This is a genomic window from Streptomyces sp. NPDC057623, from assembly GCF_042800355.1.
GTDB lineage: Bacteria > Actinomycetota > Actinomycetes > Streptomycetales > Streptomycetaceae > Streptomyces.
In genome coordinates, this window is the sequence record NZ_JBHVGZ010000064.1 from 1 (window position 1) to 57,221 (window position 57,221).

49 protein-coding genes and 2 pseudogenes (1 of these 51 running past the window's edge) are annotated in these 57,221 nt (G+C 72.2%); 21 read left to right on the top strand and 30 right to left on the bottom strand.

Going from position 1 to position 57,221, the window contains the following annotated elements; genetic code table 11:
- Positions 1-42: 42 nt before the first annotated feature.
- From ACFU95_RS39825 to ACFU95_RS39835, 3 genes are read right to left on the bottom strand one after another with little or no spacing between them, the layout of a single operon-like run.
- Positions 43-264 (bottom strand): hypothetical protein, encoded by a 222-nt coding sequence (locus ACFU95_RS39825; protein ID WP_383838941.1) that lies wholly within the window; start codon positions 262-264, stop codon positions 43-45.
- 18 nt (positions 265-282) lie between these two features.
- A complete protein-coding gene (locus tag ACFU95_RS39830) occupies positions 283-942 on the bottom strand; it encodes a response regulator transcription factor (protein ID WP_383838944.1) in 660 nt (219 codons plus the stop codon).
- A 16-nt stretch (positions 943-958) separates the two neighbouring features.
- Positions 959-2,305 (bottom strand): MFS transporter, encoded by a 1,347-nt coding sequence (locus ACFU95_RS39835; protein WP_383838947.1) that lies wholly within the window; start codon positions 2,303-2,305, stop codon positions 959-961.
- 607 nt (positions 2,306-2,912) lie between these two features.
- Here ACFU95_RS39835 and ACFU95_RS39840 point away from each other — a divergent pair.
- From ACFU95_RS39840 to ACFU95_RS39860, 5 genes are all read left to right on the top strand, one after another.
- On the top strand, positions 2,913-3,575 hold the full coding sequence (locus ACFU95_RS39840; RefSeq protein WP_383838950.1) for a hypothetical protein: 663 nt from the start codon (positions 2,913-2,915) through the stop codon (positions 3,573-3,575).
- Positions 3,576-3,785: 210 nt separating this feature from the next.
- Positions 3,786-4,949, top strand: a complete 1,164-nt coding sequence (locus ACFU95_RS39845) for an FAD-dependent monooxygenase (protein ID WP_383838953.1) — start codon at positions 3,786-3,788, stop codon at positions 4,947-4,949.
- Positions 4,950-4,974: 25 nt separating this feature from the next.
- A complete protein-coding gene (locus ACFU95_RS39850; RefSeq protein WP_383838956.1) occupies positions 4,975-6,528 on the top strand; it encodes a hypothetical protein in 1,554 nt (517 codons plus the stop codon).
- A 32-nt stretch (positions 6,529-6,560) separates the two neighbouring features.
- Entirely contained in the window at positions 6,561-7,250 is a 690-nt protein-coding gene (locus ACFU95_RS39855; protein ID WP_383838959.1) for a hypothetical protein, read from the top strand.
- Positions 7,247-8,083: an alpha/beta fold hydrolase gene (locus tag ACFU95_RS39860; protein WP_383838962.1), complete on the top strand. Its 837-nt coding sequence runs from the start codon at positions 7,247-7,249 to the stop codon at positions 8,081-8,083. The genes ACFU95_RS39855 and ACFU95_RS39860 overlap by 4 nt, the downstream gene beginning before the upstream one ends.
- Positions 8,084-8,106: 23 nt before the next feature.
- On the opposite strand, the gene ACFU95_RS39865 is transcribed toward ACFU95_RS39860, so the two are convergent.
- Positions 8,107-9,222, bottom strand: coding sequence for a hypothetical protein (locus ACFU95_RS39865; protein WP_383838965.1), 1,116 nt, complete (start codon positions 9,220-9,222; stop codon positions 8,107-8,109).
- Between the two features lie 163 nt (positions 9,223-9,385).
- Positions 9,386-11,032, bottom strand: a complete 1,647-nt coding sequence (gene abc-f / locus ACFU95_RS39870; protein ID WP_383838968.1) for a ribosomal protection-like ABC-F family protein — start codon at positions 11,030-11,032, stop codon at positions 9,386-9,388.
- A 251-nt stretch (positions 11,033-11,283) separates the two neighbouring features.
- On the opposite strand from abc-f, the gene ACFU95_RS39875 reads away from it, so the two are divergent.
- The 3 genes from ACFU95_RS39875 to ACFU95_RS39885 are packed head-to-tail and all read left to right on the top strand — an operon-like array spanning position 11,284 to position 15,198.
- Complete coding sequence (locus ACFU95_RS39875; protein WP_383838971.1) at positions 11,284-12,141, top strand: ABC transporter ATP-binding protein; 858 nt, start codon at positions 11,284-11,286, stop codon at positions 12,139-12,141.
- Complete coding sequence (locus tag ACFU95_RS39880) at positions 12,138-13,124, top strand: iron-siderophore ABC transporter substrate-binding protein (protein ID WP_383838974.1); 987 nt, start codon at positions 12,138-12,140, stop codon at positions 13,122-13,124. The genes ACFU95_RS39875 and ACFU95_RS39880 overlap by 4 nt, the downstream gene beginning before the upstream one ends.
- A gap of 4 nt (positions 13,125-13,128) precedes the next feature.
- Positions 13,129-15,198: an iron ABC transporter permease gene (locus tag ACFU95_RS39885; RefSeq protein WP_383838977.1), complete on the top strand. Its 2,070-nt coding sequence runs from the start codon at positions 13,129-13,131 to the stop codon at positions 15,196-15,198.
- A 12-nt stretch (positions 15,199-15,210) separates the two neighbouring features.
- Here ACFU95_RS39885 and ACFU95_RS39890 read toward each other — a convergent pair whose 3' ends face one another.
- From ACFU95_RS39890 to ACFU95_RS39940, 11 genes are all read right to left on the bottom strand, one after another.
- The gene (locus tag ACFU95_RS39890) at positions 15,211-15,753 is read right to left on the bottom strand and encodes a GNAT family N-acetyltransferase (protein WP_383838980.1); all 543 of its coding nucleotides are present in this window, start codon (positions 15,751-15,753) and stop codon (positions 15,211-15,213) included.
- Positions 15,754-15,820: 67 nt separating this feature from the next.
- Positions 15,821-16,687: an ABC transporter ATP-binding protein gene (locus ACFU95_RS39895; RefSeq protein WP_383838983.1), complete on the bottom strand. Its 867-nt coding sequence runs from the start codon at positions 16,685-16,687 to the stop codon at positions 15,821-15,823.
- A 4-nt stretch (positions 16,688-16,691) separates the two neighbouring features.
- Positions 16,692-17,771, bottom strand: coding sequence for a FecCD family ABC transporter permease (locus tag ACFU95_RS39900; protein WP_383838985.1), 1,080 nt, complete (start codon positions 17,769-17,771; stop codon positions 16,692-16,694).
- 3 nt (positions 17,772-17,774) lie between these two features.
- The gene (locus tag ACFU95_RS39905; RefSeq protein WP_383839079.1) at positions 17,775-18,791 is read right to left on the bottom strand and encodes a FecCD family ABC transporter permease; all 1,017 of its coding nucleotides are present in this window, start codon (positions 18,789-18,791) and stop codon (positions 17,775-17,777) included.
- A gap of 81 nt (positions 18,792-18,872) precedes the next feature.
- Positions 18,873-19,943 carry an iron-siderophore ABC transporter substrate-binding protein gene (locus ACFU95_RS39910; RefSeq protein ID WP_383838988.1) on the bottom strand — a complete coding sequence of 357 codons (1,071 nt, stop codon included), beginning with the start codon at positions 19,941-19,943 and terminating at the stop codon, positions 18,873-18,875.
- Between the two features lie 62 nt (positions 19,944-20,005).
- Positions 20,006-21,796, bottom strand: a complete 1,791-nt coding sequence (locus tag ACFU95_RS39915) for an ABC transporter ATP-binding protein (RefSeq protein ID WP_383838992.1) — start codon at positions 21,794-21,796, stop codon at positions 20,006-20,008.
- Positions 21,793-23,505, bottom strand: coding sequence for an ABC transporter ATP-binding protein (locus ACFU95_RS39920; RefSeq protein ID WP_383838994.1), 1,713 nt, complete (start codon positions 23,503-23,505; stop codon positions 21,793-21,795). The genes ACFU95_RS39915 and ACFU95_RS39920 overlap by 4 nt, the downstream gene beginning before the upstream one ends.
- 116 nt (positions 23,506-23,621) lie before the next feature.
- Complete coding sequence (locus ACFU95_RS39925; protein WP_383838997.1) at positions 23,622-24,581, bottom strand: alpha/beta fold hydrolase; 960 nt, start codon at positions 24,579-24,581, stop codon at positions 23,622-23,624.
- A gap of 57 nt (positions 24,582-24,638) precedes the next feature.
- Entirely contained in the window at positions 24,639-26,606 is a 1,968-nt protein-coding gene (locus tag ACFU95_RS39930) for a glycoside hydrolase family 97 catalytic domain-containing protein (protein ID WP_383839000.1), read from the bottom strand.
- Positions 26,607-26,827: 221 nt separating this feature from the next.
- Positions 26,828-27,847, bottom strand: a complete 1,020-nt coding sequence (locus ACFU95_RS39935; protein ID WP_383839003.1) for a zinc-binding dehydrogenase — start codon at positions 27,845-27,847, stop codon at positions 26,828-26,830.
- Positions 27,848-27,898: 51 nt separating this feature from the next.
- Positions 27,899-28,720, bottom strand: coding sequence for an IclR family transcriptional regulator (locus ACFU95_RS39940; RefSeq protein WP_383839006.1), 822 nt, complete (start codon positions 28,718-28,720; stop codon positions 27,899-27,901).
- Positions 28,721-28,767: 47 nt separating this feature from the next.
- Here ACFU95_RS39940 and ACFU95_RS39945 point away from each other — a divergent pair, with 47 nt between their 5' ends.
- Complete coding sequence (locus ACFU95_RS39945; protein ID WP_383839009.1) at positions 28,768-30,483, top strand: IlvD/Edd family dehydratase; 1,716 nt, start codon at positions 28,768-28,770, stop codon at positions 30,481-30,483.
- A 124-nt stretch (positions 30,484-30,607) separates the two neighbouring features.
- On the opposite strand, the gene ACFU95_RS39950 is transcribed toward ACFU95_RS39945, so the two are convergent.
- A complete protein-coding gene (locus tag ACFU95_RS39950) occupies positions 30,608-31,102 on the bottom strand; it encodes a peptidylprolyl isomerase (protein ID WP_383839012.1) in 495 nt (164 codons plus the stop codon).
- 146 nt (positions 31,103-31,248) lie between these two features.
- Here ACFU95_RS39950 and ACFU95_RS39955 point away from each other — a divergent pair, with 146 nt between their 5' ends.
- A complete protein-coding gene (locus ACFU95_RS39955; protein WP_383839015.1) occupies positions 31,249-31,809 on the top strand; it encodes a DinB family protein in 561 nt (186 codons plus the stop codon).
- A 9-nt stretch (positions 31,810-31,818) separates the two neighbouring features.
- Here ACFU95_RS39955 and ACFU95_RS39960 read toward each other — a convergent pair whose 3' ends face one another.
- Both ACFU95_RS39960 and ACFU95_RS39965 read right to left on the bottom strand, forming a co-directional pair.
- Positions 31,819-32,817: an alpha/beta fold hydrolase gene (locus ACFU95_RS39960; RefSeq protein ID WP_383839018.1), complete on the bottom strand. Its 999-nt coding sequence runs from the start codon at positions 32,815-32,817 to the stop codon at positions 31,819-31,821.
- A 558-nt stretch (positions 32,818-33,375) separates the two neighbouring features.
- Positions 33,376-34,064, bottom strand: a pseudogene (locus ACFU95_RS39965) (GAF and ANTAR domain-containing protein).
- A 232-nt stretch (positions 34,065-34,296) separates the two neighbouring features.
- On the opposite strand from ACFU95_RS39965, the gene ACFU95_RS39970 reads away from it, so the two are divergent.
- The 6 genes from ACFU95_RS39970 (at position 34,297) to ACFU95_RS39995 (ending at position 42,885) form a co-directional block, all read left to right on the top strand.
- Positions 34,297-34,641 (top strand): SDR family oxidoreductase, encoded by a 345-nt coding sequence (locus ACFU95_RS39970; RefSeq protein WP_383839021.1) that lies wholly within the window; start codon positions 34,297-34,299, stop codon positions 34,639-34,641.
- Between the two features lie 319 nt (positions 34,642-34,960).
- Positions 34,961-35,932: a cyclase family protein gene (locus ACFU95_RS39975; RefSeq protein ID WP_383839024.1), complete on the top strand. Its 972-nt coding sequence runs from the start codon at positions 34,961-34,963 to the stop codon at positions 35,930-35,932.
- Positions 35,933-36,063: 131 nt separating this feature from the next.
- On the top strand, positions 36,064-38,931 hold the full coding sequence (locus tag ACFU95_RS39980; RefSeq protein ID WP_383839027.1) for a SpoIIE family protein phosphatase: 2,868 nt from the start codon (positions 36,064-36,066) through the stop codon (positions 38,929-38,931).
- A 76-nt stretch (positions 38,932-39,007) separates the two neighbouring features.
- Positions 39,008-40,516: a sugar ABC transporter ATP-binding protein gene (locus ACFU95_RS39985; protein ID WP_383839030.1), complete on the top strand. Its 1,509-nt coding sequence runs from the start codon at positions 39,008-39,010 to the stop codon at positions 40,514-40,516.
- Entirely contained in the window at positions 40,513-41,643 is a 1,131-nt protein-coding gene (locus tag ACFU95_RS39990; protein WP_383839033.1) for an ABC transporter permease, read from the top strand. Before ACFU95_RS39985 ends, ACFU95_RS39990 begins: the two co-directional genes overlap by 4 nt.
- A gap of 72 nt (positions 41,644-41,715) precedes the next feature.
- Positions 41,716-42,885 (top strand): substrate-binding domain-containing protein, encoded by a 1,170-nt coding sequence (locus ACFU95_RS39995; RefSeq protein WP_383839035.1) that lies wholly within the window; start codon positions 41,716-41,718, stop codon positions 42,883-42,885.
- A gap of 30 nt (positions 42,886-42,915) precedes the next feature.
- Here ACFU95_RS39995 and ACFU95_RS40000 read toward each other — a convergent pair whose 3' ends face one another.
- The 3 genes from ACFU95_RS40000 to ACFU95_RS40010 form a co-directional block, all read right to left on the bottom strand.
- Entirely contained in the window at positions 42,916-44,163 is a 1,248-nt protein-coding gene (locus ACFU95_RS40000; protein ID WP_383839038.1) for an MFS transporter, read from the bottom strand.
- Between the two features lie 65 nt (positions 44,164-44,228).
- On the bottom strand, positions 44,229-44,582 hold the full coding sequence (locus tag ACFU95_RS40005) for a cyclophilin-like fold protein (RefSeq protein ID WP_383839041.1): 354 nt from the start codon (positions 44,580-44,582) through the stop codon (positions 44,229-44,231).
- A 220-nt stretch (positions 44,583-44,802) separates the two neighbouring features.
- On the bottom strand, positions 44,803-45,819 hold the full coding sequence (locus ACFU95_RS40010; protein WP_383839044.1) for a zinc-dependent alcohol dehydrogenase family protein: 1,017 nt from the start codon (positions 45,817-45,819) through the stop codon (positions 44,803-44,805).
- A 172-nt stretch (positions 45,820-45,991) separates the two neighbouring features.
- Between ACFU95_RS40010 and ACFU95_RS40015 the strand changes: the two genes are divergently transcribed.
- The gene (locus ACFU95_RS40015; RefSeq protein WP_383839047.1) at positions 45,992-46,873 is read left to right on the top strand and encodes a helix-turn-helix domain-containing protein; all 882 of its coding nucleotides are present in this window, start codon (positions 45,992-45,994) and stop codon (positions 46,871-46,873) included.
- Positions 46,874-46,912: 39 nt separating this feature from the next.
- Here the strand turns inward: ACFU95_RS40015 and ACFU95_RS40020 are convergent, their stop codons facing one another.
- On the bottom strand, positions 46,913-47,611 hold the full coding sequence (locus ACFU95_RS40020; RefSeq protein WP_383839050.1) for a TetR/AcrR family transcriptional regulator: 699 nt from the start codon (positions 47,609-47,611) through the stop codon (positions 46,913-46,915).
- Between the two features lie 177 nt (positions 47,612-47,788).
- Here ACFU95_RS40020 and ACFU95_RS40025 point away from each other — a divergent pair, with 177 nt between their 5' ends.
- Positions 47,789-48,496 (top strand): SDR family NAD(P)-dependent oxidoreductase, encoded by a 708-nt coding sequence (locus ACFU95_RS40025; RefSeq protein WP_383839053.1) that lies wholly within the window; start codon positions 47,789-47,791, stop codon positions 48,494-48,496.
- A gap of 48 nt (positions 48,497-48,544) precedes the next feature.
- On the opposite strand, the pseudogene ACFU95_RS40030 reads toward ACFU95_RS40025, so the two are convergent.
- The 4 genes and pseudogenes from ACFU95_RS40030 to ACFU95_RS40045 form a co-directional block, all read right to left on the bottom strand.
- Positions 48,545-48,816: pseudogene (locus ACFU95_RS40030) on the bottom strand (XdhC family protein); the annotation flags it as partial.
- Between the two features lie 148 nt (positions 48,817-48,964).
- On the bottom strand, positions 48,965-49,831 hold the full coding sequence (locus tag ACFU95_RS40035; protein ID WP_383839056.1) for a helix-turn-helix domain-containing protein: 867 nt from the start codon (positions 49,829-49,831) through the stop codon (positions 48,965-48,967).
- 94 nt (positions 49,832-49,925) lie between these two features.
- Positions 49,926-50,315, bottom strand: coding sequence for a nuclear transport factor 2 family protein (locus ACFU95_RS40040; RefSeq protein WP_383839059.1), 390 nt, complete (start codon positions 50,313-50,315; stop codon positions 49,926-49,928).
- A gap of 50 nt (positions 50,316-50,365) precedes the next feature.
- Positions 50,366-50,965 (bottom strand): flavodoxin family protein, encoded by a 600-nt coding sequence (locus ACFU95_RS40045; protein ID WP_383839062.1) that lies wholly within the window; start codon positions 50,963-50,965, stop codon positions 50,366-50,368.
- A 361-nt stretch (positions 50,966-51,326) separates the two neighbouring features.
- Here ACFU95_RS40045 and ACFU95_RS40050 point away from each other — a divergent pair, with 361 nt between their 5' ends.
- Positions 51,327-52,739, top strand: a complete 1,413-nt coding sequence (locus ACFU95_RS40050; protein WP_383839065.1) for an alpha/beta hydrolase — start codon at positions 51,327-51,329, stop codon at positions 52,737-52,739.
- A gap of 157 nt (positions 52,740-52,896) precedes the next feature.
- Positions 52,897-53,787, top strand: a complete 891-nt coding sequence (locus ACFU95_RS40055) for a GNAT family N-acetyltransferase (protein ID WP_383839068.1) — start codon at positions 52,897-52,899, stop codon at positions 53,785-53,787.
- A 29-nt stretch (positions 53,788-53,816) separates the two neighbouring features.
- On the opposite strand, the gene ACFU95_RS40060 is transcribed toward ACFU95_RS40055, so the two are convergent.
- Positions 53,817-54,521: an HAD family hydrolase gene (locus tag ACFU95_RS40060; protein WP_383839071.1), complete on the bottom strand. Its 705-nt coding sequence runs from the start codon at positions 54,519-54,521 to the stop codon at positions 53,817-53,819.
- 168 nt (positions 54,522-54,689) lie between these two features.
- Between ACFU95_RS40060 and ACFU95_RS40065 the strand changes: the two genes are divergently transcribed.
- On the top strand, positions 54,690-55,010 hold the full coding sequence (locus ACFU95_RS40065) for a HEAT repeat domain-containing protein (RefSeq protein ID WP_383839073.1): 321 nt from the start codon (positions 54,690-54,692) through the stop codon (positions 55,008-55,010).
- A gap of 146 nt (positions 55,011-55,156) precedes the next feature.
- Here ACFU95_RS40065 and ACFU95_RS40070 read toward each other — a convergent pair whose 3' ends face one another.
- Positions 55,157-56,620, bottom strand: a complete 1,464-nt coding sequence (locus ACFU95_RS40070) for an APC family permease (RefSeq protein WP_383839076.1) — start codon at positions 56,618-56,620, stop codon at positions 55,157-55,159.
- Positions 56,617-57,221, bottom strand: the end of a protein-coding gene (locus ACFU95_RS40075; RefSeq protein WP_383839082.1) for a GMC family oxidoreductase. The gene runs 967 nt beyond the window's last position; the window shows 605 of its 1,572 coding nt (coding positions 968-1,572); its start codon lies beyond the right edge, outside the window; it ends in the stop codon at positions 56,617-56,619. Before ACFU95_RS40075 ends, ACFU95_RS40070 begins: the two co-directional genes overlap by 4 nt.

A 57,221-nucleotide genomic window follows, 5' to 3' on the forward strand; every position in this document is an offset into this window, starting at 1 on the left:
CATCGGGGTGCGGCGGGCGTCGGCGACCACTACCGCCTCGCCTTACAACGCGGCGTACCGGGTGACCTCGGCGGTCAGCGCGCCGGTGTCGCCGCTCTCGGCGGCCTGCGCGGCCAGCCCCGCGAAGCGGTCCAGGTCGGCGGTGCGGGCCGCGACGAGCTGTTCGGTGCGCTGGGTGGCGGTGACGACCAGCAGCGGGACGGCGAAACCGGCCACCGCGAGCACGGCGAAGGCCAGGACGACGGTCAACACCCGAGTACGCATGAGAGGGCCCTCGCCTGCTCAGCCGCCGAACCGGTAGCCGAAGCCGCGGATCGTGGTCAGCACCTCGGGACGGCCGATCTTGGCCCGCAGCTGGGTGAGATGGACGTCGAGCGAGCGGGACACCGCCAGGTAGGCGTCGCCCCACACCTCGTCCATCAGCTGCTGGCGGCTGACCGCCGTACCGGCCCTGGCCGCCAGCGCGGCGAGGACCGCGAACTCCTTGGCGGTCAGCCGCACCTCGGCACCACCGACCGTCACCCGGCGCGCGTCGAGGTCGACCTCGACGTCCTCGGCGCGCACCGTACGCGGCGCCGGGGCGGCGACCGTCGCGGCGCGGCGGGTGACGGCCTCGATCCGGGCCAGCAGCTCGGCCAGCCGTACCGGCTTGACGAGATAGTCGTCGGCGCCCAGCCGCAGCCCCCGCACCACCGACCGCTCGTCGCCCCGCGCGGTGAGCACCACCACCGGAAGACCGCTCACCGCCCGCAGCTTGCGCAGCACCTCCAGGCCGTCGAGATCGGGCAGCCCGAGGTCGAGCAGGAGCAGGTCGGCCTGCCGGTGGCGGACCAGGACCTCCTCGCCGCGCCGTACGCGGGTGGGCAGATGACCGTGCTCGTACAGGGCCTCGGTGAGGGCGTCGGCCACCCCGTCGTCATCCTCGGCCAGCAGCACGCGCACGGTCGCCTCCCTTCCTTCAGTGATCGCGGTTCTCGGTCTCCAGCGGCGATCCGTCGGACGTCTCGCGCATCCGAATGTAGACGAGCAGCGAAATCAGGACGCAGGCGGTGACGTAGTAGAAGTACCAGCTCTCGTGACCGGCGTTCTTGAACCAGAGCGCCACGTACTCGGCCGTCCCGCCGAACACGGCCACGGTCAGGGCATAGGGCAGGCCGACGCCCAGCGCCCGGATCGAGGTCGGGAACAGCTCCGCCTTCACCACCGCGCTGATCGAGGTGTACAGGGAGCTGACCGCCAGCGGCCCGACCATGAGCAGGAACGCGTACACGGGATCGCTGGTGTGCGACAGCAGCGTGAGCGAGGGCACCACGACCACGGCGCCCAGCACGCCGAACGCGATCAGCATCGGACGGCGCCCCACCCGGTCGGACAGCAGCCCCATGACCGGCTGGAGCAGCACGAACACCAGCAGCGCGAAGAAGTTGATCCAGGCCGCCGTCGGCTTGGCGATACCGCTGGTGTTGACCATGAACTTCTGCAGATACGTGGTGTACGTGTAGAAGAACAGCGTGCCGCCCATGGTCAGCCCGACCACGACCAGGCACTGCCGGGGGTACGACAGCAGCATCCGCAGACTGCCGCGCGCCGGGCCACCGCTCTTGCCGTCGTCTCCCTCGGCCGCCGCACGCTCGAAGCTCTCCGACTCGTCCATGCCGCGCCGCAGCCACAGCACGACGATCGCCCCCGCCGCACCGACGACGAACGCGACTCGCCAGCCCCACGCCTCCATCTGCGCGGCGCTGAGCACCTGCTGGAGGACGATCTGCAGGCCGAGCGCGGTCAGCTGGCCGGCGATGAGCGTGACGTACTGGAAGCTGGAGTAGTAACCGCGCCGGCCGGGCGAGGCCACCTCCGACATGTAGGTGGCCGACGTCGAGTACTCACCACCGACCGACAGGCCCTGCAGCAGCCGCGCGGCCACCAGCAGCACCGGCGCGGCGACCCCGATCGAGCCGTACGACGGGGTCAGCGCGACGATCAGCGAACCGGCCGCCATGAGCGTCACCGACAGCGTCAGCGCCGAGCGCCGGCCATGGCGGTCGGCGTAGCGGCCGAGGACCCAGCCGCCGATCGGGCGCATCAGGAAGCCGACGGCGAACACCGCGGCGGTGTTCAGCAGCTGTGCGGTCTGGTCGCCGGACGGAAAGAACGCGGCGGCGAAGTACACGCTGAACGCGGTGTACGCGTACCAGTCGTACCACTCGATGAGATTGCCGATCGATCCGCGCACGATGTTGCTGACGACCCGGCGCTCACCGCGGCGCGACTCCTGCGCGCTCGCGGGCGTGGTCTGTGTGGCCATCGAAAACTCCCTTGTCTGCGGTCCGGAAGCACACAGGGTCGACGGCGCGAGAGGCCCGTTCAACAGGGTGAGCGAATCCCTAACAGTCCCTTAGGGCTGAGGTGCTGGAGGCCGGCGTGGGGGAGCGGCGACATCCCCGGTAAGAGGGGCACTCACCCACCCGTGCGACGATCACCCCCGTGAACTCCCAGTCCAGCCCGCCTTCGGGCATATCCCCCACGGACTCCGCCGCCGACGCACCCGTCGCCCCCGCCGCCAAGTCCCCTGGTTTCGTCGCCGAGTTCAAGGACGCCGTGACGCTCCGGGCGTTCGGGCTCGTGCTCGGCGGACTGCTCGTCCAGCTCGCCTTCGTCGTCTCCTACGTCGGTGCCTTCCACTCGCCCACGCCGCACCGCATCCCGGTCGCGGTGGCCGCCCGCAGCAGGCGTCCGCGAAGATCGTCGACCAGCTCAACGCCCTCGACGGCAACCCGGTCGAGGCCACGGCCGTCTCCAGCAGCGGCGCCGCCCGCGAACGGGTCCTCACGAGGAAGGCCGACGCCGCCTTCCTCTTCGACGCGACCGGCACCAAGGACACCCTGCTGGTCGCCTCGGCCGGCGGACCGTCGGTGTCGCAGACCGCCACGCAGATCGCCCAGAAGATCGAGGCCGCACAGAAACGCCAGATCACCGTCACCGACATCCGCGCACCCCACTCCGGCGACGGGCGCGGCATGACGTCTGTCTACCTCGTGCTGGGCTGGGTGATCGGCGGCTACCTCACCGCGACGATCATGGGCATGGCCGCCGGTTCCAGGCCCGCCAACCGGCACCGCACCCTCATCCGGCTCGCCGTCCTCGTGCCGTACGCGCTCGTGTCGGGCCTCGCCGGAGCGGTGATCGTGGGCCCGGTGTTCGACGCGCTCGGCGGCCATTTCTGGTCCCTGACCGGTATCGGCACCCTCGTCGTCCTCGCCTCGGCGGCGACCGCGCTCGCCCTGCAGACCCTGCTGGGCCTGCTGGGCACCGGAGTCGTCGTCCTCCTCTTCGTCGTGCTGGGCAACCCCAGCTCCGGCGGCGTGTACCCGGCGCCGCTGCTCCCGTCCTTCTGGAGCGCGATCGGCCAGGCCCTGCCCCCGGGCGCGGGCACCACCCTCGTCCGCAACACCGTGTACTTCTCGGGCAACGCCACCACGTCGGCCCTCTGGGTGCTCGGCGCCTACGCGGCAGGCGGTGCGCTGCTCGCCTGGGCGGCTTCCTGGTGGCGTGAACGCCGGACCGCCGAGCTCTGACACGGCGGGCGGAGCGCCGGGTCCGGAGCGTGTGGTCCCCAAGGACCCCGCGCGGGCTCGGCCCTCCCTCTCCGGCACGTTGACAGGTATCTGCCGACATGCTGCTATAAGCGCTGCTCAGCAGGCCTGCGTCGCCTCGCAGGCCGCTCGGGCACCCGGAACCGACGGCCGCCCGACCGGGGCGGCGCCCAGAGCCCAGAGCGAGGACCCATGCCGCAGCGTGCCGCGACCATCGTCGGCGGCGGGATCGGCGGCCTCGCGGCGGCCGTCGCCCTGCACCGCCGGGGCTGGCGCGTCGAGGTGCTGGAACGCGCCCCGGAATTCACCGAGATCGGTGCCGGCATCTCCCTGTGGCCGAACGCGCTCCACGCCCTGGAGGCGCTCGGCCTGGCCGACCCCGTCCTGGCACTCGGCGCCGCCGAGGCCGCCGGCGGGGTACGCGACCGGCGGGGCCGCTGGCTGTCCCGCACGGACAACGCGGAACTGACGCGCCGGTTCGGCCACCCCCTGGTGGTCCTGCACCGCGCGGACCTGTTGCGGGCGCTCACCGAGGCGCTGCCCGCCGACAGCCTCCTGCCCGGCAGCGAGGTCTCCGCTGTCCACGACGACGGCCGCTCTGTCGTCGTCGAACACCGTGGGGGCGAGTCCCGGGCCGACCTCGTGATCGGCGCCGACGGCCTGCGCAGCGTGGTCCGCCGTGCCCTGTGGCCCACCGCGGCGGGCCCCCGGTACGCCGGTTACACCGCCTGGCGCATGGTCACCGAGCCGCTCGCCGCCCCGCCCGCCGAAGGCGCCGCGACCTGGGGCCGCGGCGAGAGGTTCGGCTACACGGCGTTGCCGGGCGGGCGGATGTACTGCTTCGCGACCGCGTCCCTGCCGGCGGGAACGGCCTCCGGGTCGAGCGAGTACGCCGAACTGCTGCGCCGCTTCGGGGCCTGGCCGGATCCCGTCCCCGCCCTGCTGGCCGCCGTCCCCGCGGACGCGGTGCTCCGACACGACCTGTACGACCTGCCGCCGCTGCCCTCCTTCGCCCGCGGCCGCGTCGCGCTGCTGGGTGACGCGGCCCATGCGATGACCCCCAATCTGGGCCAGGGCGCGTGCCAGGCGCTGGAGGACGCGGTCACCCTCGCCCACTGCCTCGACGGCACCCCGGACGTCACCGCCGCGCTCCACTCGTACGACCTGCTGCGCCGCCCGAGGACCCGGGCCGTCGCCCGTCGCTCCGCCCGGCTCGGCACGATCGGGCAGCTGTCGTGGCCGCCCGCGGTGCTGCTGCGCGACACGGCGGCCCGGCTGACGCCGACGCGGGCGACCCTGCGGTCCATGGCGCCGGTCCTCGGCTGGACCCCGCCCGCGGCCGAGGTGACCCGGTGACCACCACACGGAGCGAGAACCACTGATGCCGGACTGGACGTACCACCCGCTGCGCGGCGCGGCCGCCGCCGTCCTCGGCGAGCGCCGGTCGCAGCGCACCGCACTGCGGCTCCTGGCCTCGATCGGGTCCCGGCCCGCCGGCGCACGGCTGATCGCCCGGGGCTTCGGCCACCGCCATCCGCCGCGGCGGCTCGCCGGTGACCTGGCCACCGGCCGAGGGCCCGGCGTGCCCGTGACCGTCCGCCTGGGCATCACCGTCCCGCCCACGCTCGCCCGCGACACGGTCCGCGCCATGCCCCCGCTAGGGGCCGGCGTCGTCGAGGTGTCGCCTGTCTCGGCCGCTGACGTGGAGACCGTGCGGGACGCCGCAGCCGGACGTTCGATCCCCGTGGTCGTCCGCGCCTGCGACGCGGAGGCCGAGGACGCGCTCAGGCCCCATGTCGACGGGTTCACCAGCGGCGACGACCCGCACGTGGTCCGCGTGTCCGACCCCTCGGTCACCGCCGCGGCGGCCGCGATCGAGCAGCCGGACACCGTCGTACTCGCCAGGCCCGACGTGCTGGTCGCCGCCGGACCCGGCTGGTTCGCACGGGTCACCGAGGCCGCCACACCCACAGATCCCGCTCCGGGCCCGCGGGACCTCGGCCGCGATCCCCGCCGCTGGCCCGCCTGGTGGTGGGCGCTGCTCGTCGGGCTCGGCATGACGGGCGCCGGACTCGGCGCCGCCCTGATCACACTCGGGCCGGTACTGCTCTGGTACGACCGCGACTACCTCGGCATGACCCTGCACGAACTGCACGCCGCCAACCACCACCTCGTGCACTTCCTCCAGCACGACCGGATCACCATGGCCGGCACCATGGTGGCGATCGGCGCCCTCTACACCGGCCTCGCCGTGGGCGGCGTCAGACGCGGCTGGCCCTGGGCGCGCGAGGTATACCTGGTCTCCGGGGCGATCGGCTTCCCCACCCTGTTCTACTTCCTGGCCACCGGCTTCGTGGAACCCCTGCACACGGCCACCGCAATCGTGCTGTTCCCGATGTTCCTGGCCGCGGTCCGCCGGACCCCGCACACAGCGCGGTGGCGTCCGGTAACCGAGGGGCCGGAGGCGGAGCGGCGGCGGGCACTGGTCGGCCAACTGCTGCTGATCGTCACCGGAGCGGGGCTGTTCGTCGGCGGGGCGGTGATCTCGGTCGTCGGCCTGACCGGTGTCTTCGTACCCACCGACCTGACCTTCCTGGGCGTCGACGCACCGACGCTCGAAGCCGTGAACCCCCGGCTCGTGCCCTTCGTCGCCCACGACCGCGCCGGGTTCGGCGGCGCGCTGATGTCCGCCGCGGCGGCGATCACCCTGCTCAGTGCCTGGGGCTGGCGGCGGGGTGAGAGCTGGGTGTTCTGGACGCTGGCCGTCGCGGCGGCCGCGGGCTTCCTCCCGGCAGTGGTGGTGCACGGCGTGATCCACTACACGGACTTCGTCCACCTCGCGCCGGTCTACTTCGGCATCGCCCTGACCGGTACCGGCCTGTCGCTCGCGCGTCCCTACCTGTGTGCCAAGGTGTCGACGGAGCGGACGGACTGACACCGCCGCGCCACGCGGCCGAGGGGAGAGGGATGTGGCCCGGACGAGACGAGGAACTGCCGCACGACACGGACCTTCGCGCACGGTTGCGGCACGTCTACTGGATCGGCGGCGGGAGCGGCGCGGGCAAGTCGACGATCGCCCGGAGGCTCGCGGACCGCCACGGGTGCCGTCTCTACGCGACCGACGACGTGATGGGCGACCACGCCCGACGCACCACGCGCCAGGAGGCCCCCTTCCTGCACGAGTTCATGGCCATGGACATGGACGAGCGATGGGTGAACCGGTCGCCGGAGCTCATGCTGGAGACGTTCCACTGGTTCCGGGGCGAGGGCTTCGGCCTGATCGTCGAGGACCTCCTGCGCCTGCCGCCGGAGCCGTGCGTCATCGTCGAGGGCTTCCGGCTGCTGCCGCACCTCGTACAGCCGCTGCTCGCCGCCCCCGAACACGCCGTCTGGCTCCTGCCCACACCCGACTTCCGCCAGGCCGCCTTCCGCGGTCGCGCCGTACCGGGCAAGGGGTTCGTCCGCAACACCAGCGACCCCGCGGCGGCCGCCCGTAACCTTGCCGAACGCGATCAGATGTTCACGAGACGCCTTCGGGCGGAAACCGAGCGTCTCCGACTGCCCGTACTCAAGGTCGACACCACGACGACGGAGGACGCTCTCGCCGAACGGGTGACCGCGTTGTTCCGGCTCATGCGAAGGGAACGGCATCCATGACCGAATGGCAGCTGACCAGGACGTTCTCCAGCACATCCGGTGACGTGCGCTGGGACCGGCTGGGATCCGGGGCCGGTCTGCGGCCCGTCGTCCTGCTGCACGGCACGCCGTTCTCCTCCTTCGTCTGGCGCGCCGTCGCCCGTTCGCTCGCACGTGACCGTCAGGTGTTCGTCTGGGACATGCCCGGCTACGGGCTGTCGGAGAAGTCCGCGGACCAGGACGTGTCCCTGGCCGCCCAGGGCCGGATCTTCGCCGAGCTGCTGAGCCACTGGGGGCTGGACGAACCGCTCGTGGTCGCCCACGACTTCGGCGGCGCCGTCGCGCTGCGGGCGCATCTGCTGCACGGCGCCCGCTACCGGGCCCTCGCTCTGGTCGACCCGGTGGCGCTGGCACCGTGGGGGTCCCCGTTCTTCCGGCTCGTCCGCGAGAACGCCGAGGTCTTCGAGCAGCTGCCGCCCCCGCTGCACCAAGCCCTCGTCCGTGAATACGTCACCTCCGCCAGCAGTCCGGGCCTGCACCCCGCGGTCCTCGACCGGCTCGTCGAGCCCTGGCTCGGCGACCCCGGCCAGGCGGCCTTCTACCGGCAGATCGCCCAGGCCGACCAGCGCTACACCGACGAGGTCCAGGGCCGGTACGCCGAGATCGCCGTCCCCACGCTGATCTGCTGGGGCCGGAACGACACCTGGATTCCCCCGGAGAAGGGACGGGAGCTCGCCGCCCTGATCCCGCAGGCCCGGTTGGAGCCGATCGCCCACGCGGGCCACCTCGTCCAGGAGGACGCCCCCGCGGAACTGACGGCCGTTCTCCTCGATTTCCTCCAACGGCAGCACTGACCAGGCGGGTTGCCGATCCGCGCTCAGGCTTCGAGGCGTTCCGTGTACGCCTCGGTCGGAGGAGCCGGAGTGGGACTCGTCATGCCCACCGACCAGAACCCCGCGGTGCCGGGCACGGATGTCACGTCGTTGAGGTACGGCGCCGGTGCCGCGTCGGCCGGACCGCGAACGACGGTCCAGGTGTCGCCGTCGCGACGCAGGTACGTACCGCGGGTCTGGTCCCGGTAGTTCCAGCCGGAGATCCATGCGGCCCTGCCCTGTGCGTCGCCCGCGATGCCGCTCAACGACCCGACGGTGAAGCCCGCTTCCACCCGCGTCCAGGCCGTGCCGTCCCAGTGGCTCAGGACGGGGTTGCCGGGGCGGCCGGGAGGGCCGCCGATGCCCGCCTCGGTGCCCACCGCCCATACGTCGTCCGGCCCGGCGGCGTGGAGATCGGCGATGCCCAGACGCAGGCCCGCGATCGGGGGCAGGACCGTCCACGCGCCGTCCCAGCGGGCCACCAGACCGGACCATCCGCCGCCGTTCGACTGGTCACCGCCGACCCAGACCTCGCCGGGCGAGCGCACCACGACCCGGTACGGATTCGCGCTCGCGACGGGGAGCGGGTCCAGCCAGCGCCACACCTCCCCGCCCCCGTCGCCGTACAGCAGACCGGCGGCGCCGCCCCGGCTGCCGCAGATCCACACTTGCCGGTCGGAGCCCACCGCCACCGCGTTCAGTCGGACGTCCTGCTCGCCCGCGCCCGGGAACGTGGCCTCGCGCCAGGTGGTTCCGTCCCAGCGTAGCAGCGCGCTGCCGGTCCCCGCGGGCTGGCCGACACTCCACGCGGCGGTGGCGCAGGTTCCGGCGACGTCCGTCAACCGGGTGTGACTCAGATGCGACAGGTCGGTCTTCGTCCAGGCGCTGCCGTTCCACAGCATGGCCAGCCCCCGGCCCGGCGACGACCCGGCGCGGCCCTCCTCGCCCACGGCCCACGCCAGCCGAGGTCCGGCGGCACCGATACGGCGCAGCTGCGCGGCCGGAGTGCTGCCGGGGGCCGGCACGGCCTGCCAGCCCTGCGCGAGGGGTCTGGGCGCCTCGGCCCGTGCCGGAGCCGGGCCGAGCGCGAGCCCCGAGAGCGTGCCGATCGTCCCTGCCACGAATCGCCTTCGTCTCACTGCTGAATCCCTCCCGATGGATAGGGCGGATGGGCGGTGGCGCACAGAGGAGGAACCACCGTGAACCAGCGAACCGCGGAGGTCTAGATACGTGCGTGACAAAGCAAGCGGCGCCGCCGCAGGGGGAGTTGGTGCCCCGGCCGCGTCAGTGTCTGCGGCCACCGCGCAGTTCGAGCCGCTCTCCGGGGAACCGCTCGCGGAAGCCGCGGTCGTGGGAGACCGCGACCACCGCTCCCGGGTAGGCCGCGAGCGCCGTCTCCAGGTCCTCGACGAGGTCGAGCGCGATGTGGTTCGTCGGCTCGTCGAGCACGAGAAGGTCCGCGGGCAGGGTCACCAGGGTCGCGATCTGAAGCCGGCGCTGCTGTCCCGCGGACAGCGCCGCGACCGGGACGTGCAGGTCCTCCTCCCGGAACAGGCCCAGTGCCAGGAGCTGTTCGGCGTACTCCTCCGGCAGCCCGGGACGGCCGGCCGCGAAGGCGGCGAGCAGCGGGAGCCGCGTGGAGCGGGCGGGCAGCTCCTGTGCCAGGTATCCGATCAGGGCGGGGCGGCGTACCGCGCCCGCGTCGGGTACCAGGTCGCCCGCCAGAACCCGCAGCAGCGTCGTCTTGCCCGCCCCGTTCTCGCCCGTGACCAGCAGCCGCTGCCCGGCCGCGATCGCCAGCCGTCCGTCCAGACGCAGTCGCTCGCCGACCGCTACGCCGTCGAGTTCGGCGAGCGGGTGCTCGGTGTCGTGCCCGTTGGCAGCGGCCGGCGGCGTGGCCGCGAACCGTAGCGGTTCCGGTGGCGCCGGCACCGGATGGCGCCGCAGGCCGGCCAGCCGCTCCCGGGCCGCCCGTACCTGCCCGCCGAGCTTCGCCTCGTGCGCGCGACGGTGCTTGCCGAAGCCCTGGCGGGGGTCCTTGCCGGTGCCGGCGAGCCGCTTCCCGGCGGCCTCGACCAGTTCCTCGGTACGGGCCACCTCCTCCAGCCAGTCCGCGTACTCCTGCTCGGCGCGGCGCCGGGCGGCGGCCTTCGCGGTGCGGTAACCGGCCCAGCCGTCGCCGTACCGGTGGACCGCGCGCGCGTTTCTGTCCACTTCGAGGATCGTCGTGGCGATGTTCTCCAGAAAGCCGCGGTCGTGGGTGACCGCGACGACGGTGCCGCGGTGCGCGCGCAGTTGCTCCTCCAGCCAGCGCACCGCCGTCGCGTCGAGGTGGTTCGTCGGCTCGTCGAGCAGCAGCAGTTCGGGGGCGGCGGCCAGCACGCAGGCGAGGGCCAGCCGTGACTGCTCGCCGCCGGAGAGCGAGCCGAGCACGCGGTCACGGGTGACTTGGGTGAGGCCGAGACCGTGCATGGCGGCGTCGACGCGGGCGTCCGCCTGGTATCCGCCGCGCTCCTCGTATGCGATCAACAGCTCGCCGTACGCGGCGAGTTCGTCCTGCGACGCCTCGCCGAGCCGTTCCTCCGCCGTCCGTAGCCGGCGTTCCATGGCGCGCAGTTCGGTCAGGGCGAGGTCGATCGCGTCCCGCACGGTGCAGTCCGGGTCGAGGTCGAGGGTCTGGGCGAGGTGGCCGGTGCCACCGGGGAAGCTGACGGTGATCTCCCCGGCGTCCGGCGCCTCGGCCGCGGCCAGCAGTCGCAGCAGGGTGGACTTGCCGGAGCCGTTCTCGCCGATGACGGCGGCCTTCTCGCCCGGGCGGACGGTGAAGGAGACCTGGTCGAGGACGATCCGGGTGCCGTAGGACTTGGTGACGTCTTTGACGGACAGTTGCGCCACGACAGGGGGCGCGGCGGTGCGGGCGCGTTCGCGCATGGGACTTTCCCTGGAGATGTGAGGTGTCTACGGGTAGCAGAAACGGCGGCGTCGGCCGTGCCCGGACTCAGAGAAAGTAGAAGAAGGCCATACGCCCACCATAGCAAGACGAGTCGTCTCGTCTCCAGTCGTTTGCCGTGATTCTTGAGCGCGGCCGAGGATGACCCCGGCGCGTTTGGCCGATCTGCGGCTTGTGTTCCGCCACTCCGACCCTTCACAACTTCCACTTAGGTTAGGCTAACCTTTGGCTCGTGCAAGCAGGTGAAGAGACCTCCGCGGCGGTGAGTCCCCGCGGTCATGAGCTGTCCGCCACGGGCGTCACCGTGGCATACGAGGGCGTTGACGTCGTACACGACGCGTCGGTGACGCTGCGGCCGGGTGCGGTGACCGTGCTGGTGGGGCCGAACGGCAGCGGGAAGTCGACGCTGCTGCGTACCATCGCACGGTTGCAGCGGCCCAGGACCGCCACGCTCGTCATCGACGACACCGACGCTCTGGCGCTGACCCCGCGTGAGTTCTCGCGCCGCGTGGCCCTGCTGACGCAGGGACGCCCCACGCCCAGCGGGCTGACCGTGCGGGACGTCGTCGAGTTCGGCCGCTACCCGTACCGGGGCCGCTGGGGCCGGGCGGACCCGGACGGCCCGGCCGCCGTGGAGCGCGCGCTCGCCATGACGGGCGTCGCCGAACTCGCCGAGCGGGGCGCCGAACACCTCTCCGGCGGACAGCTCCAGCGCGTGTGGCTCGCCGGCTGTCTCGCTCAGGAGACCGGTGTGCTGCTCCTCGACGAGCCGACGACCTACCTCGACCTGCGCTACCAGATCGAACTCCTCGACCTGATACGCGACTTGGCGGACGACCACGGGATCGCCGTGGGCGCCGTCCTGCACGACCTCGACCAGGCCGCGGCCCTCGCCGACCGGATCGTGCTCCTCCACGAGGGACGGATCGTCGCCGACGGCCTCCCCGACGACGTACTGACGGCCGAACGGCTGACCGACGTCTACGGCATCCGCATCGAGGTCGGCACCGACCCCCTGACGGGCCGGCCGCGCACCCGCGCGATCGGCCGACACCACTCGCGAAGCGAAAGGCTCACCACACCCTCATGAGACGCCTGATGATGACCGCGGCGGCCGCCACCGCCGCGGCGCTCGCCCTGACCGCCTGCGGTACGACCGAGCCCGCCGCCGACGGCGACGGCGCCAAGAAGGCCGGCGAGGCCCTCACCCTCACCGACGCCTCCGGCAAGAAGGTCGAACTCGACGGGCCGGCCAAGAAGGTCGTCGGAACCGAGTGGCACGAGGTCGAGCTCCTGATATCGCTGGGCGTGGACCCGGTCGGCGTCGCCGACGTCAAGGGCTACAAGACCTGGGACCAGGCGGTCCCGCTGAAGAACGAGCCGAAGGACATCGGCACCCGCGGCGAGCCCAGCATGGACACCATCGCCGCCCTGGCGCCGGACCTCATCGTCGCCAGCACCGACCTGCCGCCGGCCGCCGTGAAGCAGCTCCGCGAGGTCGCCCCGGTCCTGGAGGTGCGGTCCGCCGACGCCGCCGACCCGATCGGACAGATGACGAAGAACCTCGACCTCATCGCCGAGGCCACCGGCACCGGCGAGCGGGCGCAGGAGCTCAAGGACGCGTTCGACGCGAAGGCCACCGAGGGCAGGAAGGCCCTCGCGGACGCCGGGCTCGCCGGCGCGGAACTCGCCTTCGCCGACGGCTACGACATCTCCAACCAGGTCTCCATCCGGCCGTTCACCAGCGGTTCCCTCATCGGCGCGGTCAACGAGCGGCTCGGCCTGAAGAACGCCTGGACGGTCAAGGGCGACAAGGACTACGGGCTAGGCACCACCGACGTCGAGGGCCTCACCAAGCTCGGCGACGACGTTCGGTTCGCGTACATCGGCAACGACGAGGACAAGAGCAGCACCCCCTGGACCGACGCGCTGGCCAAGGACAAGGTGTGGACGTCGCTGCCGTTCGTGAAGAAGGGCAACGTCCACCGACTGCCCGACGGCATCTGGATGTTCGGCGGCCAGGAGTCGATGGGGGCGTACATCGACGCCCTCGTCAAGGAGCTGACGAAGTAACACCATGGCCGTCACCGCGACCACTCCCGCCCCCACCCGTCCGCCCGCGGCCACGTCCCGGACCGGCGCGGCCGCGGTGACGGCCGCCCTCGTCCTGCTCGTCACGGCCCTCGCGGTCGTCGACATCACGCAGGGCACGGCCGCCGTCGGCGCCGACGAGGTGTTCAAGGCGCTCACCGGCCGGGCCGAACCGGCCGACGCCTCCGTCGTCATCGCCTCCCGGCTGCCGAGAACGACCGCAGGACTCCTCGTCGGCGCCCTGCTCGGGATCGCCGGCAGCGCCCTCCAGGCGGTCAGCCGCAACGTGCTCGCCGCGCCCGACACCCTCGCCGTGAACGCGGGCTCCTATCTGGCCCTCGGCCTGGTCGCCGTCACCGGTGCCTCGCTGCCGTTCCTGGCCTCCTCCGGCGTCGCGTTCGCCGGGGGCCTCGCGGCGGCGGCCGTCGTGCTCGGCCTGTCCGGCCTGGGCACGGGCACCGTCCGGCTCGTCCTGGCCGGCAGCGCCCTCGCCCTCGGCCTCACCGCCGTGACCGAGGGCCTCCTGCTGCTCTTCCCCCAGGAGACCCAGGGCCTCTACCGGTGGAACCAGGGCAGCATCGCCCAGAACGGCTTCGACGGCGTACTCCAGATCGCACCCCTGGGCGCCGCCGGCCTCCTCGGCCTGCTGCTGGTCGCCCGACGCGTGGACGCCCTGGCCCTCGGCGACGACGCCGCCCGCGGGCTCGGCGTCCCCGTACGCGCCACCCGGGTCACGGCGGTCGTCCTGGCCGCACTGCTCTCCGCGGCGGCCGTCACCCTCGCAGGACCGATCGGCTTCGTCGGCCTGTGCGCGCCCGCCCTGGTCCGACCCCTCGCCCGCAGGTTCCGCGGGTTCGCCCGCTCCGGGGTGAGCCTCCCGGTCGCGGGCCTGACCGGTGCGGCCCTGGTCCTCGGCTCGGACGTGCTCCTGCGGACCCTCGTACCGACGGACCTGACGGTCGCCGTGCCGACGGGCGTCGTCACCAGCCTGGTCGGCGCCGTGTTCCTGATCGTGATGGCCACGCGGCTCAAGGACACGGCCGGGGCGGCCGCCCCCGACCGGCTCCGCATCCGAAGCCGGGCCGTCTTCGTGACCACCACGGCCGTCCTGGTGGCGGTGCTCGTCGGTGTCACGATCGCCGCCGTACTGCTCGGCGACAGCAAGCTGCTCCTTGGCGACGTCATGAACTGGGCGCAGGGCAGGGCGGGTCGGACCGTCGGGTTCGTCCTCGACACCCGGGTGCCCCGGGTTCTCGCGGCGCTCCTCGCGGGGGCCGCACTGGCCCTGGCCGGCACCCTCGTCCAGGCGGTGACCCGCAACCCGCTCGCGGAGCCCGGTGTCCTGGGCGTCTCCGGGGGAGCCGCGCTCGGCGCCGTGCTCCTGGTGACGACCGCGCCCCTGGCCGGATCGTGGAGCGTGGCGGGCGCGGCGTTCGCGGGCGCGGCGGTGAGCTCCCTCATCGTCTTCGGGCTCGCCGCACGGGGCGGCTTCCAGCAGAACCGGCTGGTCCTCGTCGGCATGGGCGTGGCCACCGGCACCACGGCCCTCGTCAGCCTGATGATCGTCCTCACCGACCCGTTCAACGCGGCGAAGGCCCTCACCTGGCTCTCCGGCTCCACCTACGGGCGGGCCCTGTCCGACACGGCACCGCCGGCACTCGTCCTCGCGGTCGGCGTCGCCGTCGCGGTCCTGCGACGCGCGGAACTCGACCTCCTGTCGCTCGACGAGGACACCCCGCGGCTGCTCGGGCTCAGCCTCGCCCGTGGACGCCTCGGCTTCCTCGTCCTGAGCGTTCTGCTCAGCGCCACCGCCGTCGCCGCCGCGGGCACGATCGGCTTCGTGGGCCTTGTCGCCCCGCACGCGGCCCGGGCGCTCGTGGGCCGTCAGCACGCCCGGGTGATCCCGGTCTCCGTAGTCCTCGGCGCCGTACTCGTCTGCACCGCGGACCTGTTGGGCCGCACCGTGATCGCACCCGCCCAACTCGGCGCCGGGCTGATGACCGCGGTGATCGGAACGCCGTACTTCCTCCATCTGCTGGTACGCAGCCGCCGGTAGCTCCCCGGCGCCTCAGCCCTCCCTCGGCTGCCGAAGATCCTTCTCCAGCAGCGTGAAGGACTTCGGCGCCCCGCCCGGCTGCGGCTTGCCCTCCTTGCGGCCGACGACGCGGTAACCGGCCTGCCGGTAGTAGGCGTTGAGCGGTTCGTTCCCGGCCAGGCAGTCCAGGCGTACACAGACCCGCCCCGCCGCCGCCACGCGGCGTTCCACGGCGCCCAGCAGCAGCCGCCCCGTGCCCGGCGCCGCGACGCTCCGGTCCACCATGAGCCGGTGGACGTACCCGGCCACAGGCGGCTGCGGACCCCAGGCGGCCTCGTCCTGCCACCACAGCTCCCAGGCGCCGGCGATGTCCCCACCGGTCTCCGCGAGCCAGACCTCGCCGTGCGTCATGACCCGGCCGAAGTGGTCCTCGTCCAGTTCCCCCGGCCGCCACTGCCCCGTGATGCCGCGAGCCAGCATCCAGCGTGCCGCGTCGTCGCGCAGGCGCACGAGAGCAGCCAGATCGGCCTCAGCAGCCGGGCGAACCCGCAGATCCTTCACCCGCAGATCCTTCACCGCAGAACCTTCCCCCGTAGATCATTCACCCGGGGATCCTCACACACCCGTCCGAAGACGGTCCCCGTCAGACCCCCGGCACGACGTCGGCGGAGTCCGTGACCCCGCCGTGGTGCCGGCTCATCGGCACCACCATCGGCGTCCCGCTCACCGGGTCCTCGCCCACCACGCACCGCAACCCGAAGACCTCCCGCACCATCGCGGCGGTCACCACCTCGGACGGTGTGCCCTCGCCCACGACGCGGCCCGCCTTCATGGCGACGATGTGATCGGCGTACCGGCAGGCCTGGTTGAGGTCGTGCAGCACCATCACGACGGTCCGGCCCTGCTGCCGGTTCAGATCGGTGATCAGGTCGAGGACGTCGATCTGATGGGCCAGGTCGAGGTATGTCGTCGGCTCGTCCAGCAGCATCACCGGCGTACCCTGCGCGACCGCCATGGCGATCCAGGCGCGCTGCCGCTGACCGCCGGAGAGTTCGTCGACGGCCCGGTCGGCGAGGTCGTCCATGGAGGTCGCCCGCAGTGCGTCCCGCACAGCCTGCTCGTCGGCGGAAGACCACTGCCGCCACCACGTCTGGTGCGGTGAACGGCCGCGCCCCACCAGGTCGATGACGGTCAGCCCCTCGGGTGCGACCGGCGCCTGCGGCAGGATGCCGAGCCGCTGCGCGAGGGCCCGGGTGGGGACGGAGTGGATGGACCGTCCGTCGAGGTGGACGCTCCCGCCCTCGGGACGCAGCAGCCGGGCCAGCGCCCGTAGCAACGTCGACTTGCCGCAGGCGTTCGCGCCGACGATCACCGTGATCCGGCCGGACGGCACCGCCAGGTCGAGGTCCTCGACGACGACCCGCTCGTCGTACGCCAGGCGCAGGCCCTCGGCGCGCAGGTCGGGACCGTCGCCGGACCCCGCGTACGTCGTCCCGTACTTCGATGACACCTCTTCAGCCTCCTGAACCGGCGCGGTTCGCGCGCACGAGCAGCCACAGCAGGACGGGAGCGCCGAGCACCCCCGTGACGATCCCCACCGGAAGTTCGGTGTCCGGGACGAGTTCGCGCGCGGCCAGATCGGATACGAGCACCATCACGGCGCCGGTCAGCCCGGCGGCCACCGGTGGCGGGAACGAGGTGCCCGCCAGACGCTGGGCGACCTGCGGGGCGGCGAGCGCCACGAACGCGACCGGCCCGGCGGTGGCCGTCCCGAACGCCACCAGCCCGACGGAGACGAGCAGCACGGCCACCCGCACGGTCCGCACGCGCGTGCCCAGGCCCCGGGCGACGTCGTCCCCCAACTCCAGGGTCCGCATCAGCCGCCCCAGCAGCAGAGCCACCGGCAGCAGCACGGCGAGGGCGATGGCGAGCGGACCGATCTGCTGCCAGGTACGGCCGTTGAGGTTGCCGACCAGCCAGCCCAGCGCCGCCTGGGCCTGGAAGCGCTGGCCGCGGGCCATGAGGTAGTCGGTGACGCTGGTGCAGATCCAGGCGACGCCCACACCGACCAGGACGATCCGGTAGCCGGAGGTGCCGCGCTTCCAGGCCAGGACGTACACGAGCAGGGCCGCGGTCAGCGCGCCGAGCAGTCCGAGCGCCTGGGTGCCCAGGCCCGCGTCCCAGCCGAGAACGAGGCCGGCGACCACGGCGGTCCCGGCGCCCTGGGTGATGCCCATCATGTCGGGGCTGGCCAGCGGATTGTGCGTCATGGCCTGGAGCAGGGCGCCGGAGACGCCGAACGCGATGCCGACGAGCAGCCCGGCCAGGGAACGCGGCAGGCGCAGTTCGCGGACGATGAGCTCGGTGCCGGGATCGCCCGCGCCGGCCACGGCGCGCAGCACGTCGGTGAGGGGGAGCGGGAGGTCCCCCACGGACGTCTCCACACAGAACGCCAGGAAGGCGAGGGCGGCGAGCACCAGGCACACGGCCACCAGCCGGGGCCGCAGGACCCCGGAAACGGGCGGCACGGCGATCCTGAAGGCGACCCGGCCGGCGGTCATGGGCTCACCGCCGCGCGAGAGGGCGTCCGGCATGGCTCACAGCTCCGCGAGTCGGCGCCGGCGGACCAGCGCGATGAAGAACGGGCCGCCGAGGAAGGCGACCAGGATGCCGGCCTGGATCTCCGTCGGCCGGGCGATCAGGCGCCCCGCGATGTCGGCGGCCAGCAGCAGACAAGGGGCCAGTACGGCCGACAGGGGCAGCAGCAGGCGGTGGTCCGGGCCGATTCCGGCCCACTGGGCCAGGACGCGGGCGATGTGCGGCACGACCAGCCCGACGAAGACGACCGGCCCGATGACGGCGACGGCCCCGCCGGTGAGCAGGGTCACGGCCGCCACGCCCTGGACGCGGACCAGCCCGAGCCTGAGGCCGAGGGACCTGGCGATGTCGTCGCCGAGCGCGAGGCTGTTGAGGGCGGGAGCGCAGGCCAGCGCGAGGAGGGCACCGACGGCGAGGAACGGCAGCACCCGCCGCACCACTTCCTCGTTCTGACCGGCCAACGAGCCCGCGGACCAGAAGCGGTAGCGATTGAGGGCGTCGGGGTCGGTCAGGGCGACCGCGCTGGTCAGGGAGAACAGCAGGGAGGTCACGGCCACACCGGCCAGGGCCAGTTTGACCGGCGTCGTACCCGACCGCCCGAGCCCGCCCAGGAAGTAGACCAGGACACTCGCGGCCAGCGCCCCCGCGAACGCGAACCAGATGTAGCCGTACACGGAGCCGACGCCGAGCACACCGACCGAGGCGACGACCGCGAAGGCCGCGCCCGCGCTGACGCCCAGGATGCCCGGGTCCGCGAGCGGGTTGCGGGTCAGCGCCTGCATCAGAGCCCCCGACAGGCCCAGCGCGGCCCCGGTGGCGAGGCCGAGGGCGGTGCGCGGCAGCCGTACGGACCAGATCACGTTGTCGATACGGGAGTCGGGCGCGTCCCCGAGCAGGGTGTGCCAGACCTGGTCGAGGGGAACGCCGAGCGCGCCGAACGCCATCGACAGGGCGCACAGCGTGAGGAGCGCCGTCCCGCAGAACGCGACCAGGAGTACCGCGCGAGCGCGCCTCACCGCCCCGACCGCCTTGGTCTCCACATCAACTTCCTTGTCGCCGTGCCTTGTTCAGGTCCGGTCCGAGTCCCTTGTCTGTCATCAGGGAGCGGGCTGCTCCACCTTCGTGTCCGTCTTGCCGTCGACGGCCGCGGTCAGCTGCGGGACCAGCCGGTCGAGCACGTACGGCAGGCTGAGCGCGGAGATGAAGGAGGTGGCGTTGCCGTAGTCGCTCGACTCGTCGACGAAGACCTCGCGGCCCTCCCCGACGACCCCCAGGTCCTTGTACGAGGCGTCCTTGTGCAGCTTGTCGGCATCCTCGGCCACGTCGGCGACGATCCACACGGCGGCGTCCTGGTCCAGCAGATCGGTGCGCTCCTTGCTGATGTTGGCGCCGAAGCGGTCCCCGATGGCCCGGTCCAGGTCCTCGGGCAGGGAGAAGCCGAGCTCGGTCAGGAGCCGTGAGCGCGGGTCCTGGCTGCCGAAGACGAACATGCCCTCGTACGGGGTGGCCATCACCGCGCTCGCTCCCTTGAAGTCGGGGTGCGCCTCGGCCGCGGCCTTGATCCTGCCCTCCGTGTCCTCGACGACCTTCGTGGCTTCCGCCGGCTTGCCGAGGGCCCGGCCGACCTTCTCGGTCAACTCCTGCCACGGGATGCCGTAGTCGTTGTACTCCTTCGGCTGGGCGACGACCGGCGCGAACTTGGACAGTGACGCGTACTGGTCCTTGGTGAGCCCGCCGTACAGCGCGAGGATCAGGTCCGGCCGGAGCGCGGCGATCTTCTCCACCTGCGGGCCGGTTCCGGTGTCCGTCAGCACGGTCGGTGCCTCGGCTCCGCCCAGCTTGTCCTCGGCCCAGGGGCCGACGGCACCCTGGTAGCCGCCCAGCCACTCGGTGGTGCCGACCGGGACCTGGCCGAGCGCGAGGACCGCGTCCTGGTCGGTGAGGCCGACGGTGACGATCCGCTTCGGCTCGGACCTGATCGTCGTACTGCCGTACTTGTGGGCGATCGTGACCGGGAAGGCGGACCCCCCGGAGGCGGTCGCCTCCGCCCCGGCGCCCGAGGTGCCCGCGTTCGCGCCGTCACCGCCGCAGGCCGTGGCGGCGGTGAGGAGCAGGAGGGCGGAGGCGAGCGCGGCGGCCGGACGTGGTGCTCGGCGGGAGCGGAACATCGGTGGTCCTTCGGTTCGGATTCCTGTGGAGCCGGACGATGCGGGGGAGGGGAGAGGGAGAGTCACGTGCCGGTGTCGCGGGTGTCCGACCACGCCGCCCAGAGGGCCGCGTACGGCCCTTTGGCGACGCGCAGTTCGTCGTGTGTGCCCGTCTCGACGATGCGCCCGGAGTTCATGACGACGATGCGGTCGGCGGTCGCCGCCTGGCTGAGGCGGTGGGCGACGATCAGCGCGGTACGGCCGTCCACGGCACGGGTGACCGCCTTCTCCAGGGCGCGCGCTCCGGCGCTGCCCGCCTCCGCGGTGGCCTCGTCGAGGATCACCAGCGGCGGATCGGCGAGGATCAACCGGGCCAGTGCCAGGGCCTGGGTCCGTTCGCCGCTGAGCCGGTGGCCGCCGTCACCGACGACCGTGTCGAGGCCGTCCGGCAGCGTCTCGGCCCAGGCCAGGGCGTCGACGTGGTCGAGCGCGGCCCGCAGTTCGTCGTCGGTGGCGCCGGGGGCGGCGAGGCGGAGGTCGTCGGCGAGCGGGCCCGCGAAGACATGGGTCTCCTGGGTGATCAGCGCGACCGTGCGCCGGGCGGCGGCCGGGTCGAGTTCGGTCGGCGGCACACCACCGACCAGGACGGTGCCGGAGGTGGGCGGCTGGATACCGGCGACGAGTCTGGCCAGCGTGGTCTTGCCGGCCCCGCTCGCGCCGACGAGTGCCACGCGCTCTCCTTGACGGACCGTCAGGTCGATGTCGTGCAGGACGGGATGGCCCGGCCGGTACGCGTGGCTCAGCCCGCGCACGGTGACCTCGGCCCTGCCGGTCCCGACCTGGCGGGCCGGTCCCGGTGGCGGCGGCTGGTCGGTGACGCCGACCAGACGGGCCAGGCCCGCCGTGGCCGACTGGGCGTCGTCGAGGAGGACGAGGGCGGCGTTGACCGGCGCGAACAGACTGTGGAAGTACAGGGCCGCCGCGGTCGCCGTACCGATGGACGCCGAGCCCTGGCGCACCAGCCAGTAGCCGGTGACCAGGACGGCGGCCAGCCCGATGTACTCGGCGATGTGCAGACGGCTGTAGAAGCCCAGGACCAGCCGCACGCCGCGCATCCGCAGCGCCACCACCGACCGGGACCGCCGGGTGACCCGCTCGACGTGCTCCCGCTCCAGCCGGAACGAGCGCACCGTGGAGCTGCCCGCGATGGTGTCCAGCAGTTGCTGCTGCTGGGCGCTGCCGGCCGCGCGCTGCTCGGCGTAGAGCGGCACGGCCCGGCCGACGTACCAGCGCGCGGTGGCCGCCTGCACCGGCACCGCCAGCAGCGCGGCCAGCAGGAACCGCCAGTCGAGCAGGGCCATGGCGCCCAGCGTGAGGACGATGGTCAGCAGCGAACGGGCCAGCTCCGGCAGGGCGCCTCGGACCGCCTCGGCGATCAGGGACACGTCGGCGGTGACCCGGGCGGTCAGATCACCGGCGCCGGCCTTCTCGACCCGTTCCAGCGGCAGCCCCAGCGCCCGCTCGACGAACCGCTCGCGCAACCGGGCCAGCGTCGTCTCGCCCAGCCGGGAGATCAGCGACAGACCGAACCCGGCGGTGACGCCCTGCGCCACGGCGACGGCCACCAGCAGCGCCGCCGTGGTGGTGATGGCGTCGACGGACGCGCGGTCGGCGGCCAGGTCGACGATCCGGCCCAGCAGCGGCTGCACGAGCAGGCCGACGGCCGTGGCGCCGACCATCACCGCGAACGCGATCACGACCAAGCGGCGTTGCGGGCGCAGCAGTTCGGCGACGGCGGCGCGGGTACGTGCGGGGGACGCGACGGGGAGGAGATGAGCGCCGTCGGCGGGCGCCTCGCCCTGGGGCCCGGTCATGCCAGCACCGCCGTACGGTAGGCCGCGCAGTCGTGGACCAGCTGCTCGTGGCCGCCGCTCGCGGCGACCTCGCCCCCGTCGAGCAGGACGACCCGGTCGGTCACGGCGAGGAGGGCGGGGCTGCTCGTCACCAGCAGGGTGGTGCGGCCCGCGCGTACGTCCCTGATCCCGGCGGCGATCCGGGCCTCCGTGACGGCGTCGACGGCCGTGGCGGGTTCGTGCAGGACGAGGACCGGTGCGTCGGCGGCCAGCGCCCGGGCCAGGGCGACCCGTTGCCGTTGTCCGCCGGACAGGGAGTGTCCGCGTGCGGTGACCGCCGTGTCGAGGCCGTCGGGCAGGGTGCGTACGACCTCGTCGGTGCCCGACGCGGCGACGGCGGCGATGACCGGCGCGCCGGTTCGGGTGTGGGCCGCCGCGGTGACGTTGTCGAGCAGCGTGCCCTCGAAGAGGTCCGCGTCGTGCTCGGCGACCAGGAGTGCGGTCCGCAGCTCCGCCAGGCCCAGCGCGGTCAGTTCCGTCCCGTCCAGTTCGACGGCCCCGGCCTCGGGGTCGGCGCGCCGGCCGAGACAGCGCAGCAGCGCCGACGCGTCGGCCGGGTCGGCGGCGACGACGCCGACCGTCTCGCCGGGCGCGATGTCGAGATCGACCTCGCGCAGGGGCCCGTAGGAGAGACCGCGCAACCGCAGCCTGCCTTCGACCGTGCGGAGCACGGCACCCTCGGACGCCGGCGGTCCGGGCGATACGGCGTGCCCGGCACCGAGGACGTCGGCGATCCGGGCGGCGGAGGCCCGTCCCTGGGCCAGCTCGGCGTTGACCCAGGAGAACTCGGAGAGGGGGCCGATGAGGAACAGGGCGAGGGCGACGGAGGTGACCAGCTCGCCGAGGCCGATGTCGCCGCGTGCGGCGAGCCGTCCGCCGACCAGCACGACCAGGGCCAGGAAGGCGCCGGTGAGCATGGTCACGACCCCGCTCTGCCACGCCTCGGCGCGCGCCGCACGCAGGGTGGCGGTCAACGAGTCCCCGCTGACCCGCCGGTAGCGGGCCACGGCGGCCTGCTCGGCGCCGATGCCCTTGAGGACGCGCAGCCCGGCCACCAGGTCCGCCGCGACGCCCGAGGCGCGTGCCGCACGCTCCTGCTCGGTCTCGCTGCGCCGCTCCAGCGGCTTGCTCAGCAGGTGCACCAGCCACAGCAGCAGGGGAGTGCCCAGCAGGACGAGCAGCCCGAGCGGGAGGGAAACCCGCAACAGCACGACGGCGCCGACGGCCAGGCCGGTCGCGGCCGCGACGCCGACGACGAGGGCCATCGTGACGGCACCGACCCGTCGGGCGTCCTCGGTGGCGACGGTCGCCAGCTCGCCGGGCAACCGGCCTTCGTGCGCGCCGCCTTCGGGGGCGAGGACCCGGCCGATCAGTTCGGTCCTGAGCCGGTGCGCGGCCGTGACGGAGGCACGCTCACCGGCTCGTGCGCCGAAGCGGAAACTGAACGACAGCCCGACATAGACCACGGCCAGGACACCGAGCCACAGCAGCAGGCCGGTGACGTCACCGGCCACGACCCCGCGATCGATGGCGACGCCGATGAGTACGGGGACGAGTGCCTCGCCCGTCTGATGGCCCATGCCCAGTAGCGCACCGAGTGCGACGTCGCGGCGCTGTGCGCGCACCGCGCGCCACAGGACGGTCCGTCCCGGCAGGTCTGCCTTGCTCACGCATCCCTCCGGAGCGGGATTCACAGCACACGGACACCGTGCGCACAAATTTAGGTAAGGCTAACCATAACTCCTCCGTCCGAACAGTCCTTTGAGGCCCCGTGACACGGGGATCGTCAACAGCCCTTGAGGAATTCGATGAGCGCCGCGTTCACCTCGGCCGGACGTTCCTGCTGGGTCCAGTGCCCACAGCCCGCCAGCTCGAGGGGCTTGCGCCGGAGGCTGGGCATGAGGTCGGGGAGTTGAGCGATGAGCTCGGGGGTGCCGGGGAACGCCGGAACCAGGTCACGGTCGCCGTAGACGTAGAGGGCGGGCGGGGTGACGACGGCACCGTGCCACGCGGCGGTCAGTTCCCAGTTGCGGTCGAGGTTGCGGTACCAGTTGAGGGCTCCGGTGAACCCCTGGGAGAAGCTGTCGGTGAGCGCGTCGAGATCCTCCTCGGTGAGCCACTCCGGCAGTACTTCGGGGTCCGGCATGTCCGCCAGCCAGCCGCGCTCGGGGTCGACCAGCGGCTGCTTGCCCTCGGCGGTGCCGGGAGCGTCGCCGGACGCCGAGTAGAAGAACTTCCGCAAGGTGGTGCGGGTGTCCATCGCGAACTCGGCGTCGGCGACGCCGGGGCGGTTGAAGTAGTTCCAGTAGAACCGGCCGCCGAACCGCTCCTCCATGGCGGCCAACGGAGGCTCTGTCCCCCGGAACGGGGGCGGCACGCTCAGACCTGCCACGCCGAGCACCATGTCCGGCCGGAGCAGTGCGGTGTGCCAGGCGACCGGCGCGCCCCAGTCGTGCCCGACGACATACGCCTTCTCCTCACCCAGGGCCCGGATCAGTCCGACGACGTCGCCGACCAGGTGGAGGATGGTGTACGCGTCGACGTCCTCGGGATGGTCACTGCGACCGTATCCGCGCTGGTCGGGTGCGACCACCCGGAAGCCCGCGTCGGCCAGCGGGCCGAACTGGTGGTGCCAGGAGTGCCATGACTCGGGGAAGCCGTGCAGAAGCACCACCAGGGGGCCGCTGCCCTGCTCGGCGATGTGCAGCCGAATGCCGTTCACGTCAACTGTCCGATGCTCAACCATGGAATCGAGCGTACGTGCCGTGATCTTCGAGCGGCGTAGCAGGTACGGGGCCGACCGTCAGCTCGGCCTGAGGACGACCGCCTGGCCGCCGGCCGGAGCCATGGCGACTTCCAGGGTGGTCGCCGAGGTGACGGTGCGGGTGCTGACGACGACCGGCGTCTGGTACGGGTTGGTGCCCGGTGTGCCGTCGGAGTAGATCGTCGCCGTGTACGTTCCGCTGCCCAGGAAGGACAGCGGGAGCGACACGGTCCGGGACGTCTCGTTGGTCATCGTCCCCAGGTACCAGGTGGAGCCGTCGCGCCGGGCGACGGCCACGTACTCGCCGATCGATCCGGCCAGGGTCCGGCTCTCGTCCCAGGTCGTCGGGACGGCGTCGAACCACGGCAGTCCGGGCCAGTTGGCGGGATTGTTGTACTTGGACGGCTTGTCGTACCAGAAGAGGAAGTTGAGGGGCTGGTAGTACACCGCGGCCATGGCCATCTGGTGGGCGTTGGTCGTCTTGTCGCGGGACTGGCCGTAGCAGATCGTGTAGTCCATCGGGCCGCCGATGTTGCGGGCGAAGGGCAGCGTCACGTTGTGCGTGGCCGTCGGGAACTGCTCGTTGCCCCGGACGCCTTCCAGGCTGATGTAGTTCGGATACGTCCGCTCGAAGCCGAACGGGCGGACGTCGTCGTGCATGTCGATCAGCAGCTCGTACTGGGCGGCCGTGGCGGCCCACTCGATGATCTGGTCGGTCATCGACTTCGTGCCGTCGTTGATGAAGCCGAGCTTGATCCCCTCGACGCCCCAGCTCTTGTAGAGGCCGAACAGCGCGTCCGCGTCGGTCAGGGCGAGCCGGTTGACGTAGAGGAAGACGCCGACGCCCTGGCTCGTGGCGTACGAGATGACCGACGGCAGGTCGATGGCGGCGATGGGCTTCGTCGCGTCGACGGTGGAGAACTCGGGGCCGTACCAGCCGGCGTCGTACTCGATGTACTGGAGCCCGCGGGCCACGGCGAAGTCGACGCCCGAAAGGCCGGCGGCTGTGCTGAGTTCACAGCGGAAGACCTTGCCCGGCTTGATCCAGGAGGTGTCGTCGAGGACGCTCTCGGGGGCCAGGTTGAGCACCAGCTCGGCGTTGTCGACGAGTTCGGCGTGGGTGGAGCCGACGACGACGGCGCGCCAGGGCGTGGCGAACGGCGTGCTGACGGTCGTGGCCGGCTCGACGGGGCCGGTGCCGCGGGCGGTGTGCTCCATGAGGAACGCCGACAGGGCGTTGGGCTGTCCGGGGACCGAACTGAGCATCAGACGGGGGAAGTTCACCCGCGCCGACTCGCAGACGCAGGCGATGAGGCCGCTCGCGAGGGTGGCGGTGAGCGGCAGGTCGGTCAGCGGACCGTTGTCCGTGCTGGAGGTGCCCGTGACGGGGATCGCGTCGGGGGCGACCCGCTCGTAGGCGTTCTCGTCGCGGGCGCTGTAGACGGTGGTGTCGTCCGGGAAGACGAAAGTCGTCAGTTCGTCGGCGATGGTCGCCGTGCCCTTGTCCAGCAGCACGTAGCGCAGGGCCACGCCGGTCCGGTACGCCCGGACGCGGACGCCGAACCGGATCCCCGAGAGCCGGTCCGTGAGGTTCCAGCGCTGCTCCTGGTAGTGGTCGACGACCCGCGCGTTGCGCCCGTACACCGGGTTCCACGTGCGGTGAACGTTTCCGCGCCCGCTTCCCGTCACCGTGACGTCGCTGCCGAGGACGGTCCCGTCGCTCAGCCTGATCCCCAGGGCCGAGGGGGCGACCACCGTCCTGCCGTCGCGCTTGGCCTGCCACCGGAGTGCGCCGTCCACCACGGACAGGGTGATGGACGTACCGCCCATACGGGCGGTCGCGCTGCACGAGCCCGCCGCCGCGTGGGCCGGCTGCGCGGCGCCGATCCCCGCCGCGGCCATCCCGACGGTGACGGCCGTGCCCTTGAGCATCCCCCGCCGTGACAGTGGCCCGGGCCCGTCGGCTCTGCCCGGTGCGGACTCGTCCCGGTTCTCTGAAGTTCTCATCGTGCGGGGGCCTCTCCGTTGAGGGCCGCGCCGGTGCACGGCGCGATCGGGCGAAGGACGCGGGAAGCGAAAGGTGTAGTAAACGGTTTCTGCTGGAGGATGTTGTACGCGCCCTCGCGAGGCTGGGTCAAGACCTCCGGGGAGTGCGGACGTCGGGATCGCCTGATGTGGGGATCACCTACGCCGCCGGGCCGCCGCGACCGCCGCGACCGATGGCGGCATCAGATCCCGAGCCGGGGATCCACATGGATCTTGGGGCCGGGGCCGGCGCCCTCCGGTCGTTCGCCCGCGAGGACCGCGCCGACCTCGTCGAGGCTCACGGTGGCCGCGACGAGGGCCCCGGGGTCGACCGTGCCGGACGCGTAGGCGCGGATGGTGTCGTCCAGGCCGGGAGAGGCGGACAGGATGCCCACGGCCGTGACGTCCTTCAGCGCGAGCGTCCGGGTGTCGATCCTGCTCGGCTCGCCGGCCAGCCCGATGTAGACGACCCGGCCGGACGGTTCGACCGACTCCAGTGCCTTCTGGGGCAGATGGGCCGCGTTCGAGGCGTCGACGACCGCGTCGAAGGGCAGGTCGGGGAGGGAGCGCTCGTCCCATACGTGCTCGAAGCCCATCGCGTGGGCGAACGCGGGGGAGTTGCCGGCGCGGTCCAGCAGATGGACCTCCGCGCCCGCTGCCCGCAGGAACATCGCGACCAGGAGGCCGATCGTCCCGGGCCCGAGGACGAGAGCGCGGTCCCCGGTGCGCGCCGCCGCCGCCCGCGCCGCACGCAGGGCGTTGCCGCCCGGCTCCACGAGCGCCCCGAGCGCGGCGTCGACCGAGTCGGGCAGGGCGTGCAACGAGGATGCCGGCACCGCGAGTCGCTCCGCCAGGGCTCCTGCCCGGGCGCCGCGGATACCTACCTCCTGGCGCTTCTCGCACACATGCTGATGGCCCCGGACGCAGCGGCGGCACCTGCCGCAACCGAGCATCGTGTCCCCCATGACGCGGCGCCCGAGCCAGCCGCGGTCGACTCCCTCACCGACCGCCGCCACCCGACCGGCCCACTCGTGGCCCGGCCGCATCGGGTACGTGGAGTGCCCTTGGTGCAGGTAAGCCATGGCGCCGGTGAAGAACTCCATGTCGGTGCCGCACACACCGACCCGCTCGACGTCCACGACGACTTCACCGGCCACGGCCACCGGCGCCGGGAGCTCTTGGACCTCGAATGCGCCGGGGGCGGTCAGGACGAACGCGCGCATGACACGACCTCGGTCGCGGCGTATGAGGTTCACGATGGTCGTTCTCCAGAGTCAGGAGTGGGGTTCGCCGAGCCCGCCGAGCAGAGCGCGCATCTCGTCGAGGGCATCGACGAGAGCGGCCGACGGCGTCCGGTACGCCAGCGCGCTGACGCTCACGGCCCCGGCGGGGATCGTGGGCGAGGTCGGATAGACAGGCAGGGCGAGGCAGTTCACCCCGGTCTCGTTCTCCTGGTCGTCGACGCCGTACCCCCTCGCACGCGTGGCCGTCAGATCGTCGTGCAGCGCGGCGGCCGTACACAGCGAGCGCGCCGTACGACGCTCCAGCGGGACGTCGCCGATCCACGCCTCGACCTCCGCCACGGTGGCCAGCCGCCGGGCGAGCAGCAGCTTTCCGACGGCCGTGGTGTGGGCGGGATTGCGCCCGCCGATCGTCGACGTCAGCCGGACGGCACCGGTGGGCGGGTCGACCTTGGCGCGGTAGACCACCTCACGCCCGTCGAGCACCGCGTAGTGCGCCGTCTCGCCGAACCGTCGTGCCAGCGCTTCGAGCACGGGGCGCAGCCGGACCTGCTCGGGGCGCGCCTCGTGGTGGGCGAAGGCCATCCGCAGGAACTCGTCCCCCAGCACATAGCGGCCATGGGCGTCCTGGTCGGCCAGCCCCGCCCGCCGCAGCGCGCCGAGCGCCCGGTGGACGGTCGGCTTGGGACTGGCGACGACCCGCGTCAGCTCCTCCAGCCCCACCCCGTCGGGATACCGGGCGAGCTTCTTGAGCACGGCGAGGACCCGGTCGGAGCCCACAAGGCGATTGCCGTCGGCGGCAGTTGGACCGTCGCCGGGGGCTGTCGAACCGTCGTGCGGCTGCGTATGCTCCATGGCGTTCCAGACTGTAGACCTCCGTACCAACTGCTGGAAGAGGTCCCATGGCGAGGCTGCGCAGCGCACAGTGGTACGAGGGACAGGACCGCAATGCCTACATCCACCGCGCGTGGATGCGCCGCGGTGTGCCGGGCGACGCCTTCACCGGCCGGCCGCAGATCGCCATCGCCAACACGGCATCGGACCTGACCCCTTGCAACGCTCATCTCCACGAGGTCGCCTCCTCGGTCCGCGACGGCGTGTACGAGGCGGGCGGCATCCCGCTGGACCTGCCCGTGGTGTCGCTCGGCGAGACGAACGTACGGCCCACCGCCATGCTCTGGCGCAACATGGCCGCGATGGCCACGGAGGAGATGCTGCGGGCCAACCCCATCGACGGCGTCGTCCTGCTGGGCGGCTGCGACAAGACGATCCCGTCGCTGCTCATGGCCGCCGCGTCGGTGGACCTGCCCGCCGTCGTCGTGCCCGGCGGCCCGATGCTGAACGGCACCTTCCGCGGTACGCCGCTGGGCTGCGGCACCGATGTGTGGCGGCTCTCGGAGGAGGTCCGCGCGGGCACTCTCTCCCAGGAGCAGTTCACCCGCTCCGAGTCGGCGATGATCCGCAGCCGAGGCCACTGCAACACCATGGGCACCGCCTCCACGATGGCCCTGGTGGCCGAGGCGCTGGGCACGGTCGTCCCCGGCGTGGCCGGGACGCCGGCCCCGGACAGCCGACTGCTGGAGGCCGCCCACCTCACCGGCCGCCTCGCGGTCGAGATGGTGGGCGCCGACCGCAGGCCGGGCGCCTTCCTCACCAAGGCGTCCTTCCACAACGCGATCGTCGCCCTGGCCGCCATCGGCGGCTCGACCAACGCGGTCGTCCACCTCCTGGCCATCGCGGGCCGTCTGGGCATCGACCTCACCCTCGACGACTTCGACCGCATCGGCTCCCGCGTCCCGGTCCTGGTGGACCTCCAGCCCGCCGGCCGCTTCCTCATGGAGGACTTCCACCGCGCCGGTGGCCTGCTCGCCGTCCTGCGCGAGGTCCGCGACCTGCTCGATCCCGACGCCCTGACCGTCACCGGCGAACCCCTGGTCGACGCGCTCGACGACGCACCGATCTGGGACACCGAGGTCATCCGCACCCGCGCCGAACCCCTGGTCGCCGAGGGCGGCATCGCCGTCCTGCGCGGCAACCTCGCCCCCGACGGCGCGCTGGTCAAACCGGCCGCCGCCTCTCCGCACCTGCTGCGCCACCGCGGACGGGCCGTCGTCTTCGACTCCATCGAGGACTTCCACGCCCGCATCGACGACCCGGACCTCGATGTCGACGCCGACTCGGTCCTGGTCCTGCGCGGCTGCGGCCCCAAGGGCTACCCGGGCATGCCCGAGGTCTCGAACACGCCCCTGCCCAAGAAGCTCCTCGAACAGGGCGTGCGCGACATGGTCCGCGTCTGCGACGGCCGGATGAGCGGCACGGCGTACGGCACGGTCGTCCTGCACGTGGCGCCGGAAGCGGCGGCGGGCGGCCCGTTGGCCCTCGTGCGCAGCGGGGACTTCATCGTCCTGGACGTCGAAGCCCGCCGTATCGACGTCGACGTACCGGCCGACGAACTCGCCCGCAGAAGCCCGAGCGAGGCCACGGCCGACGCCTACGCCAACCCGCGGCGCGGCTGGGAACGCCTCTATGTCGACCATGTCCTCCAGGCCGACACGGGAGCCGATCTCGACTTCCTCACGGGGGCCGGCGGCTCGGAGGTGGGCCGCGAGTCGCACTGACCGCGTTCCGCCTCCCGCCCCGCCCCTGCTTCCGTCGTGGCCGCGAAAGCGGAACAGGCCCGTCAGACCCCTGTATCGCGGGTCTGACGGACCTGAATGGACCTGGAATGCGGCTACGCCTTCGTCAGGCGACGACGCCGCTTTCCTCGACGACGATCTTCGTGCTCGTCGTGCCCGAGCGGCTGCCCAGGGCCTCGACCGCCTTGACGACGTCCTCACCCTCGACGACCTCGCCGAAGACGACGTGCTTGCCGTCCAGCCACGGCGTCACCACGGTCGTGATGAAGAACTGCGAGCCGTTGGTGCCCGGGCCCGCGTTGGCCATGCTGAGCAGGAACGGACGGTCGTGCTTCAGCTGGAAGTTCTCGTCCGCGAACGTCTCACCGTAGATGCTCTTGCCGCCGGTGCCGTTGCCGTTGGTGAAGTCACCGCCCTGAAGCATGAACTCGGGGATGACGCGGTGGAAGGGGGAACCCTTGTATCCGAAGCCGTTCTGGCCGGTCGCCAGCTCACGGAAGTTGCGTGCGGTCTTGGGCACGACGTCGTCGTACAGACGGAAGACGATACGGCCGAGGTCCTTGCCACCAGCCGAAACCTTGAAGAAGACGTTCTCGCTCATGACCATGATTCTCCACAAGAGGCGGGCTCAGGTCGAACTGGCGGGCTGTGGCGCGCCGGGAACCGGGCCGCCGAACCGGCGGAAGCGCGGGCTGCCGACCGTAATGAGCTGGCGGGCCGCGGCCCTCGCGGACGAGCATGGTACGCATGACTGAGCGACCCGCACGATGGACCCGGGCGACGATCTACCCCGACATGTGGGCCGACCCGGCCGACGACCCCCGCAACAGCGAGGGACCCAGTCCGGACGGTGAACTGGCCACGTTGCAGGACTTCCTGACGAACTACCGCATGACCCTGCGGATGAAGTGCGAGGGCCTGGACGCGGAACAACTGGCCCGTCGGTCGGTTCCGCCGTCGACGATGTCGCTGCTCGGCCTGGTCCGGCACCTCGCCGAGACGGAACGGGACTGGCGCAACTGGATCAGCGTCGACGATCCGCTGCCGAAACTGTACGGCGAGCGGGACGCGGACTTCGACGGAGTCCGCGCCGAGCAGGCCCAGGTCGACGCCGCGTACGCCGACCTGGCCCGCGAGCAGGCCGCGACCGACGCCGCACTGGCCGAGCACCCGGACCTGGGCGAGCTGCTCGGGAGGGACGGGATCGCGGTGCGGGAGCTGCTGGTGCACCGCGTCGAGGAGTACGCCCGGCACTGCGGGCACGCCGACCTGCTGCGCGAGTGCATCGACGGAAGGGTGGGTCAGTGACGCGCCGTCTCAGCCGCCGATGAGGGGTGCCGAGAGGCGGCAGTCCACGGGGCGGGCGTGGGCGGGGTCGAGGGCGTTGAGGACGATCTGCAGGGCGTTGGAGTCGTAGGCGATCGAGATGTGCTCGGAGAGGTCCTGCGGACAGACGTCCTGGAGGGTGATGTTGCGCACCTTCGCCTTCGGCCCGGCCTTGAGGAACTGGTTGCGGTACGGCGTGACGACCTCGTCGTACCGGGTGGCGATGACCGTGTACGTGACGCCCGGTTGGGTGTCGCCGCCCCGGTCGAGTGTGGTGTGCACCTCGGACCCCGCCATCTGGTCCGCGTACGCCTGCCCCGCCACGAGGGACGCCGCCTGGTTGAGGCCGAGGGCGGTGGTGAGGGTGCCCAGCCCCGAGACGCCGGCGCCGTGGTTGGACGGGGCCAGGCCGATGAGCCTGCGCACCTTGTTCCGGGACGGCTTCGCCGGGTTCGTACCGCCCTCGAAGCGCAGGTACCAGCGGGGCAGCACACCGCCGCCCTGGGAGTGTCCGACCAGGTCGACCTGCCGGGCACCGGTGGCGTCCAGCACCCGGTCGACATAGCGGGCGATCTCGCGGGCGGAGTCGGGGATGTGCCCCGTGGCCTTGAAGGGAACGCCCGCTGGGCCGCCGTAGTTCGGCGCGAAGACGCAGTACCCGGCTTCCTTCAGCAGGGGTGACAGCATGCTCCAGTTCATGTGGGCGTTCGTCAGGGTCGCGTGCAGCAGGACGACGGGGCGGGGGTGTGCGGCGGTCGGCCGGCACTTCCAGTCGTTCGCCCCCGGCGGCGCGGCGTCCGGCTGGAGGGTGCCAAGCAGGAAGGCCTCGGGGGCCGAGGCGGTCGCCGTCCCGGGCGGGGTCGGGTCGTCGGCGGCGGCCGACGTGCCCGGGAATCCGAGGGCGAGCGCGGTGACAGCGCCGACGGTCGCGGTCGTCCACCGTCTGAGCAGGCGGGGACGCGGCGCGGGCCGGGCAGGACGATGGGACATTCTTCCGCTCCTCGGCAGGGTCGATCACAAACTGATGATCAAGATCCTCAAGGAGCGGCCGCCGAGGCCCTGGCCAACCCGCACCGGACACCCCCGTCGGAGTAGCGGCTTTCATTCGTGCGGCTCTGCGGCGTCGGTGGCCGTCGGGGTCGGTTGGGGCGGTGCGGCCCGCGTCGGCCTGATCGTGACGGGCATGCCGGGGGCGGGGAAGTCGGCCGTGACCCGGCTCATCGCCGAGCGCCTGCCGCGCACGGCCCGGATCGACGGCGTCGTCAGCAGGCTGGTCGTCTGCGGTCGGGTCCGGGGCGGCGCGGCAGGTGGAGGCTGTGCAACCGCAACCTGTGCACCCCTGGCGAACCACTTCAACGACGCGGGCTTCACACCCTTGATCGACTGGAAGCACAGCCGCGGGGCTGACATCGCCGGGGCCGGGCTGCGTGAAACCCGTGGGGCGGGGGACTTGGCGGTAAGGCGGGGCCAAGCTGCGAACCCCTTGGGGGCTGGCCCGGCCAGGCTCCTCTGGTTCGGACCACGAGCTGGGGGAGCCGCCCGCGTGGGTCAGGTCAGGGTGCCGTGCTCGCAGATCAGGCGGGCGACCTCACGGAGTTTGACGTTGTTCTCCTGCGAATACCGGCGCAGTGTGTCGAATGCCTGTTCCTCGGTGAGGTGGTGGCTGCCCATGAGGATGCCCATGGCCTCGCCGATCACGTGGCGGGTGGCGACCGCGCGTTCCATCTGGGCGTGGGTACGGGCGCTGGAGAAGGCGACGGCGGCATGGGAGGCCAGCAGCCACCCGGCCAGCTCGCTGATCTCGGTGAACGCGCCGGGTTCGCGGGAGTAGATGTTCAGCGCGCCGAGCTCGGCGTCCTCGGTGTACAGCAGGAAGCCCATCATGCGCCGACGCCGAGCTGGTGGGCCTGGGGGGCGAACGAGGGCCAGCGCGGCTGTTCCCGGGTGAGGTCCGGGATGCGGAAGACCCGCTCGCCCGTCTTTCTGTGGGCCGCATCGAAGCATGGCCCCTCGCCCAACCGCTCCTGCAACCGGTCACTGTCGATGACAAGGTGGTGCGTGGGCGCGAGCGTCTCGACCTCCGTGCCGCGCAACACCAGGATGCCGGCCGCGTCGCAGCCCTCCACCAGCTCGGTGGCCGAGCCGGTGATCCGGTCCAGGGTCCCGTCGACCGACTCCTGGGCGAGAAGATCTCGCGCCATCGCCGCCATCTGCTGCGCGAACCGAGCCCAGTCCATGGTTTCCTCCACCTCTCGGTGTGCCCGGGTTCAGTCGTCTACCCAGCATGGCACGCAGGCCTCACGAGGAGTGCCGGATGCGTTCCGGCGCCTCGCGTGATCTTCCCGAACGGCCTGCGGCTCTCACTCCTGTTCCTCGGGAAGTGTCTCCTCGGCAGGGCCGGAAGGGGTCCTCGTCAACGCTGCCGGCGGCCTGTCCCAGCCAGTCGGCGACGGGACGACGCTGGACGAGGTGCTCGCCCTGTGCATCGGCTCGATCGGCGCCGAGCGCCGGGGTGGCTCCTACGGCGCGGCCAAAGCCGCCCTCGGCGCGTGGAACGCCGCACTGTCCGCCGAACTCGCTCCGGCGGGCGTCACCTGCAACATCATCTCCGCGGGCTACATCGCGGGCACCAACTTCTTCCATGGTGGGCTGAGCGCCGAACGCCATCGCGCGCTCGTGGAGGAAACGCACAACAAGCGTCCGGGCACGGTCGACGGCATCGCCCAGACCGCCCACTTCCTCGCGTCGCCGGGGGCCAGGCACATCACCGGGCAGACCATCCACGTCAACGGGGGCGCCTTCACCACGCGGTAGGGCGGGGCGGCGCGGTCGTGCGAGGGGGAAGGCCAGTACCGCGCCTGGCGTCACGGCATGTTCGACGGCCCGACCCGCGAGTCTGGACGCCGGTGAACTCTTCCGCACCCCCCCGTATGGACCGCGGTGGCACCCAGGGCCCGGCCACGGCTTCGCCGACCCGCCGCCCCATCCGTCTGGTCGCCGCGCGGTGGCAGTTGGCGAAAAATGGGCTGTCCATTTCCATCTGAGGCACTTCGTCGCAGCTGACGGCCCGGCGCGGCCGTGGGAATCGCTGTCGGCGCAGGTCACGTGCTGATCGTTTCGGCGTGGAGGACAGATGAGCCAGAGTTCCGCCGCCCAGATCCCCGATCCCGCGTCGGCCGACGCCGGCAACGGTCCCGCCGTAACCCGTCCGGAGTTCGACGCGCTCTTCGAAGCGGTTCGCACGTGGGGGCGGTGGGCTCACGCCGACCGTGGTGCCTGGAACCGTGTGACCGCGGACCATGTGCGGCGGGCCACGGCCACCGTGCGGTCCGGGGCCGTCGTCCCGATGGCGCTGCCCTGGAACACCCGTCCCGGCCCCGACAACCGCAAACCGGCCCTGCACCACATGACCGACCTGGGCGATGTGGAGGCTCCAGAACCCCGCACCCACAAGGACTTCATCGCCGTCGACTACCACGGCAAGGGTGTCAGCCATCTCGACGCCCTGAGCCACGTCGCCTACCGGGGGCGGCTCTACGACGGCAGGACGGCGAGCGAGGTCGTCGACTCCGCGGGCGCCCGCTTCGGTGCCGTGTCGGAGCTCGGCCCGCTCGTCACCAAGGGTGTGCTCCTCGACCTCCCGGCCGTCCTGGGGGTCCGCTGGCTGGAGCCGGGGCGAGCGGTCCGCGCGAAGGACGTCCTCGCCGCGGAGAAGGCGCTCGATGTGACGATCGGTGACGGCGACGCGGTGCTGCTGCGCTCCGGGCACGTCCGCCGCCGAGCGGAAGTCGGTGCCTGGGACCCCGACACGGCGAGTGCGGGCTTCCACGTGGACGCCGTACCCCTGCTGGCCGAGCGCGGTATCGCTCTGCTGGGCGGGGACGGCGACAGTGATGTGCGGCCCTCGCCGGTGGACGGAGTGCACTCGCCGGTCCACGCGCTGGCCGTGGCCGCGATGGGAGTGCCGCTGCTGGACAACCTCGACCTGGAGGCGCTCTCCGCGGCGACCGCCGAGGCGGGTCGGCATGAGTTCATGCTCGTCGTGGCGCCGTTGAACGTTCCTGGCGGGACCGGCTCACCTGTCACCCCGGTCGCCGTCCTGTGACGACGACCCGAGCCGGTCACCGTGCGTGAGGGAGCTTACGAATCGTGACTCGCGCCCTTGATATCCCGTATTCTCGTCAATGCCAGATATGTCCGAAGAGTGGATTGTTGAAGGCGTGAGCGAGGCGAAGCGTGGATCTGCCCGGCGGAGATCCGAAGCCGGCGGGGCCTGCGGCGGACGGCACAGGGCCCGCCCGTTCCCGTGAGCGGTTTCTCCAGGGTGAGCCGGTCGAGGCGGGCGTACGGGCGTCGATCCTCAGCTCATGGCGGCGCTGCGGGTCCCTGGGGCTCTCGCCGGACCAGGACGACCTTCCCTACCGGGACGACTTCGATCCGGACGGCCGGATCGTGCGTGCGGCCGCGCCCGTCCTCGACCGGTTGGAGTTCCGCTTCGCGGGCAGCGCGATGAACATCTCCGTCGCGGACGCGAACGGCACGGTCCTCCTGCGCCGCTTCGGTGAAGCGTCCCTGGCCAGAGCCCTCCCGGCGATCCAGCGCGTCCCCGGATTCGTGTTCGCCGAGCGGGTCGCCGGCACCAACGGCATCGGTCTCGCCCTCGCGGAGCGGCGACTCATCCGGGTCTACGGCGCCGAGCATTTCGCCGAGCGTTCGCAGGGAAGCGCCTGCCGCGCGCTCCCCGTCCGGGACCCGCTCAGCGGCCGTATCGAGGGCGTCCTGTGCTTCGGCTATCCGCGCAGCGTCGAGAACCCGGCGCTGGACACCGTGATACGCAGGGCGGCGGAGGCCATCGAGCGGCGGCTGCTCGGGCAGAGCTCCGCGCGCGGGCGCGCCCTGCTGCGGGCGTACCTGGACGCGGGCGGCAGAGCCGCAGCCGGTCTCCCGCGCGGCGTCGGGGTGGAGGAACTGGCCCTCGAACTGCACCCCCGAGACCGGTCCGTGCTCGTGGAAAAGGCCACCGAGCTGATCTCCCGAGGCGATGGGGCCGTCGTCGAGGTGCACCTGTCCGACGGGCGGCGGGTCACGCTCGTGAGCCGTCCGGTCACGAGTGCCTCCGGGGTGGCGGGCATCGCCATCGAAGCCGTCCTCCCCGGCCTCCCACCGGGAGAGTCCCTCACCCTCCCGCACCAGACCGACGGGCCGCTGGACCTCCCCGCCGAGCTGGCCGACGTCCCGGGAGCCGCGCTGACCTGGACCCTCGGAGCCACTCCGCCACGCCGGCACCGTTCCGTCACCGCGCCGTCCGGACACGGGCCCGTCGCCGAACCGGGCCATGGCCTCACGACCGCCGACCCGGACGACGCTGCGGATCATCACCTCGACTCCCCGCCGTCCGCGAGAGGGCTCCTGCTGGTGGGGGAGCCGCACGTGGGGGAGTACGCCCTCGCCGCGCGCCGCCGCTTGGAGCTTCTCTCCGAGGTCAGCACCCGCATAGGGACCACCCTGGACATACGCCGTACCGCCGAGGAACTCGCCGAGACGGCGGTCCCGCGACTGGCCGACTTCGTCACCATCGATCTGCCCGAGGCCGTACTGCGCGGTGAGGAGTCCACCGATCCCGGCAGTGACCTGCGCCGTACGGTGGTCCACGGCATTCGCGACGACCTTCCCTTCAGGCCGGTCGGCAAGCGGGTCGAGTACGGCCCGACGACACCCCAGCTGCGGTGTCTGACCGGCGGGCAGGCAGTCCTGGAACCGGACCTGAGGGCCGCCGCCGGCTGGCTCGCGCAGGACCCCGAGCACACCGGGCAACTGCTGAGCCACGTCCACTCCCTCATCGCGGTGCCCTTGGTCGCCCGCGGTGTCGTGCTGGGCATCGCGGGCTTCTACCGAGGGCGGGACCCCGCACCCTTCGGTGACGACGACCGCTCGCTGGCCCAGGAACTGGCCACCCGAGCCGCCCTGTCCATCGACAACGCCCGCCGTTACACGCGCGAACGCACCATGGCCCTGGCCCTCCAGCGCAACCTGCTCCCGCACGGACTGCCCGATCAGGACGCCGTCGACGTCGCGCACCGCTATCTGCCCGCCGAATCCGACGTCGGCGGAGACTGGTACGACGTCGTCCCCCTCTCGGGGGCCCGTGTCGGCCTCTTCGTCGGCGACGTCGTCGGACACGGCATGCTCTCCGCCGCCACCATGGGCCGACTGCGCACCGCCGCACGCAGCTTCGCCGAACTCGACTTCCCTCCGGACGACGTCCTCACCCACCTGGACAACCTCGTGGGGCGCCTGGACCGCGAGGACCCCGCCTCCGACGGCGGCGGCATCATCGGCGCCACCTGTCTGTACGCCATCTACGACCCGACCTCGCAGCAGTGCACCCTGGCCCGGGCCGGCCACCCTCCGCCCGCTGTGGTGCACCCCGACGGCACGGTGTCCTTCCCCGACCTGCCCGCCGGGCCCCCTCTCGGTCTCGGCGGTCTGCCCTTCGAAGCCACCGAGATCCCCCTCCCCGCGGACAGCCAGCTCGTCCTCTACACGGACGGACTCATAGAGGACCGGCAACGCGACGTCGACGTGGTCCTCGACCAGCTGCGAGAAGTGCTGGCCCACCCGGAGCACACGCCCGAGGAGGCATGCCAGGCCGTCCTGGACAACGTGGCGCCCGCCCATCCCTGCGACGACATCGCCCTGCTCGTCGCCCGTACCCACGCCCTGGACCCGGACCGGATCGCCACCTGGGACCTGCCCGCCGACCCGGCCGTGGTCAGCGAGGCCCGCGCCGCCGCGCTACGGCAACTGGCTGACTGGGGCCTCGACGAGGCGGCGTTCGCCGCGGAACTCATGCTCAGTGAGCTGGTCACCAACGCCATCCGCCACGGCGCGGGACCCATCCGGGTACGGCTGGTTTACGACCGCACCCTGATCTGCGAGGTGTCCGACGCCAGCAACACCGCCCCGCACCTGCGCCGGGCGGCCGGCACCGACGAAGGGGGACGTGGCCTGTTCCTCGTCGCGCAGCTGTCACGGAGCTGGGGTACGCGCTACCTCCCGCGAGGCAAGGTCATCTGGGCCGAGTGCGGGCTCGCCGGTGTGTGAAGGCAATGCCTCACATGCACTGCCTCGAATGTCATGATCTGTACCGTCGGTGTCCCTCACGAAAGTCGGGAAGAACGTGCCAGGAGCGGAACCTCTGGTCCGCATCCGCGGGCTCCGCAAAAGGTTCGGGGGGACCGTCGCGCTGGCCGGGGTCGACATCGACGTCCACGCCGGCAGCGTCCTCGCCCTCCTGGGCCCCAACGGCGCCGGCAAGTCCACGCTCATCAAGGTGCTCTCCGGCGTCCACCACGCCGACGCGGGGCGGATCACGGTGGACGGACACCCACTCGGAAGTCATGCCGCAGCGCACAGCATGTCCTTCATCCACCAGGACCTCGGCCTCGTGGAGTGGATGACGGTCGCCGAGAACATCGCCCTGAGCACCGGCTACACGCGCCGCGCCGGACTGATCTCCTGGCGGCGGACCCGCGAGGACAGCACCGACGCCCTGCGGACCGTCGCCGCACATCTCGACCCCGACACGCCGATCGCCCACCTCGCCCCCACCGAACGCTCGCTGGTCGCCATCGCCCGAGCCCTGGCGGCACGGGCGAAGCTCATCGTCCTCGACGAGCCCACCGCCCGCCTCCCGGCCGCGGACTGCGCCCGGCTCTTCCGCGTCCTGCACACCCTGCGCGACCGGGGGCACGGCATCCTCTACGTCAGCCACCGGCTGGACGAGGTGTACGAGGTGGCCGACACCTTCGCGGTTCTGCGTGACGGGCACCTCGTCAGCCACGGCCCGCTCGCGGGCCACAGCCCCGCCCGCCTGGTCCACGACATCGTCGGCGAGGAACTGACACACCGCCACCCTGCCCGGATCCCCGCCGACGGCCCCGTCGTCCTGACGCTCGACCGCGTCCGGACCGTCGGCGCGGGACCGGTCAGTCTGGAACTCAGGGCCGGGGAAGTCCTGGGTCTGGTCGGCCTCTCGGGCGCCGGACACATGGACCTGGGGCGGGCCCTGGCCGGCGCACGGCCCGCCGTCGGCGGAAGGATGCTCCTCGGCGGCCGGCCGTACCGCCCGCGCAGGGTCGCGGACGCCGTGGGCCTCGGTGTCGGCCTGGTGCCCGGGGACCGACAGCGGGAGGGCTGCCTCGCCGAGCTGACCGTAAGGGAGAACCTCCTGGCCAACCCCCGTGCGGGAAGTGCGCCGGCCCGGCGGTGGATCAGCCCCCGCCGCGAACGCGCCGAGGCCACCACCCTCATCGAACGGTTCTCCGTGCGGCCCCGCGACAGCGAGGCCCCCATCGCCACCCTGTCCGGTGGGAACCAGCAGAAAGTGATGATCAGCCGCTGGCTCCGGGTGGGCCTGCGCCTGCTGATCCTGGAAGAGCCGACCGCCAGCGTGGACGTAGGAGCCAAGGCCGCCGTCTACCGGCTGCTCGACGAGGCGCTGGCGGCCGGCCTGGCGGTCCTGCTCATCTCGACCGACTTCGAGGAGGTCGTCGGCGCGTGCCGGCGCGCCCTGGTCTTCGTCGGCGGGTCCGTGACGGCCGAGCTGAGCGGCCCGGCCCTCACCGTCGCGGGCCTCACCCGGTCGGCTTCGGTCATGCCACCCTCCGGAACCGCGACGCATCCATGACCCCCTCGCCCCCGCCCTCCTCGCCCCGGCCCCGATCGCGGCGAGAGCACGCGCTGAGCCGACGCGGGCGACCACGCGGCCCGGGCGGGCACTTCATCGGCGCCTACGGCCTGCTGGCCCTCACCGGCCTGCTCTTCCTGCTCTTCTCCCTCACCCTGCCGCGTACGTTTCCCACGCTGGACACCGTCGACTCGATCCTGTCCAACCAGTCGATCCCGGCCGTCATGGCGCTCGCCGCCATGGTCCCGGTCGTCACCGGCGCTTTCGACCTCTCGATCGGCTACGGCCTCGGCCTCGCACACGTCATGGTGATGCAGCTCATCGTCATCGACGGCTGGCCCTGGCCGCTCGCCTGCCTCACGGTGATCGTCGCAGGGGCCGTCGTCGGCGTCCTCAACGGTGTCATCGTCGTGTTCGGCCGGATCGACTCCTTCATCGCCACGCTCGGGACCGGCAGCATGCTGTACGCCGTCACCGGCTGGGTCACCGACGGCGGGCGCATCGTCCCCGCGGCGCAGGGCCTCCCGGCAGCCTTCACCGACCTCTACGACTCCACGTTCCTCGGCCTGCCGGTCCCCGCCTTCTACGTGCTCGCGCTCGCGGCCGTCCTCTGGCTGGTCCTGGAACGGCTGCCACTCGGCCGATACCTGTACGTCATCGGGTCGAACCCGCGCGCCGCCGACCTGGTCGGCATCCCGGCCCGCAGATACACCGTCTACGCGTTCACCGCGTCCGGAGTGATCGTCGGCTTCGCCGGTGTGCTGCTCGCGGCCCAGCAGCAGATCGGCAACCCCAGCGTCGGCCTCGACTACCTGCTGCCCGCCTTCGTCGGCGCCCTGCTCGGCGCCACCGCGATCAGACCCGGCCGGCCCAACGCCCTGGGCACCGTCGTCGCCGTCGCCGTCCTGGCCGTCGGCCTCACCGGTATCGGGCAGATGGGCGCCGACTTCTGGACCGTCCCGCTGTTCAACGGCGGCACCCTGCTCCTCGCCGTCGGCCTGGCCGGCTACACCGCCCGCCGCCGACTTCGTACCGGCGCCGTATCCGCCCGCGACGCGCCCGCCCTGCCGCCGGAGCCACCGTCCACCCCGACGCGGGACGGCGGCCCTCCGGGCACCGCTCCCTGACCCACGCCACGGGCACCACCTGCTTGCCCGGTCGTGTCCTCCCGCCCAGGAATGACTCCGTGAGGAGCTCTCGTGCACCGCAACGGCAACCGCAAGGCCACCACCGGCGTCCCCCGGATCCGGCTCGCCGCCTGCGCCCTGCTGGCCACGACCACCGTCCTCGCCGGCTGCGAACGCGGCTCGCGGAGCGGCCCGGACGAGTCCACCACGGGCCCGAGCGGCTGCCCGGAGGTCCACACCCGGGCGCAGGCCGCTGTCAGCCGGGCGCAGGAGACCGACGTCTCCTGGAACGGGCCCACCACCGGCCCCGCGGCGGAGCCCGGCAAGACCATCGTCTACGTCGCCCAGACCATGACCAATCCCGGAGTCGCCGGCGCCGCGAACGGGGTGCGGGAAGCGGCCCGGGTCATCGGCTGGAACGCCCGGGTGATCGACGGCGGGGGTTCCCCGGCCGGCATCCAGGCGGCCATGAGCCAGGCCGTGGCCGTCAGGCCCGCGGGCATCGTCATCGGCGGCTTCGACCCCAACTCGACCCGGCAGCAGGTCGCCAGGGCCAACGCGGCGGGCATCCCGCTCATCGGCTGGCACGCCGTCGCCGCTCCAGGGCCCAGCCGGCAGCCCGAGCTCTTCACCAACGTCACCACCCGGGTCGAGGACGTCGCCGCCATCAGCGCCCAGTGGATCATCGCCGACTCGGGCGGCCGGGCCGGCGCCGTGCTCATCACCGACGCCTCGATCCCCTTCGCCAAGAACAAGTCCGACCTGATCAGGAAGGAGCTCGCCACCTGCCCGGGCGTGCAGCTGCTGTCGTACGAGAACATCCCGATCCCGGACGCGAGCAGCCGCACCCCCAGGGTGATCGCCTCTCTCCTCTCCCGCTTCCAGAACCGGTGGACCCACTCCGTCGCCATCAACGACCTGTACTTCGCCGACGCGGCGCCCGCGTTCCGCGCGGCCGGCGAGAAGGGCTCCGGGCCGCCGTTCAACATCGGCGCCGGCGACGGCGACCCCTCCGCCTTCCAGCGCGTCAACAGCAGGCAGTTCCAGGCCGCCACCGTGCCCGAACCGCTGTCCCAGCAGGGCTGGCAGATCGTCGACGAGTTCAACCGCGCCTTCGCCGGCCGTCCCGCCAGCGGCTACGTGGCCCCCGTCCACATCACCACGGCGGACAACAGCGACGGGGCCACGACCTGGGATCCGTCGGGCTACCGGGAGGCGTACCGGAAGATCTGGGGCAGGTGACGGACGCGTCGGACGTGTCGGGGCCGGGGTTCACTCCGACGTCCAGGCGGGGGCCTTGCCGCGGGTCCGGGTGAGGGCGCCGCGCTCGGACACGATCCGCGACGAGGTGGACGTACCGCGGACGGCGAGGGCGATCAGGGGCAGCAGGGTGAGAGCGGCGACGGCCGCGCCGACCAGGGGCGGTCCGGTCGGGCCGACGGAGTCCAGGGCCGTGCCCGCGAGCGCCGAGCCGGCGGCGACGCCGACGTTGAAGGCGGAGGTCGTCAGTGCCGAGGCGAGGGTGGGCGCGTCACCGGCGAAGCGCATGGCGAGCGCGGTGACGACCGGGTTGACCGTGAACCCGGCCAGGGCCATGAGGAAGACGAGGGCGACGGCCGTGACGGGGCCGGCGGACAGCGGGACCAGCAGGAGCAGGACCAGGGTGGTGGCCGTGGCGGCGGTGAGGGTGGTGGCCATCGGGTGCCGGTCGCCGAGACGGCCCCCGGTGGCGGTGCCGCCGAGGGCACCGGCACCGAAGGCGACGAGGACGAGCGGTACGACGCTCTCGGGGATGCCGGCCCGGTCGGTCAGCAGCGGGGTGATGTAGCTGTACGTCGCCAGGACGCCGCCCATGATCAGCATCGCTGCGGCGAGCGCCAGCCACAGCCGGCCCTGGCGCAGGGCGCGGACCTCGGCCCGGACCGACACCTCGGGGCGCCGCTCGGTCGCGGGGATGAAGCGGCCGATGAACACGGCGGCGAGCCCCGACAGGAGGGCCAGGGCCCAGAAGGGGCCACGCCAGCCGCTGAACTGGCCGACGAGGGAGCCGAGGGGTACGCCGACGACGTTGGCGAGGGTCAGGCCGCCGATCATGACGCCGATGGCTCGGGTCGCGTTCCGCGGTCCGGCAGCGGTGGTGGCGACGACACCGCCGACGGACCAGAACGCCCCGGTGGCCAGGGCGGTGACGGCGCGGGCGGCGAGGGCGAGGGTGAAGGAGGTGCTCAGGGCCGCCACCACGTGTCCGACGGAGAAGACCGTGAGGGCCAGGATCAGGGTCCGGCGCCGGGGCATGCGCAGGGTGGCCAGGGCCATGGCCGGCGAGCCGACGATCATGCCGATGGCGAACGCGGTGATCAGCAGTCCGGCGTCGGAGACGCTGACGTCGAGGTCACCGGACAGCTCCGGCAGCAGCCCGGCGACGACGAACTCGGTGGTCCCCATCAGGAACGTGCCGGCGGCGAGCACCCAGACGACGAACGGGAGCTTGCCGGGGGTGGTCCCGGACGCGGAAGGCATGTGCGTGTTCTCTCTTCGACGACGCGGAAAAGGGCGGTTCGGGGTGAGGTGCGTGGTCGGCCGCGTCAGGGGGCGGCCTCGATGGTGACCTCGGTGGCGGTGGCGAGCCGTTCGGTGTCGCCGTCGGCCAGGCGGCCGAGGATGACCAGGCCGGTGTCCGGGTCGGGGCCGCCGTCGCGGTAGTAGAGGGCCAGGTTGCCCCAAGGGGCGTAGTAGGCCAGGTCACCGGCCTTGGCCGCGGCGGCGTCCGGCGCGTCGGCGGTGGTCAGCCGGCGGGGCAGGTCGGCGATCCGCTCCGTCCGGTGGAAGTCGCTCAGCTGCAGGGTGAGCGGGAGCAGGCCGGCGAAGTCGCGGGCGGTGGCGCTGTCGTTCAGGGTGGCGTCGACCTGGTGGCCGTCGAGGGTGAGGCGGATGTCCATGGCGGTGTTCCTGCCGTGCGACGGGGCGGGGAACGGGGGCGACGACGTCCCCTGGGCCGGCGACGACGAGGTCGCCGGCGGAGTTGAGGGCGAGGACGGCGGGGGCGCGTCCTGCGTGCAGGCGGTCACGGCCAGCAGCAGAGCGGTCGGGACGGCACGGGCAAGGGGGGATCGGGCGGCCGGGATCACAGGTCTGTCCAGGGATGCGGTCGGTGGACGGTCAGGGCTTGAGGAGGGCCTTGATGGCACGGCGCTCGTCCATCGCCTTGTAGCCCTCGGCGACCTGGTCCAGGGGCAGGGTGAGGTCGAAGACCTTGCCCGGGTTGATGCGGCCGGACAGGACCAGGTCGATCAGCTCGGGCAGGTAGCGGCGCACGGGCGCGGGGCCGCCGCGCAGGCCGACATGGGAGAAGAACAGCTCCTGGCCGTCGACGGCCACCTCGTGCGGGACGCCGACGAAGCCGACGTTGCCGCCGGGCCGGGCGGAGTGCAGGGCCTGGCGCATGGACTCGGCGGTGCCCACACACTCCAGCACGGAGTCCGCTCCGATGCCGCCGGTCAGCTCCTTGACGCGGGCGATGCCGTCCTCGCCACGTTCGCTGACGATGTCCGTGGCGCCGAACTCCAGGGCGAGCTTCTGCCGGGACTCGTGCCGCGACATGGCGATGATCCGCTCGGCGCCGAGCTCCTTCGCGGCGATGACACCGCACAGACCGACCGCTCCGTCCCCGACCACCACGGCCGTGGAGCCGGGCTTCACCTCGGCGGCCAGGGCGGCGTACCAGCCGGTGCCCATCACGTCGGAGACGGCGAGCAGGCTGGGCACCGCCTCGCCGGACGGGTGCTCGTCGGTGGCCACCAGGGTGCCGTGGGCGTTGGGGATGCGCACGTAGTCTGCCTGGCAGGTGCCCATGAACTCCCGGTTCAGACAGCTGGACTGCCAGCCATTGCGGCAGTTGGCGCAGGTGTTGTCCGAGGTGGCGAAGGAGCCGACCACGAACTGGCCCGGCTTGACGTGGGTGACCTCGCTGCCGACCTCCTCGACGATGCCGACGTACTCGTGCCCCATGGGGTGCGGTTCGCCGATGGGTTCGAGACCGCGGTAGGGCCACAGGTCCGAGCCGCACACACAGGTGGCGACGGTGCGGATGATCGCATCGGTGGGGCGGCTGATCTTCGGGTCGTCGAGGGTCTCGAAGCGCACATCGCCGGGGGCGTGGATGACTGCTCCGCGCATGATGGTGTTCCTTCACTGCGAGGGGGTTGAGGTGCCGTGGCCAGGGGCGTGGACAGCGGCTCGATCTCGAGCCTCACACGTGCGCTCACTCGCGAAAAGCGGAGAAAACCATCCTGGGAGGGAAACATCCTGGGTGGAAACTCTCCCCCCTTCTTCTCGTGCCTTCGATGTCATGCTGGGCAGCATGACCGGCAACGTCCCCCTCAACGAGCTGGGAGAATTCCTCAAGAAGCGCCGCGCCGAGCTGAGTCCGCGCGCGGTGGGCCTTCCCGACACCGGCCGGCCCCGCAGGGTGGCGGGGCTGCGGCGCGAGGAGGTCGCCCAGCTGGCCAGCATCTCCACCGACTACTACACCCGCCTCGAACAGGGCCGTATGCAGGCGTCCGCGCCGGTGCTGGACGTCCTCGCCCGGGTGCTCCATCTGGATGACGACGAGCGTGGCTATCTCTTCCAGCTCGCCGGCAAGACCACCGCCGGTGCCCGGCGGCGCGGACGGCAGAAGGTCCAGCCGCAGCTGCAGCGGGTGCTCGACGACCTCACCGCCACCCCGGCCATCGTGCAGGGCCGGCGCGGGGACATCCTGGCCTGGAACGCGCTGGCCGCGGCACTGGTCATCGATTTCTCCCGCATCCCGGACAAGCACCGCAACTATCCCCGGATCCAGTTCACCGAACCGACGATGCGCACCCTGTACGCCGACTGGGAGGCCTCGGCGCAGATCTCCGTGGCCCAGCTGCGCATGGAGGCGGCGAAGTATCCGGAGGACCCCCGGCTGATCGAGCTGGTCGGTGAACTGTCCATGCGGGACGAGCAGTTCGCCCAGTGGTGGGGCGACCACCGCGTCGCCGCCCGCACCGTGGGCACGAAGACCCTCAACCACCCGGTCGTCGGCGAACTCGTCCTGGACTGGGACACGTTGACCGCCAACACCGACCCGGACCAGCATCTGACCGTCTGGACCGCCGCCCCGGGTTCCCCCACGCACGAGCGGCTGCGCATCCTCGCCTCCTGGGCCGCCGACCAGGACCTGTCGGCCTCGCCCCCGGCCAGCTGACGGCCTGCCCGCCGTCGGACCGGCGGGGGGATCAGCGGGTCAGCCGCTCTTGTCCGGCGCGGCGGCGGTGCCGCCCGCGGGGCCGGTGCGGAGCATGGCCTTGTAGAGGGCGTCGTGCTCGGGCGAGGCGGGCAGGGGGCCGCGGGCAGGGGCCTCGAACGACTGGACCAGCAGGGCGACGACGCGGCGCCAGGCGTCGGGAGCGGCGTCGCCGGTCGCGTTGACGACGCCGGCGTTGGCCATGTGGATCAGCACCAGGTCCGAGGGGTCGAAGTCCTCGCGCAGCCGGCCCGCGGCCTTGGCACGGTCGATGAGCCGCACCATGGCCTCGTATGCCTCGTTGCGCCGCCGCTCCAGCGCCTTGGCGGTGGGGAACGTCATGGTGAGTACGTCGGCGAAGCCGTAGTCGGCTGCCTGCATCGCGCAGGCGGTCTCGATGTAGCCGACGAACCCGTGCCAGGGGTCGGGGTCGTCGAGGGCGACGGCGACCGCGTCGGCGTAGGCGTCCATGCGGTCGGCGAAGACGGCGGCGACCAGGTCTTCCTTCGCGGGGAAGTGCCGGAACAGCGTGGCGATCCCCACGCCCGTCTCGCGGGCCACGGAGGCCATCGAGGCGTTCAGGCCGTCCCGCCCGAACACCGTGCGCGCGGCGGCGACGATCCGCCCCCGGTTGCGCTCGGCGTCACTGCGCAGGGGCTGGGCGGCGGGCTCGTCGGGGGGTGGGGCGCCTGGCGTCATGGCGGCGAGTCTAGCAATCGGAGTGCCCTATCCATTTCGCGTGCTACGGTGGCGACAGTGAACCGGATAGGGCTATCCGAATCACTGAAACGGATAGCCCTATCCGAAACGCGTGGACGAGGTTCGTCTCCTCGACGACGTTCGTCTCCTCGACAACGTTTCAACGAAAGGATCGCTGTGACCAGCATCGCCATCGTCGGAGCCGGCCCCCAGCTGGGTCTGGCCATCGCCCGCACCTTCGGCTCCCAGGGCTTCGACGTCGCCCTGATCTCCCGCGACCGCGACAAGCTCGACGGCCTCGTCGGCGAGCTGACCGCCGAGGGCGTCGACGCGGCCGCGTTCCCCGCGGACGTCCTCGATCGTGACGCGCTCACCCAGGCACTCAAGGACGCCGCCGCACGGTTCGGCGGGATCGACGTCCTGGAGTACTCCCCGGTGGGTACGTTCGGCGTCACCGCGCTGACGGCTCCGGCCGCGACCGAGCCGTCCCACGTGGAGTTCGAGATGAACTTCCAGCTGTACGGGGCCATCGCCGCCACCCAGGCGGTACTGCCCGCGATGCGGGAGGCAGGAGCGGGCACCCTGCTCTACACCACCGGCGCCGGCTCGATCTGGCCCGACCCGCGGGTCGCCAACGTCAACGCCGCCGCGGCCGCGCTGCGCAACTGGGCGATGAACCTGCACAAGGAGCTGGCCGACTCCGGCACCGGCGTCCAGGCCGCCCACATCGGCATCGACGTGTCGATCGGCACCGCCGTGATCCCCGGCCTGCCGACGGCCCGGCCCGAGCAGATCTCCCCCCTCTACTGGGAGCTGCACACCACCAAGCGCGACGAGGCCGAGCTCGTCTTCCGCCTGGGTGACGAGGATTCCCCTCGCCCCTGACACGGAGGTGGAGCCGGCGCGGGCCGCACCCCGCCTGCCCGGCCCCGCTCACCGCCGATCCCGTCCACCGACGGCAGCAGGCCGTCGGTGGATCGGGCCCGTGCCCCGGTGAGCGGCAGACCCGTGCCCTGGTGCGCGCGGGCGATGACCTCCGCGACGATGGACACCGCTGTCTCCTCGGGCGCACGCGCCCCGAGGTCCAGGCCGATCGTCGAGCGCAGCCGGGCGGGCCGCGCCTCGGGCACGCCGGCCGCGCGCAGGAGGCGGAGGCGTTCGGCGTGGGTGGGGCGGCAGCCCATCGCGCCGACGTAGCCGACCGGCCGGCCCGGTGCCGTGCGACAGCGGGCGGGATCGTCGTCACCGTGGGAAAGCGGGTGACCGCGCGCCTCGGTGGGGCGGGCCTGCCCCCGGAGCAGCCGGGACAGGGAGGGGCGTTGTTCCTGGAAGAGAGACGCCCAGGTAAAACGCCTATGCGGCGCTGCCGGACGGCGTCAGCTTCTGGTCGGCGGCCCAGGACGCCAGGAGGCGCAGTCCGTCATGGGAGGGGGTGTCGGGTGGGGCTGTCCACACGATGATGTGCTGGTCGGTGTCGGCGGCACAGGTCAGGGTGTGCCAGTCGAGGGTGAGTTCACCGACGACAGGATGGTGCAGCCTCTTGGTTCCCATCGTCCGGAGGGCCACGTCGTGGGCGCCCCACCAGCGGCGGAACTGCGCGTCCCGAGCGGAGAGTTCGTCGACCAGGGCGGTGAGCCGCGGGTCGCCGGGATAGCGGGCGCTCTCCATGCGCAGCTGTGCGATGGCCAGCCGGGTGACCTCTTCCCAGTCCGCGTACAACCGGCGCATGGCCGGGTCGGTGATCAGCAGCCGGAGATAGAGCCGCGCGGACTGGGGGATCTTTCCGAAGTCGGCGAACAGGGCGGCGGCCAGGCGGTTCCAGCCCACGACCTCGGTACGACGGCCGATCACGAACGCGGGAGTGGTGGCCAGATCGTCGAGCATGCGCTGGAGCTGGGGATCCACCTGCCGGCGCTCACTGCCGCGCGGCGGCACGTTCTTCCCCGCGAGTTCGAAGAGATAGACGCGCTGGTCCTCGTTCAGGCGGAGCACCCGCGCGAGCTCGCTCAGCAGCGGTGCGGACGCCTGAAGGCGGCCCTGCTCGATCCGGGTGTAGTAGTCGGTGCTGATGGAGGCCAGCACGGCGACTTCCTCCCGGCGCAGCCCCGGTACCCGCCGTGTTCGACCACCGTCGGGAAGGCCCAGTTCGACCGGGTTGATCTCGGCACGGCGAGCCTTGAGGAATTCCCCGAGTTCGTTCAGATGAGGGTCCCTGCTCATGGAAGGCAGGGTGACACGGATTCTCCGACGACGAGGGGGGAGAGATTTCTCCCTGGACAATTCTCCGAGGTGAGGTCAGGTGAGACGGGCGGGGTCAGCCGTTCAGGGCCTGCTGGACGACGTGGCTGTCGGCGGCCTGCACCAGGTGGGTGAGCTTGCCGTCGCGGACCGTCCACAGGTGGATGAACCGCGCGTCCGACGCCTCGCCGGACTTGGACACGGCGTGGTAGTGGCCGCGGACGAAGACGTGGTCGCCGGCGTCGTAGAACTCCTCGCCCACCCCGCCGAAGGCGGCGAAGCCGGGCGCGAGCCGGCCGAAGAAGTCACTGCCCGCGCTCGCCCAGCCGTGGTAGACGCCGCCGTAGGGGAAGCCGGGAGTGATGTCCCACACGATGCCGGGATCGATGACCTCGGCGACGACGTCCGGGGCCATGGCGGAGTCGTAGAGCCTGCGGACGAGGGCGATGTTCGGGGAGTCGGGCATGGCAGTGCTCCTGGGAGATCTGACGGTGAAAGCGGGATACGGGGGTTGTGTCAGGCGGCGAGAGCGGCGCGGCCGGCGCGGAAGACGGCCGCCTGGCGGGCGACCCGGGCGCCCAGATGCGCGGCGGTGGCGATGTCCGACTTGTGGACGGCCTCCGGACCGGCGTCGACCGGGGTCTGGGCGCCGGCGCCGACGAAGTAGCCGAGACGGTTGGCGTCGTCCTCGCTGCCGTCGCTGGAGGCCCAGCCGGGCTGGATGCCCAGGCTGATCCAGTGCATGCCGTGCTGGGCGGCCATGGTGAAGAAGTAGCCCAGCGTCGAGGACTTGTCACCGTTCTTGGCGCCTGAGTTGGTGAAGCCGGCGGCGATCTTGTCGGCCCACGTCTGGGTGTACCAGCGCTTGCTGCTGGCCTCGGCGAAGGTGTGGAAGGCGGCGGAGGCCGTGCCCATGTAGGTGGGCGCGCCGAACACGATCGCGTCCGCGGCGTCCAGCAGCTCCCACTGCTCCTCGGTGATGGTGTCCACAGGGATGGAGATCACGTCTGCACCCGCGGTGGCCGCGCCGCGAACCACGGCCTCGGCGATCACGGCGGTGTGACCGTAGCCGGAATGGAAGGCGACGGCGACGGTGGGCCGGGTGGATCGGGACATGCTGATGGTGCTCCTCGAAAAGGGAACGGCGGGGTATGGCTGCCAGCATGGCACCGGGTGAGGCCCCTGTGAGGGGGAAGGAATGTGCCCCTGTACGGGATTCTCCGAGTACGGGATTCTCCGAGGCGAACGGAAGAGCCTTTTGTCGTCGTCCCTCGGTGACATGGGGAACCCGCGCGAACTGCCCTGCCGCTGACGGGACTTCGACCGGGCGGAGCAGTCGTCCAGCACCCCACGGGATGAAGTTGTGCACTATCTTGACGACGGTAAGGAATAGGCCTTACATTCCTCGACGCCTTCCTTCAGCGCACCGACTGTCTGCTCCGGCCCCGCCCCACACCCGCCCACGAGGAGCCGCCCCATGCCTGCCGCCACTCGTCCCCGCACTCGCCGCACCCGTCTGCGCATCGCCCTGGCCGCCCTGGCCACGCTGACGTCCACGGCCCTCGTCACCTTCCCCTCGCCGGCCGCCCAGGCGGACACGGCGGCGACCACCCACCTGACCGGCACCCTCCCCGACGGCGCCACCTGGATCGCGGACGTCCCCGACCGCTGGAACGGCACCCTGCTGCTGTTCAGCCACGGCTTCGGCCCCCTCGTCGCCAGGAACGCCCCCACCGAAGCCGTACGCACGGAGTTGCTCGCCGAGGGCTATGCGATGGCCGGGTCGTCGTACGACCCCCATGGCTCGATGTGGGCCCTCGGCAGCGCCGAACGCGACCAGTTCGCCACGCTCGACGCCGTCACCGCGAAGATCGGCGAGCCCCGGCGCGCGCTGGCCATCGGCAACTCGATGGGCGGACTTGTCAACGCGCAGCTGGCCCGGGACGGCGGCGGGCGTATCGACGGCGCACTCGGCCAGTGCGGCCTCGTCGCGGGCGGCACGGACCTGGACAACTACCAGCTGGACGCCGAGTACACGATCGCCCGCCTGCTGCTGCCCGGGCAGGACGTGAAACTCGTGCGGTTCGGCACCGCCGCCGAGGCGTCCGCCACCGCCGACCTGCTCACCGAGGCGGTCACCGCCGCGCAGAGCACCCCGCGGGGCCGGGCCCGGATCGCACTGGCCGCCGCCTTCCTCAACCTGCCCGCGTGGTCACCCGGAAAGGACCGGCCCGCCCCGACCGACTGGGCCGGCCGGCAGGAGCAGCAGTACGACTGGTTCGCGCAGGGCATCCTGTCGTTCGTCGAGGGCGGCCGTTACGCCGTCGAGCAGTCCGTCGGCGGCAACAACTCCTGGAACAAGGGCGTCGACTACGCCCGTCTGCTCGCCGGTTCCCAGTACGCGCCCCAGGTCCACGCCCTCTACCGGGCGGCCGGCCTCGACCTCCGGGCCGACCTGCGCACCCTGACCGAGGGCGCCACGATCACCGCGGATCCCGACGCCGTCCGCACCGCCCGGCGGACATCCTCCGCGGGCCAGGGACTCGACGTGCCCCTGCTCAACATCCACACCACCGCCGACAACCTCGTTCCGGTGGAGCAGGAGAACCGCTTCGCCGCCCGGGTGCGCGCCTCCGGCGACGGCGCGCTGCTGCGGCAGGCCTACGTCGAGCGGCAGGGCCACTGCACGTTCACCACCGCGGAGACCGTGGCCGCCCTGCACGCTCTCGAACACCGCGTCGAGACCGGCCGTTGGGACGACGCGGCGACCCCGGCGGCACTCCAGCGGTCCGCCACCGCGCTCGGTCTGGACGGGGCGGCGTACGTCCCGTACCGACCCGCACGGCTGACGGTCGGCCGCGACGGCCTGGCAGCCCCCACCCGGCGCTGACGTCGGGACCGGCTACCAGCCGCGGGCGGCCCGCCTGCCGCGTACAGGCGGGGCCGGCTCCTACACGCCTCCCGTTCCGCCGAATTCCCTGTCGTTTCCGCCGGTCGCGTGATCGACTGGGGCTGCACCCCGCCCCCTTGACCGCACCGGAGCTGTCTTGCCCATACGCATCACCGCCCTCACCGATCCCGACCGCACCTCTTCCGGCCATCGCCTCGCGTGGCTGGCCGGCGGGGATGACGGTGGTCCGCTCGGGTCCGCGTTCCTGCGGGTGTTCACCCGGGAGGGCCAGGAGCACCTGGCCGAGCTGGAGTTGAACGTGCATCCGGCGGAGCGGCGCAGACGGGTCGGGTCACGGCTCCTCGAGGCGGCGGTGGCTGCCGCGCGGGAAGCGGGCCGGCGGTCGGTGATCGCGCAGGCCGACGCGGACACGCCCGGCGATCACTTCCTCGCCGCCAGCGGCTTCCGCAGAGTGCTGACACTGACGTATGCCCGGCTGCCGCTGGACGAGTTGGAGGGCGGCGCGGTCGACGAGATCAACGCGATCGTCGAGCGGCCGCACCCCGGCTACCGTCTCGCGGCCTGGCGCGGCACCGTCCCCGAGGAGCTGGCCGAGACCTTTGCCCACTCGCGCCGAGCCATGGACGACATGCCGATGGACGACACCGACTACGGTGTCGTCGCCTGGGACGTCGAGCGGGTGCGGGCCGCCGCCAAAGCCGTCGCCGACCGCGGCGAGCTGCTCACCACCGTGGTCGCCGTCGACGTGTCGGACGGTTCGATCGCCGGCTTCTCGGAGCTCGTCGTGCCGGGCGACGGCAAGGGCGAGGGGCAGCACTACGGCACCGGTGTGCTGCCCGCGCACCGCGGCCACGGCCTCGGCCGCTGGATGAAGGCCGAGTCGATCCGCCTCGCCCGCGCCGACCACCCCGAACTCGCCGGCCTGGTCACCGATACGGCGGAGAGCAACACGCACATGCGGCGCATCAACGACGCACTGGGGTACGTCCCCACTCACCAGGCTCTGGAGTACCAACTCGACCTTTGACGCCCTGAGGCACCCGAACCGCGGGAGATCTACGACTCGCTGCCCTCGGGCAGCAGGCGTCGCCCGGCCCCGCGGTGGCCCAACTCCCTTGCCCAGTTGAGCAGTTCGGGTTCGTCCAGGCTGCCGCCCAGCCAGTCGTGGTCGAGGTCGGTTCCGCAGAGGGACGGTACGACGGCCACGTGGAGCCCGGCGGCGCGTGCGGAGGCGATGCCCGTGGCCGAGTCCTCGAAGGCGACGGAACGCTCCGGAGCGACGCCGAGCGCCTCGCACGCCGTGAGGTAGAGGTCCGGTGCGGGCTTGGGGGAGCGCACCTCGTCGGCGGCGAACGAGTAGGCGAAGAAGTCCCTGAGCCCGGCCGATTCCAAGGCCGTGTCCAGCAGCTCGCGCGAGCTGTTGCTGGCCACGGCTACGGGAACGCCCGCCCGGCAGGCCCGCACCAGCTCCGCCGCCCCGGGCAGGGCCGTGGCGCCCCGGGCCAACTCCCCGCGGACTCTGCCGAGGAGTTCGGCGGAGATCTCCGCACCGGCTCCGGGACGTCCGAAGTGGTGGGCCATGGCCTGCCCCGCGTCTTCCAGTGTGCGGCCGATGACCAGGGCCTTCTGCGCGGGGCCGAAGGGGTGGCCGTGTGCGGCGAAGATGGCCGTTTCCGCCACGGTCCAGCAGTCCTCGGTGTTGACCAGAAGACCGTCGCAGTCGAAGACCACGGCCTCCGTGTCGGTGGGAAGCGAGCGCATGAGTGTCGTGTCCCTCTCACCTGGTGATGTACGAGTGGCCCGCTCGACAGACGCCGGAACGGGATGATCACGAGCGATCACCCTACGGATGGGAGGGACGGGAACTCCACTCTTCTGCCCGGAGTCGGGCAGGAGCCTCCTCGCCGTGTCTCACCCACCGGGGTGTTCATGGGAACGGCACAGCAGATCGCCCATTTTCTGCGGGAGTTGAAGGACGGCGACACCTGGCGACGCGCGGCCGCGGCGAAAGGGCCGGGCAGTGTCGGACGGGACGCGCACGCGTGGGTGCTCGTCGAAGCGGCGGACGACCACGCGCCCGAGGTGCGGGAGGCCGTGGCCGCGGGGCTCGGAGGACTCGGGGTAGCCGAGGCAGGCCGTACGGTGCTGCCCGCCCTGATGGGCGACGAGGACCCGTGGGTACCTGCGGATCAACGCCCTGGACGGTTTGGCAGCGCTGGGCGTGCCGGAGCCGTGTTCCCGGGCTCGTGACGTGTCTGGGCGACCCGGAACCAGCCGTGTGGGTCCGCGCCCGGCTCACCGCCCTCGCCTCGGACGACGCGGGGGCGGCGACCCGCGCGGCGGCCCGACGAGGCGCTTCGGGCGCTGGACGGGTGCCGCCCCTGAGGGGGCGGACCTCAGCTGTCCGGCACCGCGTCCCCGGAGGGCGCCTTGCCACGGCCGTAGTGGTGCGTGGTGAACATGTAGAGCAGGCCCGTGCCCAGTACCACCGCGCCGCAGAGCAGGACGATCCAGTTCTCCCACCAGGGCTTCTCCGGGGAGCGGGCCCAGCAGATGTTGATGATGGCGAAGATGCCGTAGGCCAGCGCCCCGATGTTCACCGGCAGACCCCAGCGGCCCAGGGTGAACTCGCCCGCCGGACGCCAGCCCTTGAGCCGGGCGCGCAGCGCGGCCAGGACCACCATCTGGAACGAGGCGTAGATACCGAGGATCGCGAACGAGACGATGTTGGTGAGGGCGTCCTCGGAGAGCAGCGAGGCGAAGGCGATGAGCAGCGGCACCGCCGCCGACACGAACAGCGCGTAGCCGGGCACCGCACGGGCGTGGGCGAACCTCCGCAGCAGCCGGTGCCCGACGATCATCTCGTCGCGGGCGTACGAGTAGATGAGGCGCCCGGCCGCGGCCTGGAGGCTGATCGTGCAGGACAGGAAGGAGATCAGCACCACGGCCATCACCAGCCGCGCCCCGGTCTCGCCCATGGCGTCGTACAGCACGTCCACCACCGGGTCGGCCTGCTCGCCCGAGATGATCGCGTTGAAGTCCGTGACCGACAGCAGCAGCGACATGCAGGTGAACGTGGCCGCGGCACCGCCGATGTAGATGGTGCGGCGCATCGCGCGGGGGATGACACGGCCCGGGTGGGCGACCTCCTCGGCGGTGTCGCCGCACGCCTCGAAGCCGTAGTACTGGTAGAAGCCGATGATCGCGGCTGCCAGGAACGCCGGCAGGTAGGAGCCGTCTCCCTCGACTCCGTAGGTGTCGAAGATGACGCCGATGCCGTGGTGCCGGTGGGTGGTCAGCAGGTAGATGCCGACGACGAGGGCGCCGATGAGCTCGCCGGCGAAACCGATGATGGCCGCCGCCGACAGCGCCTTGGTGCCCATGTAGTTGATGAGGATGGCGACGACGATGAGCACGGCGGTGCACAGCACGGTGGTGTGCACGGTCGTCTTGAAACCGAAGAGGATGGCGATGTAGGGGCCGGCGCCGTACGCGACGGAGGTGATGGTCACCAGCAGCGCCCACATGTACACCCAGCCGGTCATCCACGCCCAGCGCTTGCCCCACAGGCGCCGGGCCCAGGGGTAGACACCGCCCGCGATGGGGTACTGGGCGACGATCTCGCCGAAGATCAGCGCGACGAGGAACTGGCCGCAGCCGGCCAGTACGAACGCCCAGATCATCGGCGGTCCGCCGTCGACGACCGCGATGCCGAAGAGGGTGTAGGTGCTCACCACCGGGGAGAGGTAGGTGAAGCCGAGGGCGAAGTTGGCCCAGGGACCCATGTCCTTGCGGAACTCGGAGCCCGGCTCCCCTCCCGGGGTGTCGGACGCCGGTGCGGACGGCTGCGAGCCGGTCACTGTCCAGCCCTCCGTTCCGCGGCCGCCGGGCGGCCGCTGATCAGGTCGGCGGCGCGCTCGGCGGCCAGCAGGACCGTCACCATCGGGTTGATGGTGGGCATCGTCGGGAACACCGACGCGTCGACGATCCGCACACCCTCGAAGCCGCGCAGCCTCAACTCGGGGTCGCACACGGCCATCGGGTCGTCCGGGGCGCCCATACGGCAGGTGCCCGCCGGGTGGTAGACGGTGTGCGCCGCGCGGCGCCCGTACTCCGACAGGTCGGCGTCGGACACCACGTCCGGGCCGGGCGCGACCTCCCGCAGGAGCCAGCCGCGCAGCGGGTCGGTGGCGGCGACCTCGCGGGCGACGCGCAGACCGTCCACGATGGTGCGCTCGTCATGGCCCTCGGGATCGGTGAAGTACCTGAAGTCCAGGGCGGGGTGTTCGGCGGGGTCGGCGCTGCGCAGCCACATGCGGCCGGTGGAGCGGGCACGCGGCACGTTCGGTGTCATGCACACCCCGTGCCTGGGCACCGGGTAGCCGAGCCGTTCGGTGTTGACCGTGAACGGCACCTGGTAGAAGTGGAACATCAGGTCGGGGCGGGGCCGGCCCGTTTCGC

What these genes read in the sequence shown, in the direction of transcription:
- ACFU95_RS39825 (WP_383838941.1), bottom strand. Translation starts at nt 264, where the DNA reads ATGCGTACTCGGGTGTTGACCGTCGTCCTGGCCTTCGCCGTGCTCGCG.
- ACFU95_RS39835 (WP_383838947.1), bottom strand. Translation starts at nt 2,305, where the DNA reads ATGGCCACACAGACCACGCCCGCGAGCGCGCAGGAGTCGCGCCGCGGT.
- ACFU95_RS39845 (WP_383838953.1), top strand. Translation starts at nt 3,786, where the DNA reads ATGCCGCAGCGTGCCGCGACCATCGTCGGCGGCGGGATCGGCGGCCTC.
- ACFU95_RS39850 (WP_383838956.1), top strand. Translation starts at nt 4,975, where the DNA reads ATGCCGGACTGGACGTACCACCCGCTGCGCGGCGCGGCCGCCGCCGTC.
- ACFU95_RS39855 (WP_383838959.1), top strand. Translation starts at nt 6,561, where the DNA reads ATGTGGCCCGGACGAGACGAGGAACTGCCGCACGACACGGACCTTCGC.
- ACFU95_RS39860 (WP_383838962.1), top strand. Translation starts at nt 7,247, where the DNA reads ATGACCGAATGGCAGCTGACCAGGACGTTCTCCAGCACATCCGGTGAC.
- abc-f (WP_383838968.1), bottom strand. Translation starts at nt 11,032, where the DNA reads ATGCGCGAACGCGCCCGCACCGCCGCGCCCCCTGTCGTGGCGCAACTG.
- ACFU95_RS39880 (WP_383838974.1), top strand. Translation starts at nt 12,138, where the DNA reads ATGAGACGCCTGATGATGACCGCGGCGGCCGCCACCGCCGCGGCGCTC.
- ACFU95_RS39885 (WP_383838977.1), top strand. Translation starts at nt 13,129, where the DNA reads ATGGCCGTCACCGCGACCACTCCCGCCCCCACCCGTCCGCCCGCGGCC.
- ACFU95_RS39900 (WP_383838985.1), bottom strand. Translation starts at nt 17,771, where the DNA reads ATGCCGGACGCCCTCTCGCGCGGCGGTGAGCCCATGACCGCCGGCCGG.
- ACFU95_RS39910 (WP_383838988.1), bottom strand. Translation starts at nt 19,943, where the DNA reads ATGTTCCGCTCCCGCCGAGCACCACGTCCGGCCGCCGCGCTCGCCTCC.
- ACFU95_RS39915 (WP_383838992.1), bottom strand. Translation starts at nt 21,796, where the DNA reads ATGACCGGGCCCCAGGGCGAGGCGCCCGCCGACGGCGCTCATCTCCTC.
- ACFU95_RS39925 (WP_383838997.1), bottom strand. Translation starts at nt 24,581, where the DNA reads ATGGTTGAGCATCGGACAGTTGACGTGAACGGCATTCGGCTGCACATC.
- ACFU95_RS39930 (WP_383839000.1), bottom strand. Translation starts at nt 26,606, where the DNA reads ATGAGAACTTCAGAGAACCGGGACGAGTCCGCACCGGGCAGAGCCGAC.
- ACFU95_RS39935 (WP_383839003.1), bottom strand. Translation starts at nt 27,847, where the DNA reads ATGCGCGCGTTCGTCCTGACCGCCCCCGGCGCATTCGAGGTCCAAGAG.
- ACFU95_RS39940 (WP_383839006.1), bottom strand. Translation starts at nt 28,720, where the DNA reads ATGGAGCATACGCAGCCGCACGACGGTTCGACAGCCCCCGGCGACGGT.
- ACFU95_RS39945 (WP_383839009.1), top strand. Translation starts at nt 28,768, where the DNA reads ATGGCGAGGCTGCGCAGCGCACAGTGGTACGAGGGACAGGACCGCAAT.
- ACFU95_RS39950 (WP_383839012.1), bottom strand. Translation starts at nt 31,102, where the DNA reads ATGAGCGAGAACGTCTTCTTCAAGGTTTCGGCTGGTGGCAAGGACCTC.
- ACFU95_RS39955 (WP_383839015.1), top strand. Translation starts at nt 31,249, where the DNA reads ATGACTGAGCGACCCGCACGATGGACCCGGGCGACGATCTACCCCGAC.
- ACFU95_RS39960 (WP_383839018.1), bottom strand. Translation starts at nt 32,817, where the DNA reads ATGTCCCATCGTCCTGCCCGGCCCGCGCCGCGTCCCCGCCTGCTCAGA.
- ACFU95_RS39975 (WP_383839024.1), top strand. Translation starts at nt 34,961, where the DNA reads ATGAGCCAGAGTTCCGCCGCCCAGATCCCCGATCCCGCGTCGGCCGAC.
- ACFU95_RS39990 (WP_383839033.1), top strand. Translation starts at nt 40,513, where the DNA reads ATGACCCCCTCGCCCCCGCCCTCCTCGCCCCGGCCCCGATCGCGGCGA.
- ACFU95_RS40000 (WP_383839038.1), bottom strand. Translation starts at nt 44,163, where the DNA reads ATGCCTTCCGCGTCCGGGACCACCCCCGGCAAGCTCCCGTTCGTCGTC.
- ACFU95_RS40005 (WP_383839041.1), bottom strand. Translation starts at nt 44,582, where the DNA reads ATGGACATCCGCCTCACCCTCGACGGCCACCAGGTCGACGCCACCCTG.
- ACFU95_RS40010 (WP_383839044.1), bottom strand. Translation starts at nt 45,819, where the DNA reads ATGCGCGGAGCAGTCATCCACGCCCCCGGCGATGTGCGCTTCGAGACC.
- ACFU95_RS40015 (WP_383839047.1), top strand. Translation starts at nt 45,992, where the DNA reads ATGCTGGGCAGCATGACCGGCAACGTCCCCCTCAACGAGCTGGGAGAA.
- ACFU95_RS40020 (WP_383839050.1), bottom strand. Translation starts at nt 47,611, where the DNA reads ATGACGCCAGGCGCCCCACCCCCCGACGAGCCCGCCGCCCAGCCCCTG.
- ACFU95_RS40035 (WP_383839056.1), bottom strand. Translation starts at nt 49,831, where the DNA reads ATGAGCAGGGACCCTCATCTGAACGAACTCGGGGAATTCCTCAAGGCT.
- ACFU95_RS40040 (WP_383839059.1), bottom strand. Translation starts at nt 50,315, where the DNA reads ATGCCCGACTCCCCGAACATCGCCCTCGTCCGCAGGCTCTACGACTCC.
- ACFU95_RS40045 (WP_383839062.1), bottom strand. Translation starts at nt 50,965, where the DNA reads ATGTCCCGATCCACCCGGCCCACCGTCGCCGTCGCCTTCCATTCCGGC.
- ACFU95_RS40050 (WP_383839065.1), top strand. Translation starts at nt 51,327, where the DNA reads ATGCCTGCCGCCACTCGTCCCCGCACTCGCCGCACCCGTCTGCGCATC.
- ACFU95_RS40060 (WP_383839071.1), bottom strand. Translation starts at nt 54,521, where the DNA reads ATGCGCTCGCTTCCCACCGACACGGAGGCCGTGGTCTTCGACTGCGAC.
- ACFU95_RS40065 (WP_383839073.1), top strand. Translation starts at nt 54,690, where the DNA reads ATGGGAACGGCACAGCAGATCGCCCATTTTCTGCGGGAGTTGAAGGAC.